A 43,511-nucleotide genomic window follows, 5' to 3' on the forward strand; every position below is an offset into this window, starting at 1 on the left:
GCCACGCCACCCTCACCTACTTCGGCCTGCCCGAGGCCTGGATCGCCCTGGTGCTCGGCGTCGACCACCTGCTCGACATGGGCCGCAGCGCCACCAACGTCGTCGGCAACTCGGTGGCCGCCGCCGTCGTCGCCAAGTGGGAGGGCGAGCTGGACGAGGTGGATCCCGAACTGGCCAAGGCCGGCGCGTAACCTCCCCTTCCGCAAAATCCCCGCGAAAGCGGGGACCCAGGCGTTTTATCGTCGAGCGCCCCGCGCTTCAGAAAAAGCCTGGGCCCCCGCTTTCGCGGGGGTTTTACGGTTTTGGGTCCGAGAACGAACAAGGGCGGGACCTCGCGGTCCCGCCCTTTTCTTTTTCAGCGCTCGCGAGCCCCCTACTTCACCGTCTTGTCGACGGTCTCGCGGGTCACCGCGTGATAGAGCGGCCGGGCCTCGCCGTAGATGCGCTTGGCGATCGGCTGGCCCCAGTCGCCCTGCCCCCACAGCGAGACGAACAGCGGGGCGACGAACTTGCGACGGCCCTGGCCGGTCAGGAACTGCTCCAGCGACGGCACGGCCGGCGCGTAGCGGTTGGCGACGGCCAGCTGCAGCCAGGCGAAGCGGATCTCGCTGTTGCCCTGGGCCGACAGGCCGAAGGCCGTGTCGACAGCGGCCAGGCGCTCGGCCGTCAGCTGCCTAGGCAGGCCGCTGACGAAGCGCACGCGCTCCGAAGTGCTCCAGCCCTTCCAGGCCTCGAGCGGCGCGGGCCCGCCGGCCGCGAAGGCCTTGGCCTGGGCGTCGACGGCCTCGAAGGCCTTGGACTGGATGTGGACGGCGTTTTCGGGAAGGCCCGGCTGGTAGATCCAGCGCTGGATGTCGATCTTCTGCTCCAGGGCCTTGTCGCCCTTGAACAGGTTGGCGCGCAGGTCGGCGATGAAGCCCTCGGCGGTCTGCGGCTGGAAGGCGTGGCGATCGAAATAGCCGCGCAGATAGGCGTCCCAGCGCTCGCGGCCGACTTCCTTCTCGATGGTGCGCAGGAAGGCCGCGCCCTTCTCGTAGGGGATGTCGGTCATGCCGTCGTCGGGGTCGCGGCCGGTCAGGTCGATGTGCAGGCGGGTGTCGGGGCCCGTGGGGCCGCCGGCCTCCTCGATGGCCTCGTGCAGGTCGGTCCAGCCCAGGTCGGCCAGCATGGCGGCCGTGTCCTTGCCGTAGAGGGCCTCCATGATCCGGTTCTCGAAATAGACCGTGAAGCCTTCGTTCAGCCAGAAGTCGGCCCAGGTGGCGTTGGTCACCAGGTTGCCCGACCACGAGTGCGCCAGTTCGTGCGCCACCAGGCTGACCAGCGAGCGGTCGCCGGCGATCACCGTCGGGGTGGCGAAGGTCAGGCGCGGGTTCTCCATGCCGCCGAACGGGAACGACGGCGGCAGCACCAAAAGGTCGTAGCGACCCCAGCGATAGGGGCCGTAGAGCGCCTCGGCGGCCTCGACCATCTTTTCGACGTCGGCGAACTCCCAGGCCGCGGCCTTCAGCGCCGAGGGTTCGGTGTAGATCCCCGTCCGCTTGCCCAACGGCTGGAAGGCCAGGTCGCCGATGGCGATGGCGATCAGGTAGGGGGCGACCGGCTTGTCCATCTTGAAGCGATAGGCGCGGCCGCCGCCGGCTGCGGGCTCGCCGTCGGGGGTCAGCTGCTCGGCGCTCATCACCGCCTTCAGGCCTTCGGGCGCGACGATGCGGGCGGTCCAGGTCTGGCGGACGCCGGGGCTGTCCTGGGTGGGAATCCAGGTGCGGTTGAGGATCGCCTGGCCCTGGCTGAACAGGTAGGGCTTCTGCTTGCCCGCCGTCTGCGAGGGCGACAGCCATTGCAGGGCCGCGCCGTCAGGGGCGCTTTCATAGGCGATGACGATGCGCTTGGCGCCGTTCAGCGCGACGGTCAGCGGCGCGCCGATATGCGGGTCGGCCGGTCCCAGGGTCCACTTCAGCGGCTGGCCCTTGGCGTTGGTGATCGACTTGATCACCAGCCCCTTGGTGTCGAGCACCACCTCCTTGGCGCTCGGCGCCAGCAGGAGGTCGAGAGCGGCCGTGCCGACCATCTTCTTGGCTGCGAAGTCGGCGGTCAGGTCGAGATCGACATGGGCGACGCGGGCGATCTTCGGCTTGGCGTAGGAGTGAATGTCGCTCGCGTCCGAGGCGGTCGACAGCGGGGCGACCATCGGCTTGGCCGGCGCGGCGTGGGCCAGGGCGGGAACGGCGGCGGCGCCGAGCAGCGCGGCCATCAGGACGACGCGCGGGGTGTGCAAGATCAGGGACATGAGCAATCCGTGGAAGCGGAACTTTGCCCCCTTATTCCAGATACCGCCGCCTACAGATAGTCGAGCAGGCTCATGCCGGTCTTGATCGACCCGTCGGGGCCGAACATCGACGAAAGTTTCGCCGACAGGTTCTGCGTCGCGACCATCTTCTCATACAGCGCCGGGGTCCAGCCGACCGCCTCGCGCTCCTCGCTGCTCATCGAGACGTACTGCGAGACGAGCGTGCGGCCGAAGGCCGAGCCGTCGCCCGACTGCTGGGCCGCCTTCCAGTAGGACGACACGCCCTCGCGGTTGCGGCTGCGGATCTCGCCGGCCGCTTCCTTAGCCTCGTGCTCGGAGAACTGCCCGCCCTTGTTCAGCGCGATGGCCGACAGCGAGCGGTCGTCGAAGCGGGCGAAGTCGATCTTGCCGGCGTCCGGCCCGGTCGCCATGCCCTCGCCGGTCGCCAGGCTGTACTGGCGGTCCAGCGCCACGCGGACATCGGCGACCACGTCGTCGATGTCGCGCGAGCGCGGGTTGGAGACGACGCCGCCGTTCTGCTTGACGTAGGCGGCGACCGGATCGTCGGCGATCCCTGTCGGCGCGGTTCCCGGCTTGGCCGTGGCCTGGCGCAGGCCCTCGACCAGCGCGGCCTTTTCGTTCTGCCACTTCAGCGTGGCCTTCTCCTCGGTCCCGGCGCCCTCGTGGCGGGTCAGGGCGGCCTTGTAGAGGCCGGCATAATCGCCGGTGACCCGGGCGTCGGCGGCGGGGCCGGCCAGGGCCGCGTTCTGGCCTGATTGAAGCTGCAGGCTGGCGACCACCTGCTCCTCGATCGGAAAGCTTCCGCCCTGGTTGGAGGCGATGGCGTAGAGGGCCCGGCGATCCAAACCCGAGACGTCGATCGTGGCCTTGCCGTCCTTCAGCGCGCTGGTCGCCTTGGCGGCCGACAGCAGGGCGTCGAGGCTCTTGCGGGCGTCGGAAACGACGGTGCCCAGGTCGCGGCCGTCGGTCTTGGCGGCGAGCGCCGCCTGCGCTTCCGCCGACAGGGTGACGCTGACGCTGGACGCCCCCGTCCTGGCGGCTTCGGCGGCCTTGGCCTGCTGCTGGGCGGCGGTTCCCGTCTGGGTGTTCGTCGCCCCCGCATAGGCATAGGCGGCGGCGTAGCCCTGCGACCCGATCCTGGTCATCACGCACTCGACCTCGATTCAACTTCGGCGAGTTGTATCAGGCTCGATGCGATTTGAAATGTTTGGAAATCAGAAGCTTGGTTGGTTAACGCGTCAAGCTCCAGCTCCTCTTCACTCCCGTCATTCCCGCCCTTGTGGCGGGAACCCCTGGTTCCGCTCGCACGGGCGACGCTAGCGGCGTGCTGAGCACGCCGCCGCACGCTCACTTGCGGCTGACAGAGGGCTTCCCGCCACAAGGGCGGGAATGACGGGAGGAGAAAGGGAGGCGGGAACGACGGGCGGTCGGCCTCGTCCTCAGCCCTCGTGGCCCGGCTTGCGCGGGGTGGCCCAGGGTTCGGACATGTCGGCCAGCACCACCTCGATGCAGTCGACGGCGACCTTCAGGTCGCCGCCGCCGGCGAAGGTCAGCAGCACCGTGCCGCCCGGCGCCTCCTGCCCCGGCTCGAAGCCGATCGACAGCAGCTCGACGACCGCCTGCTTGGCGTCGCGGCGCAGGTTGCGGGCCTGGACGCCGGTGACGTCGCCCAGCTGCAGGGCCGAGCGCACGCGCTCGCCGCCCTTGCCCCGGCCCTTGCCCGCTTCCCAGCGGAAACGGTTGCAGGCCAGGGTCAGGGTGCGCGCGCCGGCGTCCCAGCGGATGTCGCCGATCTTGGCCACGGCGTCCTGCAGGGCGGCCGAGACCACCTCGAGGTCGGCGGGCTCCTGGGCCAGCAGGCGAAGGGGGGCGGCGCTCATGGCTTAAAGCTCCGGCTCGCCGTCGCCCTTGATGCGACGCACCTGGGCCCCGCAGGCGCCCAGCTTCTCTTCCAGCCGCTCGAAACCGCGATCCAGGTGATAGATGCGCGACACCACGGTCTCGCCGCGGGCGACCAGGCCGGCGATCACCAGGCTGACGGACGCCCGAAGATCGGTGGCCATCACCTCGGCGCCTTCCAGCTGGGCCACGCCGCGCACGCGGGCCTCGCCGCCGTGCACCGAGATGTCGGCGCCCAGGCGCATCAGCTCGGGAGCGTGCATGAAGCGGTTTTCGAAGATGGTCTCGCGGATGTGGCTCTCGCCGTTCGCCGTGGTCATCAGGGCCATGAACTGGGCCTGCAGGTCGGTGGCGAAGCCGGGGAACGGCGCGGTCTCGATATCGACCGCGTTGAGGCGCGAGCCGTTGCGCTTGACGATGACGCCGTCCTCGGTGCGGACCACCGTGGCGCCGGCCTCCTCGAGCTTGACCGACAGGCTCTCGATCAGTTCGGGACGGGCGTTGGTCAGGCGCACTTCACCGCCGGCCATGGCGGCGGCGACGGCGTAGGTGCCCATCTCGATGCGGTCGGGGATCACCGCGTGGGTCGCGCCCTTCAGGCGGGCGACGCCGGTGATGGTGACCGTGGGCGTGCCCGCGCCCTCGACCTTGGCGCCCATGGCGTTGAGGCATTCCTGCAGGTCGACCAGTTCCGGCTCGCAGGCGGCGTTCTTGATCACCGTCACGCCGTCGGCCAGCACGGCGGCCAGCATGGCGTGCTCGGTGGCGCCGACCGACACGATCGGGAAGCTGATCTCGGCGCCCTTCAGGCCGCGCGGGGCCTGGGCGTAGACGTAGCCTTCATGCAGGTCGATCTTGGCGCCCAGGGCTTCCAGGGCCTGCAGGTGCAGGTCCACGGGACGCGCGCCGATCGTGCAGCCGCCGGGCAGGGAAACCTTGGCCTGGCCCGAGCGGGCGACCAGCGGGCCCAGCACGTTGAACGAGGCGCGCATCTGGCGCACCAGATCGTAGGGCGCGAAACCGCTAGTGATCTCCGGCGCGTGCAGGATGGTCTGCTGGCCGTCGGGACCGTCGCTTTCGGTGACCGACACGCCCAGGCGCGTCAGCAGCTTGCCGAGGAATCGCGTGTCGGCCAGGCGCGGCATGTTGGTCAGGCGCAGCGGCTCGTCCGTGAGCAGGCTGGCGGCCATCAGCTTGATGGCCGAGTTCTTGGCGCCGCTGACGGGGATGGTCCCGTTCAGCTGCGCGCCGCCGGTGATGGCGATGCGATCCAATGAAAATCCCTCGAACGCGCGAAAAACCGTCCTTCGCGCGGGTAACATGTGAGGTCGCGGTTCTAACGCTTGCAAGTGGGCATGCAAGAGGCCGCGCCGATTCCCCTACTCGTCGCCCTGCGAGGACGATTCCGGCTTGGCCGACGCGCTGGCGGGCGCCTTGCGACGGCGAAGGTTGGTTCGCAGGGCTTGGGCCAAACGCGCCTCGCGATCGGCTTTTTCCTTGTCCTGACTGGGGTTTGGCTTCGATGACTGACTCATGTTTCCACAGGTGAATTGCGTCAGAGGCTTGGTCAACACGATTTGGGCTTTCAATCCCGGAAATCGTTGGCTATACGCCCCTCCTCGCCGCCGCCGTAGCTCAGTGGTAGAGCGCATCCTTGGTAAGGCTGAGGTCGGCAGTTCAATCCTGCCCGGCGGCACCACGGGGACCCAGATGGAAGTCTGGGTCCCCACCACACTCCAAAAAATGCGGCGAGATCCAAAAGCTTAGGCAGCGCTTGAGGCGCTACAGGCGTCCCGCCTCGCCGGTCGGGACCGGCCCCTGCACGAACTCGATCAGGTTGCCGGCCAGGTCGCGGATGAAGCAGGCCGTGCCGTGCGGCATGACCTTCAGCCAGACGATGTCGGCCCCGCGGGCCTTCAGCTCCTCGACCAGGGCGGGCACGTCCTGCGCCACGAAGGCCACGTGCTTGAAGCCGTGGGTGTGGACGTCGCGGTCCGGGATCCGGCGCGCGTCCGGCAGCGGTGCGGCGCCGGGCACCTCGAACAGCTCGATCCGCAGGTCGCCGTTGGCGATCATCGCCACCTGCGCCGGGATCGTGGGAATCGCAAAGCGCCGCTCCAGCTGGAAACCGAGAACGCGCCCGTACCAGTCCACCGCGGCGTCGAGGTCGGGAACGCTGACCCCGCCGTGATGAAAGCCGTAACTGAAGCCGCCCATCGCCCCCTCCCCGACCGCACGGAACCGCCATGCGATCGGACACTGTCGGCGCGCCGGAGCCGACCGTCATCCGTCCCGCGACGAGCGTTCGCACAGCGAGCGGACGGACCTTAAGCCTTCAGCGCGCCCGGGCGGCCGTCCTCGACGACGAAGCGGGCGAGACTGGCGGTCGTCGCGTTCGGATCGGCCTGGTCGGAAACCGCGCGCAGGTCGACCTCCAGGCGGTCCGGCCGCGCGTCCAGCAGCAGGTAGCCCGACTGCTCGATGTCGGCGAACCTCAGGTGCGGATTGCGCGCCATGGCCTGGCCATAGCGGGCGCGCGGCGCGTGGCTGGCGGCCAGGCAGGTGGTGACCAGCTCGGTGGCGACCACGGGCGTCTCGGGCCGCTCGGGAACGGCGTGCAGGTCGGCGACCAGGAAGGCGTGGATGTCGCCGCCCAGGGTAACGGCGTTGCGCACGGCCGGCTGGGCCAGGCCCGCGAGCAAGCGGCGGCGAGCGGCGGGATAGCCGTCCCACTGGTCGGACATCACGCCTTCGGGCGTCTGGATCGGCGCGACCGGGGTCTGCTGGGCCAGCAACGTCCAGCGGGCGGTCTCGTGTTTCAAGCTCTCGGCCAGCCAGGCTTCCTGGGCCGCGCCCAGCATGGTGCGGCCGGCCGCTTCGAGTTCGGCGCAGTCGCGGCGAGGCCGATTGCCCGCCTGGCGCGGGGCGTTGCAGGCCTGGACCGAACGGTGCTGGCGGCCGTCGAGGATCGGCAGGCCGACGAGATCGCCCCAGGCCAGCCGGCGATGCAGGCGCGGACCGTCCGGTCGCGCCCACAGGCTGGGCCGCACCGGCATGTGCTCGAAATAGGCCTGGTAGGCGGCCGCCCGGCGACGGGAAAAGACCGGCGCCTCCAGCGCCTTCAGATTGGCCAGGTCCGCATAGTCGTTTTCGACCTCGTGGTCGTCCCAGGTGACGGCCCAGGGCGCGACCCGGTGAGCCTCGCGCAGGTCGGGATCGGACTTGTAGAGGGCGTGGCGGCGGCGATAGCCGGCAAGGTCCGTGGGCTCGGCCCCATCGAAGGCGCGGACCTTGGGAAACTGCGCGTAGCTGTTCTCGTAGATGTAGTCGCCCAGCTGGACGACGAGGTCGGGCTCTGCGGCGACCAGGTCGCGATAGGCGGAAAACCAGCGCAGTTCGAAGTGCTGGCAGGAGCTGACCGCCAGCCTCGCCCGCTGCGCCCGGCGCGGCGCGGTGGCCGTGCGCCCGACGGGACTGACCGCGCCCAGCGCGTGGAACCTGTACCAGTAGGGCCGGCCGGGACGCAGGCCGGTGATCTCAATGTGCACGGCGTGGGCGAGGCTGGGCGCGGCCGCCCGCCTGCCCCGCCGCACGATGCGGACGAAGGCCTCGTCCTCGGCCACCTCGTAGGTCACCGGCACGGACGGAGCATCCAGCGGCGCGCCGTGGTCGCTGAGCCGCGTCCACAGCACGAAGCCGTCCAGCGCTGGATCGCCGCTGGCGACGCCCAGCGCGAAGGGATCAAGGCCCGCCCTGCGCTCCATCTCCAGGCCCAGCACGGCGTCGGCGCGCGCCAGGGCCAGGGCGGCCGAGGCGACGACGAGACCGCGACGGGTGAGACGGGACATGGCGGACCTCTCTCCAGGCTCAGATCAGAAGTCGAACCGCGCGCCCACGCCCCAGGTGGCCGGCGCGCCCACCAGGCGGGCGGCGCCGTTCAGCTCGGGGAAATAGACCTCGTCGGTGATGTTCTTGCCGTAGGCGTAGAGCGTCCAGTTCGACGGCGTGGCCAGCTCCACCCGGGCGTTGACCAGGGTGTAGGCCTTGGCGGTGTTGCCCGGCAGGGCGTTGAGGCGGTTGCTCTCCTCGCCGTGATGGGTGACGCCCAGGCGGCTGCGCAGGCCAAAGCCGCCCTGCAGGAACAGCTGGTGGTTCAAGGCCAGGGTCGCCGAGACGTCGGGCGCGCCTGGCAGCGGGTCGCCCACCGTCTGCAGCACGTCGGCCACGCGGTTGGAACTGAACGACAGGATCTCGGTGTCCAGCCAGGTGGCGTTGGCGTCCAGCTGCAGGACCTGGCGCTCGCTGCGGAAGAGCTGGGCGCTGACCGCCGCCTCGAAACCGTCGCTGCGGGCCTTGCCCACATTGGCGCGGCCGTTGGTGTCGTTGGCCAGGCGCGTGGTCGCCTGCAGTTCGCTGAAGCGGTAGCGGAAGGCGTCCAGCGACACCCGCACCCGCGAGGTCGACCAGCGCAGGCCGGTCTCGTAGGCGATGACCGTCTCGGAGGCGAAGGGCTTGGTCTCGGCGACGGTGAAGATCGAGGTGCCGTCGAAGCCGCCGCCGCGATAGCCGGTGCCGGCCGAGACGAAGACGTTGAGGTCGGGCGTGAACTCGTACTTGGCGGTCAGCCGGCCCGAGACGTTGTCGTCCTCGAAGGTCTCGTCCCACGAGAACGGGTTGGTGGTGGCGAAGGTGGTCGTGAAGGTGCTGATCCCCCACGGATTGCGGTCGACGTTCCTGCCCTGATAGTCGGCGTCGTCGCGCGTGTAGCGCAGGCCCGCCGACAGCTGCAGCCGGTCGATCGGCCGATAGTCGACCTGGCCGAACAGCGCCATGCTGGTGCGCTTCTGCTTGTGCAGGTTGTCGTAGATGGTCAGCGCCGAATAGCTGATCCAGTTGGTGTCGAACTTGACCTCGTCGGTGACGTAGAAGGCGCCGGCGATCCAGTCGACCTTGCCGCCGGTGTCGTCGGCCAGGCGCAGTTCCAGCGAAGCCTGGCTCAGCTTCTCGTCGGCGTCGAAGTACGAGGCCGGATAGGGCGAGCCGTCGCCATTGCCCTGCACCGAGCGCTTGGAGCCCTGCCAGCCGCCGACAGCGGTGAAGTTGAGGTTCTCCTTCACGCGATGGGCCAGCGTGGCCGAGCCGCCGTAGATGTCGATCTCGTGGGTCGGATAGCCGCTCGAATAGAACTCGTAGGGGTCCTCGTTCTCGCCGACGTTGGCCAGGGTGGCGTCGCGGCTGCGGGCGATGCGGTCGTACTGGCGGGTGTCGCCGCGATCGCGGCTGCCGAACAGCTTGACGGTCAGGTCGGTCTCGGGCGCCAGGGCGAAATCGATCGTGGCGCGGGCGGCGAACAGGTCCTTGTCGCCGAAGCCCTCGCGACGGCCCGGATCGGCCAGGGGCGGAACCTGGGTCTGCACGACGCCGCGCACCGACGGGCGATAGCCGGCCAGCAGGCCCGCGCCCGCGCCGTCCATGAAGCCGCCGCCGTTCTGGGCCAGCACCGCCAGGCGCACGCCGACATTGTCGCCCACCGGGCCGCCGACCGAGGCCTCGAACTCGGTGTAGTCGTAGGATCCGTACTCCAGGCGGGCCGAGCCCTCGACCTCCTTGCCGGGGCCGCGGGTGATGGCGTTGATCACGCCGGCCGTGGTGTTGCGCCCGTAGAGCGTGCCCTGCGGACCTTTCAGCACCTCGACCCGGTCGAGGTCGAACAGCGGCATGCCCAGATAGGCGTTCGAGGTCTGGTAGACGCCGTCGACATGCAGGGCCACCGACGGGTTGCCGTTGGGCTTGTAGTCGTCGGCCCCGCCGATGCCGCGGATGCTGAGCAGACCGTAATTGGTGCCGCCGAAGGCGTAGTTCACCGACAGGCCGGCGACCTCGTCGACCAGGTCCACGACATTGGTGATCCCCCGGCGCGAGGCGTCGGCGCCGTCGACCACCGCCACGGCCATGGGCACGTCCTCGATGGCGGCCGAGCGCTTCTGGGCGGTGACCACCACCTCTTCCAGCTGGCTGACCTCGGGCCGGTCCTCGGCGGCGATGGTGAAGGTGCGCTCGCCCGTGACCACGGCCTTCAGGCCGGTGCCGGCCAGCATCCGCTCCAGGGCCTCGGCGGGCGTGCGGGCGCCGGCGACGGGCGCCGCGCGCTTGCCGCGCACCAGGGCCGGCGCGTACAGCACCTGCACGTCGGCCTGGCGGGCGAAGGCCGGCAGGGCCAGTTCCAGCGGCTGGGCGGCCAGGCTGTAGGCCGTCGGCGTCGCGCCTTGCGCCAGGACCGGGGAAGCCGCGCCGAAGGCCGCGAGCGCGCAGCAGGCCAGCAGCCCCTGCCGGAACATCCGGGCGCGCGAAGAGAAGCTCGTCATCGATATCGTCCTAAACAGCCGCCGGCCCCTGACCGATCGACTCCAGGAACCGCCCCCGCGGACGAACCCTCATCCCGTCGCAGAAATTTCACGGATGGCGGGGTGAGGCCTCTCGGCCATCGCCGAGCATTGACAGCACCGCCAAGCTCTCCGACTGATAGATTTATAGCCGCGCCACAATCAATGCGCGCACGACGCGGCCAAGCGGGGGATGTCAGGTGAAAGCGTTTACGATGGCCCTGCTGGCGACCAGCATCGCTCTTGGGGGCTGCGCCGCGAGCTTTGATTGGAGCGCTTCCGGCCGTTCGGTAGCGGAGGCGGCGTGCTCGCAGGCCAAGAACTGCGACCTGCCTTGCCCTGAAAACGCCAACAAGACCCGCTGCGAACGCGACATAGGTCCGCCCAATCGCCGGTGACCCCGGCCACCTAGCGCGGCGACCACGCGTCAGCCCGACGTCCCCGGCTCGATCCGCCACGTCGCCTGGTCCACCTGCCGCACCCGCAGCCCGAAGGCCGCCTGCATGGCGCCGGCGAACTCGCGCGCGCCGTCGTAGCGGAACGAGCCCGAGACGCGGATCGCGCCCAGGTCGGGCCGGCCGAGCACCAGCTGGTCGGCGGAGTAGCGATTGAAGGCGGCGACCACCTCGCTGAGCGCCTCGTCGTCGAACACCAGCCGGCCGCTGCGCCAGGCTGTCAGCCCTTCCAGATCGGCCGCGGCGACGCGCGGCGCCGAGGCCGGCCCCGACAGCATCTGGCCGGCGTCGACCCGGCGCGCGGTCGCGCCGTCGGCCGCCACGCGCAAGGCCCCCTCCTCCAGCAGGATCTGCGATCCGCCCTCGCCCAGGGTCACCTGGAAGCGCCCGCCCGGGCTCTCGGCGACCTGATCGCCGGCCGTGACGCGGAAGGGACGTTCGCTGGCGGCGCGCGCCTCGAAATAGGCCTGCCCCTCGTCGAGCCGAACCGAACGCAGCGTCGAGGTGAACTTCACGCGGATCTTCGACAGCGGCGCCAGGGTCACGCGCGAGCCGTCGGGCAGCGGCGCGGTCAGGCGCTCGCCGACGCCTGTGCGGATCGTCGCCTGGGCCGCGCCCGCCATCATCAGGCCCACGCCGCCGGCGCCCGCCGCCGCGATCACCGCGCCAGCCATGCCGAACACCGCCCGCCGGCTGGGCCCGGACGCCGCCCGCAGCGCCGCCGAGCGCATGCGCAGCAGTTCGCGGTCGCCGCCGGCCTCGCCCAGGACGTCCCAGGCGTCTTCCACGTCGCGATAGGCGCGGGCGTTGTCGGCGTCGGCCATCCAGGCGTCGAAGGCACGGCGCTCGCCTGCCGCCATGCGATCGTCCTCGGCCTTGGCGAACCAGTCTGCGGCGGCCTCGCCGGGCTTGCGGGGACGGACCATCAGGCGTCCTCCCGCAGGGCGTCGCGCAGCACGGCCATCGAGCGGGCCAGGTGCTTCTCCACGGCGCTGACCGAGATGCGCAGGCGCGCGGCGATCTGGGCGTGGCTCATGTCCTCGAAGCGGCGCAGGATGACGATCGTGCGCGCGCGCGGCGGCAGCGACTTCAGGGCCGCGCGGATGCGGGCCAGGTTCTGGCGTCCGCCCACCACCTGCTCGGCGCCGGGCAGGTCGTCGACCGGATCCATGCGCTCCAGGTCGACCGGACCGCCCTCCAGCCGGGCGCGATCGCGACGGGCCTTGTCGCGCAGCAGGTTGGCGGCGGCCTCGAAGACATAGCCGTCGACGTTCTCCAGCGTCATCAGCCCCCTCCGCCGCAACAGCCGCACGAACAGGTCCTGGACCAGTTCCTCGCCTTCGACGCGCGAGCCCGTGCGACGGGTGAAGTAGCTGAGCAGCGGAGCGCGCAGACGCCGGGTCAGCGCCTCGAAGCGCTCTTCGCCGGGCGGCTCGAGACGCAGGCTGGAAACCGAGAGGGACATGGCCCGGCCATGCCACCGGCAAACGACAAACGCGTGACAGCTCGACGACGGCGATCGAGCAGGCAGCTTAAGTATATCCACTCAATACTTCGCCAAGCTTAAGCTTGCGAGACGAAGAACGTAGATTTCCCGACACAAATAACTGGTTACCGATGCGCTGTCCTGACGCATTACGCGATTCAGACGCGCCCTATACACATCGATTAAGCATATCGTTTAACCACAGCTGATCGGGGGAGCGTCGATGACGTTCGACTTCGCACGCCAGGCCATGGGCTTGGCGGCCATAGCGACCTGCTGCCTGCTCGCCGCCCTCGCCGCGCCCGGCCTGGCCGCCGCCCAGGTTCTGGAGATCGGCGACGAAGGCGAGGTCACGCGCTTCGAGGGCCCGGCCGTCTACACCGACGAGGCCGTCGAGGCGATCGCGCCGCCGCTGGCGCCGGTCATGGAGGCCGGCCACGAGGAGGTCCGCCGCGAGATCGCCGCCGCGGCCGCCGCCTATGCGCTGGATCCCAAGCTGGTCGAAGCCGTCGCCTGGCGCGAAAGCCGCTTCAAGCCCACCGCCCGCTCGCGCAAGGGCGCCCTGGGCGTCATGCAGCTGATGCCGGCCACGGCACGCGACCTGGGCGTGGACCCTTCCGACATGGCCCAGAACGTGCGCGGCGGGGCGATGTACCTGCGCCAGATGCTCACCCGCTTCGGCGGCGACGTGAAGCTGGCCCTGGCCGCCTACAACGCCGGTCCCGGCGCCGTCCTCAAGCACGGCGGCGTGCCGCCCTACGCCGAAACCCAAGCCTACGTGACCTCGATCCTCGGCCGCATGGCCGTGTCGGGCGCCGCCTTCGCCGTTCCCGCCCTCGGAGCCTCCAACTGATGCGTAAACTCGTAAACGTCCGCGCCGCCGCCCTGGCGAGCGCCCTTCTCGCCGCCGCCGGCCAGGCCCATGCCCAGGCCGTTCAGGCCGACCCGCAGGGCTCGTCGGCGGTGCTGTCAGGCGTGATGTGGCTGCAGGGCACGCTGCTGGGCAACGTCGCCACCGCCGTTGCGGTGATGGCGGTGGCCGCCGTCGGCTTCATGATGCTGACCGGCCGCATGAACTGGCGCTACGGCGCGACCGTCATCCTGGGCTGCTTCATCCTGTTCGGCGCGACGACCATCGTCAGCGGCATCCGCACGGCGGCGGGCGCGTAACAGCCGATGGCCGCTCCCCTCGATCGCGACGTGGTGTTCGGGGCCCTGACCCGGCCCCAGATGTTCGCCGGCGTGACCTACAGCTACTTCGTCGTCAACGGCGTGGTCACGACCGAGCTCTTCCTGATCACCAAGTCGTTCTGGGCCCTGCTCGCCGCCCTGGTGATCCACGCGATCGGCTACGCGGCCTGCCTGCGCGAGCCCCGCATCTTCGACCTGTGGCTGACCAAGGTCAGCCGCTGCCCCCGCGTACCCAATTTCCGGGCCTGGCGATGCAACAGCTACCAACCGTGAAGCCCAAGGCGAGCCGCGAGGCCTCGGCCGGCAAGCGCCTGCCCTACGCCCGGCTGCTGGACGAGCGCACGATCGAGACCCGCGACGGTCTCTTGATGCAGGTCATCCACCTGGCCGGCCTGCCGTTCGAGACGGCCGACAGCGAGACCCTGAACTATCGCAAGGCCGTGCGCGACGTGATGCTGCGGGGCCTCGCCAGTTCGCGCTTCGCCGTCTACCACCACATCATCCGCCGCGAGGCGCGGGTCGGCGCCGAGGGCGAGTTCGCTGACGACTTCAGCGCCCGGCTCGACGCCGAGTGGAGCGCGCGCCTCGCCGGCCGCCGGCTCTACGTCAACGACCTCTTCCTGACGATCGTCCGCCGGCCGCTGCAGGGCCAGGGCGGGCTGATCGACAAGGCCCTGCGCCTGGCCAGGGGCCCGGCCCAGACCGACGGCCAGAAGGCGCTGGACCGCCGCGAACTGGACGCCGCCCGCGACGGCCTGGTCTCAGCCCTGGCGCCCTATGGCGCGCGGGTGCTTTCCCAGTACGACGGCGCGCACGGCGCCTGCTCCGAGCCGCTGGAGTTCCTGTCCTGCCTCTATAACGGCGAGATGCGCCCGGTGCTGGCGCCGCAGGGCGACGTCGGCGAGTACCTGCCCTATCGCCGGGTCAGCTTCGGCCACGAGACGCTGGAGCTGTCGCGCGCCGGCGCCCTTTCGCGCGACTTCGGGGCCATCGTCTCGGTCAAGGACTACCCCGCCCAGACCACGCCGGGGATGCTGGACGACCTGCTGCGCCTGCCGTGCGAGATGGTGGTCACCCAGAGCTTCGGCTTCGTCGACCGCCAGCCGACGCTGGACCGCATGAACCTGGCCTTGCGCCGCATGCGCGCGGCCGACGACGACGCGATCAGCGTCAAGGCCGACCTGATCCGCGCCAAGGACGACGTGGTCAGCGGCCGCGCGGCCTTTGGCGAACATCACCTGTCGGTGCTGGTGCGCGGGCGCAGCCTGGACGCTCTGGACCTGTCGACCGCCGAGGTGATGAGCGCCTTCACCGAGATGGGCGCCATCGCCGTGCGCGAGGACGTCAACCTGGAGCCCGCCTTCTGGGCGCAGTTTCCGGGCGCCTTCAAGGACGTCGCGCGCCGGGCGCTGATCTCGACGGCCAATTTCGCGGGCTTCGCCAGCGGCCACAACTTCCCGGTCGGCAAGGCCCTGGGCAACCACTGGGGCCCGGCGGTGACGCTGCTGGAGACCACCTCGGCCGGCCCCTACCACTTCAACTTCCACAAGGGCGATCTCGGCAACTTCACGATCATCGGGCCGTCGGGCTCGGGCAAGACCGTGGTGCTGAACTTCCTCCTGGCCCAGGCCCAGAAGTACCAACCGCGCACGGTCTTCTTCGACAAGGACCGGGGCGCTGAGATCTTCCTGCGCGCCATCGGCGGCCGCTACGAGGTGCTGCGGCCCGGCCAGGCCACGGGCTTCAACCCGCTGGCGCTGGAAGACACCCCGGCCAACCGCCGCTTCATCGCCGACTGGGTCGCGCGGCTGGTCTGCCAACCCGGCGAGACCCTGACGCCCGACGACCTGGCCCGCATCAAGGACGCCGTCGACGCCAACTACGACCAGGCGCCGCGCCTGCGCCGCCTGCGGTTCTTCGCCGAGCTGTTCAAGGGCGCGCGGCGTCCGGACGCCGCCGACATCTCGGCGCGCCTGGCGCCCTGGCATGGCGCGGGCGAGCACGCCTGGCTGTTCGACAACGCCCAGGACGGCCTGGATCTTTCGGCCGCCACCCTGGGCTTCGACATGACCCAGCTGCTGGACGATCCGGGCTTACGCACCCCCGCCATGATGTACCTGTTCCACCGCGTGGAGCAGCGCCTGGACGGCCATCCCACCCTGATCGTCGTCGACGAGGGCTGGAAGGCGCTGGACGACGACGTCTTCGTGGCCCGGATCAAGGACTGGGAAAAGACCCTGCGCAAGCGCAACGGCCTGGTGGGCTTCGCCACCCAGTCGGCCCAGGACGCCCTGGAAAGCCGCATCGCCAGCGCCATCGTCGAGCAGGCCGCCACCCAGATCTTCATGGCCAACCCCAAGGCCCAGGCCCGAGACTACTGCCAGGGCTTCGGCCTGACCGAGCACGAGTTCGAGCTGGTCCGCAGCCTGCCCGACACCGCCCGCTGCTTCCTGATCAAGCACGGAACCGACAGCGTCGTGGCCCGCCTGAACCTGTCCGGCTCGCCCGAGCTGCTGACGGTGCTGTCGGGTCGCGAGAGCACCGTGCGCCGCCTCGACGCCCTGCGCGAACGGCTGGGCGACGCGCCCGAGGCGTGGATGGCCAAGCTGCTGAAGGAGGCCGCATGACCCCGGTCTCCTGCCCCGCCGCCGACGCCCCCCTGGTCCAGGGCCTGATCGGCTCGGTCGACTGCCAGGTGCATGGCCTGGCCCAGGCCGGCTATGCGGCCCTGTCGGCGCCCGGCTCGCCGGTCTCGACCCTGCTGACCGTGCTGATGACCCTGTACGTGGCCTTCATGGGCTACCGGCTGGTGCTGGGCCGGGGAACCTTGCGCATCGGCGACGCCACCATCGCGGCCGTGAAGCTGGCCCTGGTCGTGGCGCTGGCCACCAACTGGGCGCTGCTGGAGACCCTGGTCTACGACCTGCTGTTCAAGGCCCCGGCCGAGATCGGAAGCCTGCTGCTGGCCCAGCTGGACGGGGGCGGCGCCGGCAAGCTTGATCCCTATGCCCGCCTGCAGTTCGCCTTCGACGCGCTGCAGGAGGCGGCCCAGCACTTCGCGACCAGGGCCGGCGCCCGCGACGCGGCGCTGCAGGGCGGCCCAGGCTTCGCGGCCTTCGCCGCCAATCTCGGCGGCCTGGTGACGCTGCTGACCAGCCTGGGTGTCGTCCTGGCCTGCAAGGTGGTGCTGTCGGTGCTGCTGGCGCTGGCCCCCATCGTCGCCGGCCTGCTGCTGTTCGAGACCACCCGCGGCCTCGTCGAGGGCTGGCTGAAGGCGATGATCGCGCTCTCGATCCTGCCGATGATCGCCACCCTGGCCCTGTCGCTGGAACTGGCGATGATGGCTCCGTCCCTGAAAGCCCTGGCGGCCATGAAGGACGCCCAGCAGTTCGCCGAGCTCGACATGGGTCCGGCCGTCACGGTGCTGGTGCTGAGCCTGGTCTTCGCCGTCGTGCTGGTCGCCGCGACCATCGCGGTGTGCGTGATCGTGGCCGGCCTGCGCCTGCCGCGCGAACGGCCGGCCGGCGAGGCCTCCGCCGCGCCGTCGATCACGAGCGGCGGCTCCTACGCCATGCCGCTCGAGCCGCCCTCGCGCGCCGCCCACCTGGCCGCCGCCGCCGTCAGCCTTGCCCGGCGAGAAGAACAGTCCGCCAGCGCCGCCGCTGCGTCCTCGCCCGCCGGCCCGCGCCGCCTGGTGGTGGTGTCCGATCGCTCGGCCGCCGCGCCCGCGACCGGCCCGACCACCGCCCCGGCCGCCGCCGTCCCGCTGGGCGCCAGCTATCGCCGCCCGGCCTCGCCCCGCCGCACCGCCTCCGGAGCCCGGAGAGACCAGTGACCCCGCTTACCCGTTCCGGAGTTTCGCCCGTGAAGCGCTCGCTTCTGGCCCTGTCGCTCGCCTGTGGCCTGGCCGCCCCGGCCCTGGCCCAGACCGCCGCCCCGGCGGCGGCGTCCAAGCCGGCCGACCCGCGCATCCGCACCCTGCCCTACGACCCCGACCAGGTTCACCGGCTGGTCGGCGTGATGGGCTTCCAGACCATGCTGGAGTTCGCCCCCGACGAGCGGATCGAGAACGTCTCGATCGGCGACGCCCTGGGCTGGCAGGTCACGCCCAACAAGCGCGCCACCCTGCTGTTCCTCAAGCCGGTCGACCGCGCCCCGGCCACCAACATGACCGTGGTCACCGACCGCCGCCGCTACGTCTTCGAACTGGTGATCGCGCCGGCGAGCGCGGCCGAGGCGGCGTATGTGGTGCGCTTCCGCTATCCGTCGGTTCCGGTCGAGGTCGCCGCGCCGCCGGCCAGGCCCGCGATGGCGGAGGCGCCGCTCAACGCCGCCTACACGATCAAGGGCGCGGGCGCACTTGCGCCGACGCGGGTGTTCGACGACGGCCGCGCCACCTATTTCGCCTGGCCCCAGCAGGCCGACCTGCCGGCCATCTTCGTCATCGGCGCCGACGGCGTCGAAGGCCTGGCCAACGCCGTGGTCAAGGACGGCTACCTGGTCGTCGACCAGTTGGCCCCGCGCTTCGTGCTGCGCAGCGACAAGGCCAGCGCCACCGTCGTCAACGGCGCCTGGCAAGCCCAGGGGAAGGCCCGATGACCCACGACATCGATCCGCGCCTGACCGCGCAGGTCCAGGACGACCTGGCCGCGGCCGACGCCCAGGCCCGCCCCGTCGTCGGCAAGGGCGGCGGGGTCTCCAATCTCGCGGTCATGGCCGGTTTCGGCGTGTTCGGCGTGGCCGTTTTCGCCTGGCTGTCCAGCCACCGGGCCGACGCCCGCCAGCACGAGCCGGTCGCCCCGCCCGCCGCCGCCCAGCCCGCGCCCATCGCCAAGGTCGCCCAGGTGCAGGGCCCGCTCTACGCCGTGCCCGCCCCGCAGTTCACGGTCGACAACAGCGCGCCGCCCCCTGCGCCCATGCCGCCGGCCGCATTCGCCCCGCCGCAACCCGTGCTGGTCGCCGCGCCCGTCGACGAGGCCGGCCGCCGGCGCGCGCCGACGCTGGTGGTGGATCTCAGCGACCGGGGCGCCCGCCCCGCCGCCTTGGGAGCACCGACGCCGGCCGCCGGCGAGACCGGCCGCGCCGCCGCGCTCAGCTCCGACGAGCGCTTCGCCGACCGCGTCGGCCTGGACGAGGCNNNGGCCTGGCCTGGACGAGGCGACCCCCGCCAAGGCCACGGCCATGCAGGACCTCGACGCCGTCATTCCGCAGGGCGCGGTGATCCCGGCGGTGATGGAGACGGCGATCAATTCCGACCTGCCGGGCCTGGCCCGCGCCATGGTCACCCGCGACGTCAAGAGCTTCGACGGCTCGACCGTGCTGATCCCGCGCGGCAGCCGCGTCATCGGCCAGTACAAGTCGGGGCTGGCCCTGGGCGCCAGCCGCGTCTTCGTGATCTGGACCCGGGTGATCCGGCCCGACGGCGTGTCGGTGCAGATCGGCTCGCCGGCCGCCGACCCGCTGGGCCGGGGCGGACTGGAAGGCAAGGTCGACCGCCACTTCTTCACCCGCTTCGGCGGATMGATCCTGACCTCAGTGCTGAACGCCGGCGTCGCGGCGGTCGGCAACACCCGCGCCAACTCGCAGATCTACATCGGCTCGATGTCGGAAGCGGCCAACCTCGCCAACGTCGCCAAGGCCGGCAACACCTCGCCGACCATCACCACGCCGCAGGGCGCGCCGGTGACGATCTTCGTCGCCCGCGACCTCGACTTCTCCGGCGTGCGGGGCCGCAAGTGACCCATCACGCTCCCATGGGGGTCTATCTGGAGGCCTATCTGGCGCCGCTGGCGCCGTGGCTGGCCGATCCGGCGGTGACCGACCTCTACGTCAACCGGCCCGGCGAGCTGTGGGTCGAGCGGCTGGGGGGCGCCGTCGTCGCCGTCGCGGTTCCCGAGCTCGACGAGACCAACCTGTGGCGGCTGGCCCGCCAGGTCGCCGCGCTCGCCCACCAGGGCGTCAGCCGCGAGCATCCCCTGCTGTCGGCGGTGCTGCCGGACGGCGCCCGCGTGCAGGTGGTCGCCCCGCCGGCCACGCGCGGCGGGATCGTCATGGCCATCCGCAAGCACGTGGTCTCGGACCTGTCGCTCGACGACTACGCGGCCGCCGGCGCCTTCGACCACGCGACCGCGCCGCCATCCCGTCCGGACGCGGCGCTGCGCGCCCTGCTCGACGCGGGCGACGTGCGCGGCTTCCTGTCGGGCGCCGTGCGGGCGGGCAAGAACATCGTCGTCAGCGGCGGCACCTCGACCGGCAAGACCACCTTCCTCAACGCCCTGCTGAAGGAAGTCCCGCTCGACCAGCGCCTGGTGCTGATCGAGGACGCGCCCGAGATCCGTCTCGCCCACCCCAACGCCGTCGGCCTGGTGGCCGCGCGCGGGCAGCAGGGCGAGGCCCGGGTCGGAACCGAGGACCTGCTGCAGGCCAGCCTTCGCCTGCGGCCCGACCGGATCATCCTGGGCGAGCTGCGCGGGGCCGAGGCCTTCAGCTTCCTGCGCGCCGTCTCCAGCGGCCACCCGGGCTCGATGACCACGGTGCACGCCGACGATCCGCGCGGCGCCGTCGAGCAGCTGGCCCTGATGGCCCTGCAGGCCGGCGCCAATCTTCGACGCCAGGACGTGGTCGACCATGTCGAGCGCGTCGTCGACGTCTTCGTCCAGCTTCACCGCCAGGACGGCGTCCGCGCCGTCAGGGAGATCGTCTTCATCGACAGATAGAGACGCCCTTCGCCCGCCCTTTCTTTGTTTTCGCGTTCAGCGCGCCCGTTCCGCGGGCGTGATCGGGGACTTCTGCGCCATGCGTATCAAACTTCTAGCTTCGGGGTCCGGGATCGGCCTGGCCCTTCTTCTGTCCGCCTGCGGAGGCGGTGGAAGCGGCGGCGGCGGATCGTCGACGCCCCAGGGCGGCGGCGGCACGACGCCCACCACCCCGCCGCCGGTGGTGATCTCGGCGGCCGAGGCCTCGCGCCTGGCCAAGCAGGCGAGCTTCGGCCCGACCCCCGAACTGATCGACCAGATCGTCGCGGCCAAGAACGCCGGGGCCTGGATCGACCAGCAGTTCGCCCTGAACGCCAGCACCTACGCCGACATCGCCGCCAAGCCGGTGGCGACCAACTTCTGCACGGCGCAGAACCTGACCGGCACGGACCTGAACAACTGCAACCGCGACAACTTCGGCGCCCTGCCGATGGCCATGCGGTTCTATTCCAACGCCATGGGCAAGGACGACCAGCTGCGCCAGCGCACGGCCTTCGCCCTGTCGCAGATCGTGGTCGCCTCCGACCTGGAAGTGCACACCACCGCCGGCCTGGCGACCTTCAACCAGATCCTGCTGGGCAACGCCTTCGGCAACTACAAGGACATCCTGCGCGAGGTGACCCTGAACCCGTTCATGGGCAACTTCCTCGACATGGTCGACAGCAACAGGTCGGCCCCCAACGAGAACTACGCCCGCGAGCTGATGCAGCTGTTCTCGATCGGCACCGTGATGCTGAACATGGACGGCACGCCCAAGACCGGCGCCGACGGGGCGGTGATCGCCACCTACTCCAACGCCGAGGTCAAGGAAGTGGCCCGCGCGCTGACCGGCTGGACCTACGCCCGCCTGGATGGCGCGCCGATCACCGACTACGCCAAGATCGACTACTCCAAGCCGATGATCGTCAACGCCGCGCGGTTCGACACCGGCGCCAAGACGTTCCTGAACGTGACGGTCCCGGCCGGCGCGACCCAGCAGCAGAACCTCGACACGGTGGTCGACACCGTCTTCAACCACCCCAACACCGCCCCCTTCATCTCCAAGCGGCTGATCCAGCAGCTGACCCTGGCCAACCCTTCGCCAGCCTATGTGGGCCGGGTCGCGACCGTCTTCGCCGACAACGGCGCGGGCGTGCGGGGCGACATGAAGGCGGTGATCAAGGCGATCCTCACCGACAGCGAGGCGCGCGGCGCGGCGGCCACGCCCGGCAAGGTCAAGGAGCCGGTGCTGTTCCTGACCGGCCTGGCCCGCGGCATGGGCCTGAAGTCGGACGGCTACGCCTTCTACTATCGCGACGCGGGCCTGGGGCAGATGCCGTTCCGCGCCCCGTCGGTGTTCAACTTCTACCCTTACGACTTCCCGCTGCCGCTGGGCTCGGGCGAGATGAGCCCGGCCAGCAAGCTGATGACCACCTCGACCATGGTCGCCCGCCACAACCTGGCCTGGGACTGGACCATGGCCGGCGAGGCCACCCGCACCGAGTTCAAGGCCCAGGCGACCATCCCGGGCTCGACCGCCGTCGAACTGCCCTGGCCGCAATGGGAGGCGCTGGCCGCGGACGAGGCCAGGATGCTCGAGCGCATCGATCTGGTTTTCCTCAACGGGACCATGACCGCGGCCCAACGCAGCGCGCTGTCCAGCGCCATGGCCGCCGTCAAGCACACCGACCCCGCCGTCCAGGCGCGCAAGCGGGCGCAGGTCGCCCTCTACGTCGTCGCCACCTCCCCTCACTTCCAAGTCGACCGCTGAGCCATGACCCTTTCCCGCCGTGATTTCGGCCGGCTGCTCGCCGGCGCCTCCGCCACCGCCGCCCTCGCCCAGATCGGGGTTTCGGCCGCCGTCGCCGACACCTCCAGCTATCGCGCGATGGTCGGGGTCTTCCTGTTCGGCGGCAACGACGCCTGGAACATGGTGATCCCCAACGACGAGCGTTACGCCGACTACGCCGCCAAGCGCGCGGCCATCGCCGTCAAGCAGGACGCCCTCATGCCGCTGACCGGCACGGCGTTCGGTCTGCACCCGGCCATGGCCTCGCTGAAGAGCGCCTGGGACGAGGGCGCGCTCAGCGTCGTGCTCAACACCGGCACGCTGTTCCAGCCGCTGACCAAGACCATCTACCAGAGCCGCCCGGACCTGCGCCCGCTGAACCTGATGTCCCACGAGGACCAGCAGAACGAGTGGCAGGGCATGCGCATGCGCGAAAAGAACCTCGACGGGTTCATGGGCCGCATCCTGGATCGCGCCGAGGCGGCCGAGATCCCGCCGCTGGTCTCGATCGCCGGCTCGCAGCTGGCCCTGCTGGGCAGCCGCAAGTCTCCGCTGATCCTGCCGTCCAGCGGCGGCATCTCGCGCAACGGCTACAACGCCGCCAGCACCGACGCGGCGGTGATCGCCCGCCAGCAGGCGCTGAACGCGTTCTCGGACGCCTCGGCCTTCGGGGCGGTGACCGACTTCACCGGTCGCGGCATGTCGTCGGCCTACGCCCAGGCGGCGACGGCCAACACCATCGTCAGCGCCACGACCTCGACCGTGGACCAGTACTTCAAGAACCCGACCACCGGGGCGACCCTGACCAGCGAGATCTCGCGCCAGCTGCTGCGGGCGGCGCGGATGATCGAGGCCCGCAACACCCTGGGCCACGCCAAGCAGACCTTCTTCGTCAGCCAGGGCGGCTACGACACCCACAACGGCCAGGCCGCGTCGCACAACAGCCTATACGCCGACCTCGCCATGGCTCTGGCGGCTTTCTACAACGCCATGAAGGCGCTGGGCCTGGCCAACAACGTCACCGCCTTCACGATGTCGGACTTCGGCCGGGTCTACAAACCCAACGCCAACGCCGGCACCGACCACGCCTGGGGTTCCAACCACCTGGTGCTGGGCGCGGCCCTGGCCTCGCGCAAGGTCCACGGCCGCTATCCCGACACCACCTACGGCGGGGCCGAGGACGCCTACAACGACGGCCGCTGGATCCCCAGCATCGCCGTCGAGGAGTATGTCGGCGCCATCGCCCAGTGGTACGGCGTCTCGCCCGCCGACATGCCGTACGTGTTCCCCAACTGGGCGACCTGGAACGGCGGCGGACGAGGCCCGGTGCCGTTGTTCGGGTAGGCCGGGGGCAGACCCCCTCAGTCGCTCCGCGACAGCTCCCCCAGAGGGGAGCATCTTGCTGACTAGATTCTCCCCCTCTGGGGGAGGTGGCCCGGAGGGCCGGAGGGGGTGCTACCCCGCCAACTCCGCCAGCCCTTGCTCGCGCGACACCACGGGCGCATAGCCCAGCGTCGCGCGGGCCTTGGCGATGCTCACCGTCACCTCGACGGCCGAGGTGGCGTAGACCTGCCGGCTGAGCGGCCCCTTGAGGCGGCCGCCGCTGATCGCCGCCAGGGCGTCGCCGACCGTGGCGATGGTCTTCAGCAAGCCGCGCGGAACGGTCTTGTCCGGCGCGGTCAGGCCCTGGGTGGCCAGAAGGCGCGTGGCGAAGGCGCGGAACTCCACCGGCTCGCCGTCGGTGATGAAGTAGGCCTGCCCGCCGGCGCCGTTCTTCAGCGCCAGCGCCACGCCTTCGCACAGGTTGGCGACATGGGTGGTCGAGGTGCGGTAGCGGCCGCCGTCGATCCAGGCGAAGGCGCCCGAACGCACGGCGTCGGCCAGTTGCGGCAGGGCCGTGGTGTCGTCGCGCCCCCAGACGAAGCGCGGCCGCATGGCCATGACTGCAAAGCCCGGCTCGCTCATCGCAAGCGCCAGGCGTTCGGCCCGCCCCTTGGTCTTCGAATAGGCCCCGGCCGGACGTGCGGGATAGGGATGGTCCTCGCTCGCCCCGACCAGCGGCGCGCCGCCCAGCAGCACCGACTCCGTGCTGATCAGCACCGCGCGCGACACGCCCGCCGCCTTTGCCGCGGCCAGCACCGCGCGGGTCCCCTCGACATTGATCCGTTGAAGCCTGGCCTCGACGCCGGCCCCGTGATCGGTGTCGGCGGCGGCGTGGACCAGGGCGTCGCAGCCGGCCATGCCCTCCGCCAGGCGCGGATCGAAGAGGTCGCCCTCGAAAGGCTCGGCGCCCAGGTCGTGGACGGTCTCGACGGCGGCCGCGCTGCGGGCCAGCGCCACGACCTGCACGCCGTCGGCGACGAGGCGGCGGATGAGGTTGCGGCCGACATAGCCGCTGCCCCCGGTGAGAAACAGGCGCGCGGGCGCGCGCCCGCCGGCGGCGGGTTCGTTGAAGGTCATGCTTTCCAGGTCCTAGGTGGGAGTCTTCAGGTCGTCTTCGGCGACGGCAGAGGCGCCTCGCCGTCGGGCTTTGCGGTCACCAGCCAGTTGATCTCGCGCAGGATCCGAGCCCGCTCATCGGCGGGCCAGGCGTGATAGTCGAGCGCCTCCAGCAGCTTCAGCCCCTCCAGCGCCAGATAGGCCAGCAGCGCCCCGCGCGGGCTGGCCGCATCGGCGGTCAGGGCGGTGATCACCGCGCGCTGGTTCTGCTGGATATGGCCGCGCAGGCCCGCGTCCTGGGCCAGGGCCGCGCACAGGTTCAGGGCCACGGCGCGGAAGTCGTCGGGCAGGGGCGTCGCCGCGGCCAGGATCCGCCCGCGGATCACCGCGTCGCCCTCCCCTTCCAGGCTCTGGGCCATGGCGATGTTGAAGGCGTTGTCGCGCGCCACCGCCCGCTCGACCACGGCGTCGATCAGCGCCGCCTTGGTCTTGAAGTCGTACAGCACCGTGGCCTTGCCGATGCCGGCCTGCTCGGCCACCGCGTCCAGCGTCAGGCGCGCGGCCCCGTCGCGGGCGACCACCGCCTCGGCGGCGTCGAGCACGGCGTCACGATCGACGATGCGTCTGCGGCCCATGATCAACTCCATTTATAACCGACCAGTCGGATATAAATGAGTCCATCCCGTCGGGCAACCGCCCTTCGGAAACGACGACGCCCCGGAGCCGCAAGGCCCCGGGGCGCGCCATGGTCGTCCTGGCGGGCGCCTAGAACTGGATGTTGGCGCCGAAGAAGACGGTGCGGCCGCTCTTGGTGTGGTTCCACAGGCGCTGGGCGCCCGGCTGGGTGACCACCAGCTTCTTGGTCGTGTCGTAGACCCAGAAGCTGTTGTACTGGGCCTCGCGCTCGTCGGTCAGGTTCACCCCGTCCAGCGTCAGGCGGATGCGCGGCGACAGCTGGTAGAAGGCCGCCGCGTCGACATAGGTGGTGGCCTCGAAGCCGCCGCTGTCGATGGTGTAGTCCGAACGGTAGTTGGCCGACATCCGGCCGCCCCACTTGGGGGTCTCGTAGTAGAGCGTGATGTTCGAGTTGACGTCGGACATGCCGTAGATCTCGCCCTTGAAGTCCAGGGTGTTGATCTTGTTGGTCGTCTCGGAGTCGATCAGGGTCAGGTTGGCCACCACGCCCATGTTCTTCAGCGGCCCGGGCAGGAAGAAGAAGTCGCTCTGGGCGCTCAGCTCAAGGCCCGTCAGGGTGGCGTCGTTGAGGTTCACCTGGCGGGTGTAGGAGGCGACGTTGGTCGACCCCGTCACGCCCGGATAGAGGCCCTCGGCCAGGCCGGTGCTGGAATAGGGCACGTTGGTCACGGTCTGGCTGCTGACCAGGCCGTCGATCTTCTTATGGAATACGCCGGCGGTCAGCATGCCGACGCTGCCGAAGTACCACTCGGCCGACAGGTCGAACTCGTCGGAGGTGTAGGGGTCGAGGTTCGGGTTGCCGGTCGAGACCGTGACGGTCGAGCCGTCGACGCTGATCGTGCCGTTCATGGCGTAGGCGGCCAGGGCCGGACGGTTGATGTTCTGGGCGGCGGCGGCGCGGATCTGGAACTGGTCGGAGACCTCCAGCACCGCGTTGAACGCCGGCAGCACGCCCGAATAGCTCTTCTTCACCGTCGCGGGCACGTTGTAGGACACGCCCGCCGTCGTGCGGGTGGTCACGCCCGACGAGGTCAGCTCGGTGTCATAGGCCCGCGCGCCGATGTTGCCGCGCAGGCGCATGCCGGCCAGCTCGGTCTTCCAGTCCAGCTGCACGTAGCCGGCCTTGGTCTCTTCCTCGACCTCATAGACCGACTTGGGGGCGCTGAGCGTGCGGGTGACGTTGTACTGCGCCAGCGCCTTGTTCCAGTCGACGATGATCCACGACTGGTCCTTATGCTTGTCGAAGATCTTGTAGTAGTTGGTCACGCGGTCATCCAGCGTGCCCTTCTCCCACGGCGTCTTGTTCACGTCGTCGTTGGTCTGGGTGTAGCCCGAGTTCTTGAAGCCGCGGAACGACAGGCCGCCCTTGAGGATCAGGGCCTCGTCGAACTTGTAGGCCAGGTTGACCTCGGCGTTGTTCAGTTCGGTCGTCTGGTAGGTGGCCGAGAAGTCGATCTCGTGGGCGCGGTAGTTATTCGGGTCGATGGTGTTCCAGCCATAGGTGTTCTTGGCCGTCTTGCCGCGGTAGTCGGTGATCAGGTCGCCGAACGCCTCGGTGTAGAACTTGTCGGAGATCGGGATGTCGTAGTCCGACGTCTCCTGGCCGATGTGGCCGTCGACCTTCAGCTTCTCGGAGACCTCCCACTCGCCGGTCAGGACCAGCTGCTTGAAGGTGTTCTCGGTCTCCTGGCGACGGGTCTCGGTGGCGAACACCGTGTTGGCGACGTCGGCGTAGAGGATGGTGTTGTACTGGTCGTACTGGATCGAGCGCAGCACCGGGGGGGCCGTCGTCACGCCCGAGTGCGGCGTGGCCGCGCCCAGGATGGTCGAGCCGACACTGGCGCGGGTGGCCAGGTGGTTTTCGCTGCGGTCGTTGGAGAACTTGCCGTACAGGCCGTCGAGCGTGAGGGTCAGGCTCTCGACCGGGCGCCATTGCAGGGCGGTCGTCACGCCCAGGCGCTCGTTGTCGGCGCCCCACACCGAAAGACGGTTGCCGCGCTGAAAGATCAGCTCGCCGGCCAGCGCCTTGGCCGCGTCGGTCGGGCTGAGATTGACGACGTTGGCGGCGTTGGCCTTCTGCTGGCCCGCGCCGTAGGTGTTGTAGCCCTGCTCCTCGACCTGGCGCTTGGAGTAGGCGACCGAGACCAGGACGCCGAACTTGTCGTCCCAGTTCTGGCTGATCATGCCGGCGACGCGCGGCTGGAAGTCCTTGGTGGCGCTGTTGGTGCCACCCTGCAGCGACAGCGCGGCCTTGCGGCCCGAATACTCGAACGGCTTGGCGGTGTAGAGGCCGACGGTGCCGGCCATGCCGCCCTCGTCCTGCTCGGCCGAGAACGACTTGCGCACGTCGATCTTGGAGAACAGTTCCGAGGCGAAGATGTTGAAGTCGAACGCCCGGTCACGCGAGGTCTGGCCGCGGCTGTCCATCGGCGAGTCGACGTTGCCCAGCACTTCCATGCCGTTCAGCTGCACGCGGGTGAAGTCCGGACCTAGGCCCCGCAGGGACACGCGGCGGCCTTCGCCGGCTTCGCGGTTGATGGCCACGCCGGGCAGGCGCTGCAGCGACTCGGCGAGGTTGAGGTCGGGGAACTTGGCCATGTCCTCGGCGACGATGACGTCGGCGACGATGCTGCTGTCGCGCTTCATCTCGCGGGCCACGCCCAGCGACTTGCGGAAGCCCTGGACGACGATGGCCTCGACGGCGTCGGCGTCATCGGCGGCGGTGGCGATCGGCGCATCGGCCGAGATGTCGGCGGCCTGGGCCGGCGCGGCGAGCATGGCGAAGGCCAGGACGGCCGACGCGGCGCTGAGCGACAGCGCTTTCTTCGTGGTGGACATGAGACCCCCTGCAACTGGATCGCCGGGAGCCTCCAAGAGCGGGCCTCCGGCGCGATGGCGGGGCGGTTAGGGCGAAATTGTGACCGCGTGTTACGAGTTTGATAACGAGCCGATGAAGCCCCACGTCGGGCGTTCGACTTTCCCCGTATTTGTTGCGAATGGGCCGCAGGGCGGTGACGCAGGCCTGACGTCGAACCGTCATGCGCCGTCGCTAGACAGGCCCCCTTTCTCAGGGTGGAGGGCGTGCGATGCTGGGCCTGTTGGCGGCGATGACGATGGCGGCGGCCGCTGAGGCGCCGCTGCGGATGAACGACCTTGTGGCCGTCGGCACCCACAATTCCTACAAGCAGGCGATCCCGCCGGCCGAGCTGGCCGCGATGGTCGCCGCACGCGGACGGCCCGTCCTGGCCCTCGACTACGCCCATCGCCCGCTTGCCGAGCAGCTCGACGCCGGCGCCCGCCAGCTGGAGATCGACGTCGTCGCCGACCCGCAGGGAAGCCGCTACGCCAGGCCCCTGACCGCCCTGGGCGGCGGAACGACCCTGCCGCCGGCGACGGCGCAGGCCCTGGCTCGCCCCGGCTTCAAGACCCTGCACATGCCCGACGTCGACTTCCGCACCTCGTGCGTGACTTTCGTCGAATGCCTCTCGCAGGTCCGCGCCTGGTCGGACGCCCATCCAGGCCACGTCCCCATCCTGATCCTGCTCAACGCCAAGGAGGGCCAGCCCAGCCTGCCGGGCGGCGTCACGCCCCTGCCCTTCGACGAAAAGACCTTCGACGCGCTGGACGCCGAAATCCGCGGCGTCTTCGGTCCCGACCGCCTGATCACCCCCGACCTGGTGCAGGGCAGGAAGGCCACCCTGCGCGAGGCGGTTCTGGCCGGCGGCTGGCCGACGCTGGAGGCCGCGCGCGGCAAGGTGTTCTTCGCCCTCGACGAGGGGCCGGCCAAGGTGGCGATCTATCGCGGCGCCCGCGCCTCGCTGGAAGGCCGGGCGATGTTCGTCAACACCGACGAGGCCTCGCCGGCCGCCGCCTACCTGACGCTCAACGATCCCATCGCCCAGAAGGACCGCATCGCCGCGGCCGTGAAGGCCGGCTTCATCGTGCGCACCCGCGCCGACGCCGACACCTGGGCCGCCCGCGCCGCCGACGTCGCCCAGCGCGACGCGGCCCTCGCCAGCGGCGCCCAGTACGTCTCGACCGACTACATGTGGGCCGACCCGCGCCTGCCCGGGAACTACACCGTGCGCCTGCCCGCCGGCGTCGCGGCCGCCTGCAATCCCGTGCGCGCGCCCAGGACCTGCGACGGCGCGATCGAGACGACCGCCGGCGCCCCGTCCAGGGCAATCCCGAAATAGGCAAACACAAGTCGCCGAACGGCGCTTGCCAAAACGATAGTTATAGCTAGCATCCTCCTCGTACGGACATGCGGGGGATTGTAGTGCGCAAGCTGCAAGTGTTCGCCGGGGTCGCCGCCGTCGCCATGATGGCGTCGGCGACCTCATCCTGGGCTCAGACGGCCGACCAGGCCGCGCCCGTCGCGTTGGACGAGATCGTCGTCACCGCCCAGAGACGGGCGGAGAACCTGCAGGAGGTGCCCGTCTCGGTCACCGCCATGACGGGCGCCCAGCTGCAGAACCAGCGGGTCGGCGACGTGCTGGCGCTGTCGGGCCTGGCGCCCGGCCTGCAGATCAAGACCGACGACAACGCCGCCAACCCGCGCATGTTCATCCGCGGCATCGGCGTCAACGACTTCAACCCCGGCACGGCCAGCGCCGTCGGCGTCTATGTGGACGGGGTGTACGTGGCTTCGCCGCTGGCCCAGCTGGCCGGCTTCTACGACCTGGAACAGGTGGAGGTGCTGCGCGGACCGCAGGGCACGCTCTACGGCCGCAACACCACCGGCGGGGCGATCAACGTCACGACCCGCAAGCCCTCGAGCACGCCGGGCGGCGACATCGCCGTCGAGTACGGCCGCTTCAACGCCATCAACGCCCAGGGCGGCTTTGGCGGACCGATCGCCGGCGACGCCCTGTCGTTCCGCATCAGCGGCCTCTACGACAAGAACGACGGCTATACGACCAACCGCCTGACGGGGAACAAGGGCAACGACGCCAACCGCTGGGCTACGCGTCTGGCCCTACGTTACAAGCCCGACGACAAGCTGACCGCCGACCTGACGCTGAGCCTGAACCAGTCTCGCGGCGGCTCGATCTGGACCTATCACCGCTCGCTGGTGGCCCAGACGCCCGAGGCGGCCGGCGACTTCGATCCCAGCCTCGGCTACGCCGTCTGCAAGCCGGCCTACTACACCTCGGGCCAGTGCACGAACGTGCTGGGCTACGCCAACACCAGCAGCGACCTCTACGAGGGCGACTACCGCTTCGAGGGCAAGGACATCGTCAAGCTGTTCGGGGCGACGGCCAGCGTCTCCTACGACCTGGGCGACATGACCCTCTATTCGATCACCGGCTACCAGCGCGCCGCCCGCGACGACTGGGAGGACACCGACGCCAATCCGCTGCAGGTGATCAGCGCCCGCTACATCGCCCTGCAGGAGACGGCCAGCCAGGAGTTCCGGCTGCAGTCGAACGGCGCCGGCCCCACCCGCTGGGTGACCGGCCTCTACTGGGCCAAGGACGACCTGTCCAACGACAGCCGCTATGACGTGCTGGGCGACCTGCGCAGCCCCACGCCCGACAATCCGACCGGCATGGACCCGGCCGCCAGCATCGGCGTGTTCGGCTGGCCGCTGACCCAGAAGACCCGCAGCTGGGCGGTCTTCGGCCAGGTGGACCACGACCTGACCTCGCGCCTGACCTTCACGGCGGGCCTGCGCTATTCGGTCGACGACAAGAGCTTCCACTATGTCAGCGACGTCGACTACGGCCTGCTGACGCTGTTCACCTACGACGGCGACAAGACCTTCAAGTCGCTGTCGGGGCGCCTTGGCCTGCGCTACGCGCTGAGCGACGACGCCAACCTCTATGCGACCTACAATCGCGGCTACAAGAGCGGCGGCTTCTTCACCGGCCAGACCACCGCGCCGGAGGACCTGGGCCCCTATGACGACGAGACCGTCGACGCCTTCGAGGTGGGGGCCAAGAGCGAGTTCCTCGACCGCCGCCTGCGCCTGAACGCGGCCGCCTTCTATTACGACTACCAGGACCTGCAGGTTTACACCGTCATCCAGCGCGGGGCCCTGTCGGTGCAGTACTTCACCAACGCCTCGGCCGCCCGGGTCTACGGCGCGGAGGCCGAGATCGAGGCGCGGCCGATGCGCGGCCTGTCGCTGACCCTCGGCGCGGCCCTGCTGAACGCCGAGTACAAGGACTTCGTCTCGGTCGGGCAGGACTATTCGGGCAACCGCCTGCCCTCGGCCCCCAAGGCCAGCGTCAACGGCGTGGTCCGCTACGAGCATCCGCTGCCGGTCGGCGACTTCGCCGGCCAGCTGGACTTCACCTATCGCTCGAAGGTCTTCTTCGACACCGCCAACACTGAGCGGCTCAGCGACAAGGGCCGGGCCTACGTCAACGGCCAGCTGGGCTGGAAGCTCGACGGCGGCCGCTACGAACTGGGCGTGTGGGGCAAGAACCTGTTCGACGAGACCAACATCCTCGACATCACCGCCATCGAAGGCCTGGGCTTCGACGTGTTCAGCATGGGACCGCCGCGCACCTACGGCCTCTACCTGCGGGCCCGCTATTGAGCGGCCAGGCCGGGGCCTGGATCGGCCCGAAACCCAGCCTGACCCAGCGGCTGGCGGTGCTGTGGATCGGGATCGTCGGGGTGTTGTTTCCCGGCGTCGGCCCGCTGCTGCTGGGCGGACTGGAGGCGGCGGGGCGGCTGACGGCGACCGAGATCGGCCTGGCCGGCATGGCCGAGCTGGCGGCCATGGGCGTCGGCGCGGCCGTGCTGGGGCCCCTGTTCGGCGCAAGGCGCCTGCGCCCGGCGGCGGTGGCCTGCGGCTGCTTCCTGGCGGCGCTGAACCTGGCCTCGACCTTCGCGCATGACGGCCTGCTGGTGCTGACCCGCGCGGCGGCGGGACTGCCGGCCGGCGCGCTGATCTGGATCATCACCGGCATGATCGTGCGCTCGTCGCGGCCGGACCGCTGGTCGGGGATCTACCTGACCGTCCAGACGCTGGCGCAGCTGGCCGTGGTGGCCGGCCTGACCCTCTTCGTCATCGGCCGGTTCGGCCCTGACGGCGGGTTCGTGGCGCTGGCGGCGCTGGCCGCATCGGCCGCCGTGGCCGGCTTCCTGGCCCCGCGCGCCTGGGCCGCCTTGCCCGAGGCCGAGGACGGGCCCAAGGGCCTGCCCAGTCAGCGCGGCTGGGTCGCCCTGGCGGCGGTGTTCTGCTTCCAGGCCTTCATCCTGGCCCTGTGGATCTACGCAGAACCGCTGTCGCGCCAGGCGGGACACACGGCGACGACGGCGGGCCTGGCCTTTTCGATCTCGCTGGCCGCCCAGGTCGCCGGCGGGGCGGCGGCCACGGCCCTGGCCGGACGGATGTCGTGGTTCGTGTCGCTGACCCTGGGCGTGGTCGCCGCGGCCGCCTGCCTGCTGGCCTTCGCCGTCCTGCCGCCGGCGCCGGCCTTCCTGGCCGCTTCGGGCCTGTTCGGCTTCGCCTGGCTGTTCGCCTCGCCGTTCCTGACCCCTCTGGCCATCGAGGCAGATCCCAGCCGGCGCGCGGCCCTGCTGGGCCCCGGCGCCAGCCTGCTGGGCTGCGCGACCGGGCCGCTGCTGGCCGCCCTGATCGTCAGCGAACACGACGTGCGCCCGGCCGTCTGGCTGGCCGGCGGCCTCGCGATCGCCACCCTGGCCTTGATTTGCGGCCTCCACCTGACCCGCCGCGCGTAAAGCGTGGGGATAAGCCAGTTTGGCCATTGCAGGCGCGCCAGACCTCTGATAGCCATCCGCCCTCTTCGCCGACGCAAGCGTGTCGACCCGGTGGCCCGGTGGCGGAGTGGTTACGCGCCGGACTGCAAATCCGTTTACCCCGGTTCGATTCCGGGCCGGGCCTCCACCCTCTTCTCCTTCATAGCAGACAGGGCTTTTCGCCCTCGCGCCGCTATACGGCGTCACCCGCGGGACAGGCCGCGCCCGGGGCGCTCTTCACCGTGCAGAGCAGCATCAGCCATTCGGAGACCTTGGCGCCGGGCAGCGGGATCAGCACCTCCAGCGTCGGCCGGTAGGCGGTGCTGAACAGCGTGGCCAGAGTGAAGGTCTGCGCGCCGTCGGCGCGATCCCAGGTCCCGGAAAAGTCGGACTGGCCGGCGGCGGCCCGCTGGGCGTCGAACTTCACCGTCGAATTGACGAACTCCTGGTGGGTCTGCTCGCCCAGCGCATAGGGCGTCAGCCAGGCCAGCACTCCGCCGAGACTCCCGCCGTTCGGATTGACGTACGAGAACCAGTCGTGGCCGTGGCCGCGCGCCGCCAGGGCCGCAATCATCAGCGCGTTGACGTCGTAGGTCAGGTAATGGATCGCGTCGCGGCTGTGATAGTCGTAGACGGTGCCGTCGGCGTAGACGTTGCCGTCGACCTGCCGCTGATAGGCTTGGCCGGCCCGGGTGATCAGCGCCGCATCGCCCGTCTCGTAGGCCGACATCGTCGCCAGCTTGACGCGATGGCTCTGCCAGTTGTGGACCACGGTGGCGTACTTGCCCTCCATGTCGGAGWGATAGCCCTCGGCCATCTTGCGCATCAGCGCGACGAAGCGGTCGCGGACGGCGGGATCCAGGTCTTCGCGCGACAGGTCGAAGGCCATGATCATGACGTCCAGCCGGGTCTCGTCGATCGGATTGAACGTCGGCGAGTAGATCGCCGTCCAGGCGTCGAAATAGCGGTTCAGCGTGGCCAGGTGGCGCGGATCGCCGGTGATCCGATAGGCCACGGCCTGGTCGAGCATGACGGGAAAGTCCCGCTCGGCCTTGATGCTGGCGGTGCGCTGCGGATCGCCCGGCAGCGTGCCCTCGACGCGGAACGCCGACACCGGCGCGGGCGCGCGGTTCACGGTCTTGATGGCGCGGGCGATGAACTTGCCGCCGACGCCCTCCCGTCCCATCTGCTTGACCGCCTGCACCGTTGCCGGATCGACGACCGCGAAATCGGCCGCCCGCACCGAACCGGCCCAACTCAGGACCAGCGCCACGGCCAGCACCAGCGCCTGCAGTCCCCAGATCCTGGCCGGCGCCGGTCTCGCCAGCGCCGCAGCCGTAAATCTTCCAACATTCCGGGTCATACTGAACCCCTCGATACTCGGGACACTGGGACGCCGGGAGCCGCGACGAACCGGCCGCCCGCCTCCCACGGCCACTCCGCTTGGGCACTAGGGCGGCAACGTGGCGGCTTGAGCATACGAGGCGAGGGAAAGAGAGCGCAGGTCAAACCCTATGCAGAGATTGTCGCACGACGATCAAAATTGCGGCGAGACCATCGCTGTTAAGCGTTGCCGTTCGGAGAATCCGGATTTCCCAAGTCGCATCGCGTGCTATGGAGATGTTGCGACGCAAGATCGCGCAAAGCGTGGATGAACACGGGCGCGCCACAAACTCGCCTGAAGAACGCATCCTCTACGGCAAGAAACCTTCAAATCTCGCCTTCACTTCAACGTCTTTGTTGACGGGACATAAGCACACGATGCTAGCGAAACTTCGCACCGCCGTTCGCAAGAAGGTCGTCGGCCTGAATCGGGATTACCTCCGCCTGATCTACGGGATGAACATCCATCCCACCGCCCGCATCTCGTTCGGCGCCCGCCTCGACAAGACCAACCCCCGCGGCGTGCACATCGGCGCGCGCACCGCCGTCACCAACGGCGCGGTCGTCCTGTCGCACGACGGCGTGCGCAAGATGCATCGCCGCACCGTCATCGGCGACGACTGCTTCATCGGCATCAACTCGGTGATCCTGCCCGGCGTGGTGATCGGCGACCAGGTCATCGTCGCCGCCGGCGCGGTGGTTTCCGAGAACGTGCCGTCGAACTGCGCCGTCGCCGGCAACCCGGCCAAGGTCATCAAGCGCGGCATCGAGCTGAGCGAAGGCCGGATGGCCAACCGGGAGTGGACGAAGGAATCATGAGCGCGCCCGCCCCCCTCTTCTATCTCTTCACCACCACCGACTTCCTCTCACCGCGCGGCCACGAGCTGGAACGGCACATCGCGGCCCTGCGCGAAAGCGAGACCGAACTCGGCGCCGGCGCGATCCGCAGCTTCATCCTGCTGCAGCGCGCCAGCGACGCCGACGTCGAGGCCTTCCGCCAGAAGGCGCCCAGCTTCATGACCGTGGTCGGCTCGCCCCAGCGCATGTCGCTGTCGGCCGCCCGCAACGTGCTGCTGAACCTGTTCGCCCAGGAAGCCGGCGACACCGTCTCGCCCGACGCCATCGGCGCCTTCCCCGACGACGACGCCTGGTATCCGCCCGGCGCGCTGGCCACCCTGCGCAAGGTGTTCGCCGACGCCCCGCAGCTCGACCTGGCCTTCTGCCGCTACGGCTCGCAGCCCCAGCCGGCGGGCGACCTCTCGGCCCAGCTTCGCCCGGCCAGCCTCGACGAGGCGGTCAAGAACGCCTCGTCCAACACCATCTTCCTGCGCAGCGGCCTGCTGCGCGACCTGGGCGGCTTCGACGAGAACCTGGGCCTGGGCACGCCCAGCGGCGGCGGCGAGGACACCGACTACGCCATCCGGGCCTATTTCGGCGCCAAGGACGTGGCCTATCTCGACGTCCAGATGATCGGCCACCGCGACAAGATCGTCGAGAAGCGCCAGGAGTATTTCCTGGGCAGCCTGCTGGCGATCGCCAAGAACCGCGGCCTGGGGCCCGCCGCCAACCGGCAGTACCTGCGCAAGATCGCCGTCGGGGTCTATTACCTGCTGCGGCGGCGCATGAGCCTTTCGACGCTGGTCAGCGCCGTGCGCGCCTCGCTGTCGACGACCAAGCTGCGTTACGGGATCGCTGAATGACGTTTCGCGTCCTTTTCTTCGTCGGCTACCTGTCGTTTCTGCTGAACTTCGACCTGGCGTTCCGGGCCGACGGCATCAATGCGCTGATCAAGTCGTTCTTCCTGATCGCCGCCATCGTCTATGTGGCGACCCGGCCCAAGAACTACGTGGTGCTGGTGCTGCTGGCGGCGACGCTGGCCCTCACCACGATCCTGGCGATGGCCACCGACTGGGCCAGCTTCAGCTGGGACGTCTATCTGCGCGCCGTCACCCAGTACATCATCCCGTTCCTGCTGCTGGCCGGCATTCCCGACAAGAAGGACATCAACTTCGGGCTGGTCCTGGCCTCCTGGGTGCCGCTGCTGGCGCTGGGCCTGGGCCTCGTCTACCAGGTCATCGGCGTCTGGAGCATGTTCAGCCAGGGCTACACGGGCGTTCCGCGCCTGCAGGGCTCGACCATTCCGGCCTTCCTGGGCGGCTTCGCCATGGCCGGCGCCTTCGCCGCGGGGCAGTACGCCAGCCTTCGCGACCGCCGCTACGCCATACTGGCGGGCGTGAACATGCTGATCCTGGTGGCGACCGCCGCGCGCATGCCCGTGGCCATCGCCGCCATGCTGCTGGCCTACACCTATTTCGCCACCTACAAGGACCGCGGCTCGCGCAAGTTCCTGATCGGCTTCGGCGGCGTCTACGCCGTGCTGGGCGCGGTCGCCGTGCTCGGCGGCCCGATCATCAAGCGCTTCTCGATGAACAGCCTCAGCGGCCGCGAACTGCTCTGGAACTATCTCGAGGGGCTGCTGCAAGAGTACGGCCGCACCGGCATCGGCTTTGGCCACGCGATCAAGGCCGTGCCGCGCAGCGTCTACATCCTCACGGGCTCGGCCGCCTCGCACAACGACTTCCTGCGCATCGCCGTCGAGCTCGGCTATGTCGGCTCATTCGCCTTCTTCGGCATGTTCATCGGCGCCATGGCGGCGGTGTGGCTGTCGCGCCGCCACCCGCCCAACGCCACCATGCTGGTCGCCGCGCTCGGCTACCTGATGCTCAGCCTGACCGACAACGCGCTGGCGACGCCGCCCTACTTCACGCTGCTGTTCGTCGGGGCCATCGCCTCGTACGCCACGCGCGAGGTCCGCAGCCCCAAGCCGCGACCGTCGCGGCCGGCCTGGCTGACGCCGCCCGGAAGCGCGGGACGCGGGGTGTCGCGCGGCGCGGTCAGTTGAGACCCGGCCTTGCCACGCTCGCGGCGGCGACCCTGATGGCCTCGACGCCGCTTTCCGCTCACGCCAAGGCCGATCGGCCGCTGCAGGTGGTGACGATCGGCGCCAGCCTGACGTCCCGCAACCACTGGCAGCCCGAACTGCAGAAGCGCCTCAGCGCCTGCCTTCACCGCGAGGTGCGGGTCACCCGCGTCGCCGCGCCCGGCGTGACCTCGCGCTGGGGGCTGGGCGCCATGGACCAGGCCGTGGCGCTGCGCCCGGACGTGGTGACCATCGACTTCGCCGGCGGCGACGCCAACCTGCTCAAGGGCGTGGGGCCGCGCGAAAGCCTGGACAACGCCCGCACGATGGTCCGCCGCCTGCGCAAGGAATTCCCGGGCAGCCGCATCTTCCTGCTGGCGATGAACCCGTCCGTCGGCATGGCGCAGTTCACGCGCCCTCGCCTCGACCTCTACTACCGCCAGTACCAGCAACTGGCCCGCGAAGAGGGCGCGACCTTCGTCGACCATCGCCCTCTGTGGCGCAAGCTTGGTCCGGACACGCTCCGCCGGGCCATTCCCGACGGACGTCATCCCGATCCGGACTACGCCCGCCGCATCGTCGCGCCGCACATGGCGGCCCAGATCGCCGGCAAGCCCTGCTGAGCAGGGCCGACGAAGGTCAGGCCAGGACGGTTTCCAGGGCGCTGGTCGCGCCCTCCTGCCGGAACAGCCGCGCATAGCCGACAGCGTCCAGGCCGGCCTGGCGCGCCAGGTCCGGCTGGTCGATCCAACGGACGACGGCGTCGGCGAAGGCCTCGGGTCCGTCAACGGCGGCGAACGGCGCGGCCTCGCCCACCGGGAAACCGTAGGCGCCCACGCGGGTGGTCACGCAGCCCAGGCCCAGGTTGAAGCAGTCGACCATCTTGATCTTCAGCCCGCTGCCCATCCGCACGGGATTGATGGCGAAGGCGCACCGGCCGGCCACCGACGACAGGTCGTCGACCCGGCCGTGAAGAACCACCCCCGCGCGCTCGTCGCGGAAGTCCTCGCAGATCGAGCCGACCAGGTTCAGCACGGCGTCCGGACGGCGCGCCCTGACCTGGTCCCAGACCGTGTCGAAGAACCAGCGCAGGCCGTCCACGTTGTGGTGCGCGCGCGTGCCCAGATAGAAGATCTGGTTGGCCGGACGCTCGGCCTGCCCGTCCAGGGCCGCGGGCTTGCTGCTGGCGGTGGGCAGGATGGTCACGCACGGCCGCGCCGGCGCCAGGTCGACGAGGCGCTCCTGGTCGCTGCTGTTGATCGCGACGATGCAGTCGAAACGCCCCACGATCGCGGCCTCGGCGTCGCGCTCGATCATCGGCAGGACCTTGAAGCCGTTCTCGGCGAAGGAACGCGACCGCTCGTAGAAGACGTCATGGGCCACCAGCACGGTGCGCGCCTGGCCCTTCCAGCCGTCGAGCGGCGCCGCGCGGAAGATGGTGTCTACCGCCAGCACGTCGACGTCGGCGGGGATCAGGTCGGCGACCGCCCGTCGCTCGCGCGGCGACAGGAAACGGCCGATCCGGGCCACCCGATCGCCCTCGCCTGCCGAAGCGCCGCCCCCGCGCTTGGGCGCCAGGGTCTTCAGCATCGCCTTGCCGGCCCGCGCGATCGCTTGCGGCGTGACGCAGACCAGCAGGTCTCCGACCTGCCGGGCGTGGATGTAGCGAACCTGGGCCTCGACCCGGGGCGCGCGGGTCACGACCGCCTTGAAGCGACGCGTCGTGCAAATGACCGTGACGGCATAGCCGAGGTCGATCAGGCCCTGCAGGATCGTATGGTTGTAGGTGCTCGGGCCGCTCTGGTTGGGAGCCGGCGGCTCATCGCAGATGAAGGCCGCGGTACGCTTGCCGACCGTCATCGCGCCGCACGCCTAACGCGCTGAACGTGCCGTTTCTTATGCATGCAGTTCATCGATCCGAGAATGTGTGACCCACTCAAACCTAAGCGCTTGCTATAGGTGAGGCAAGAATATATGCGTCACGAAAGGCAATATAAGAACATACAAAGCCGAAACCCAACTTTCGTTTTTTGTGACAGAGATCGCTGACCTTGAGCATAAGACTGCAAGTGTTTTGGTCGGCGCTGCGGCACTGGGGCGTGCGCCTCGGATCCGTTGCCGTGTTCTTCGCTTTGGCAAGAATCTTGCCGAAGGAACAGCTTGGCCTTTTCAGCGCGGCCATCGCCGTCATCGCCATCGCCGAGATCTTCGCCGAGAACGGCCTGGGCGAGGCCGTGGTCCAGGCCAAGGAGATCGATGACGAGATTCTGTCGGCCGCGGCGCTGTTCAACGTCGGCTTCTCGATCATCGTCGCAGCCGCCTGCCTGATCTTTTCAGCCCAGCTCGAGGCCTTCCTCGGCGCGCCCGGCCTGACCCCCATCCTGTCGGTGGCGCTGGTCGCCGTGCTGATCAACGCGCTGAGCTACATTCCCCAGTCCGTCCTGCGCCGCAACGGCGACTTCCGCTGGCTGGCCATGCGCGGGCTGATCGCCACCCTGGTCAGCGGCGCGGTCGGCGTGGGCCTGGCCCTGCTCGGCTTCGGCGCCATGAGCATGGCCGCCCAGCTGGTGCTGTTCGCGCTGATCAACGCCGTCATGGTGTGGTGGCGCCGCCCCTGGACGCCCCGTCCGGCCTCGCCCGCGCGGGCCCTGCCGCTGGTGCGCTTTGGCTCCAAGGTCTTCGCCTCGCGCATGCTCGACTATGTCGGCGGCCGCAGCATCGAGCTGTTCATCGTCGCGGCCCTCGGCCCCGCCGCCCTGGCGCTCTACATCATGGGCTCACGCATCTACGCCGTGCTGATGCAGCTGATCAGCGCGGTGACCATCGACGTGTCGATGCCGCACTTCTCGCGCCTGGCCGACGACCGGCCCGCCCTGGTGGAGGCGCTCTACAAGTCGTTCGAACTGACCTCGGCCCTGGCCTTCCCGATCTTCGTGATGCTGGGCGCGCTGGCCCCCGAGATCACCGACATCGCCTTTGGCCGCAACGGTCACGGCAGCGAGGCGATCCTGCTGCCGCTGTCGCTGCTGGGCGCCTTCCGCCTGCTGCAATACTACAACGGCACGCTGCTGAACGCCGTGGGCCGCCCCGGCGTGGCGATGGTCGTCCAGGGCATGAAGGCGATCGCCTCGGTCATCGTGCTTTCCGCCACCTACGGCCGCAGCCTGCAGACCATCGTGCTGGCCTTCTCGATCTCGCACGCGGTGCTGGGCATGGTCAGCTTCGCCTTCGGGCGGCGCAAGGTCGGCTATTCGCTGGTCCGCCTGCTGAAGATCGTCACGCCGTTCGCGCTCAGCGCCTTCCTGATGTTCGGCGCGATCTGGGCGCTGCGACCCTATGTCGGCACGCTCGGCCACTCGCTGCCGCGGCTGGTGGTGCTGGGCGCGATCGGCGGCGCGGTCTACCTGGCCAGCGCCATGCTCTTCAACGGCCCCGCCCTGCGCCGGGCCATCGTTTCGGTAGGCGGGCGCCGCGTCCCCGCCTGGATCAAGGGAACTGCAAATTGAGCCGCATCGCCGAAGGACGCAAAAAGTCGCCGCGCGAACGCCTGCGTGAGCTCGTCCGCACGCCGCAGATGCTGTCGCAGTGGTCCCGCGCGCGCTCGGCCCTGGCGGCCCAGCCCTCCGAAGAGCCGCCGAAGAGCCTGGTGATCCTCAGCGCCGACGGCCGCGACCCGTTCGGCTCGCGCGGCGACGAGGCGATGATCCAGGCGATCATCGACGAGGCCCGCCGCCGCACGCCCGGCGTCCGCATCGGCATCGCCACCGCCGGCAACGACCTGCCCGAGCGCATCGTCGCGCAGGGCGTCGAGGCCGTGCCGGTCTGGCGCGCGCCGTGGAACCTGGGCGACATCGCCAAGGGCCTGCGCGCCTACGACGCCCTGCTGGTCATCGGCGCCGACGTGCTCGACGGCTACTATTCCAGCATCACCTCGCTGCGCCTCTGGATGGTCGCCGAGATCTTCGCCAGCGCGGGCGGCCGCGCGGTGATCGGCGGCTTCTCGTTCAACAGCAGCGCGGCCTGGCCGGTCCGCCTGTTCCTGAAGAACAAGCTCTCGCCCAGCCTGGCCATCAACCTGCGCGACCCGGTGTCGCTTCGCCGGTTCGACGCCCTGTCAGCCACGCCGGGCCGCCGCGTCGCCGACTGCGCCTTCATGCTGAAGCCGCGCGAGTCGGACGCCATCGCCCAGACCCTGGCCTGGGTCCGCGCCCAGCGCGCCGAGGGCCGCCCAGTGTGCGGCCTGAACGTCCACCCGATGCTGGTGCCCAACCGCGCCCCCGAGGAGATCGGCCGGCTGGTCGAGGCCGCCGCCACGGCGGCCCGACGCCTGATCGACGAGACCGGCTCCAGCGTCGTGCTGCTGCCGCACGACTTCCGCGGCGAGACCCACGGCGACGTGGCGCTGCTGGCCCGGGTGCTCGAGGCGATCGACCGTCCCGGCTACGCCTTCCTGCAGGACAAGGAAATCTCGGCCGGCGAGATCAAGGCGATCGCCGCCGAGCTCGACATGGTGTTCACCGGCCGCATGCACCTGGCGATCGGTTCGCTGGGCTCGGGCGTGCCCGTCGTCGGGATCACCTACCAGGGCAAGTTCGCGGGCCTCTTCGAGCACTTCTCGCTGTCGGAGGAGCAACTGATCGCGCCCGAGGAAGCCAAGGACGCCGAGCGCCTCAGCCGCCTGGTGCTCGACTCGTTCGCCAAGGCCCCGGCCCTGCGCGCGCAGGTCGCCGAGGCCCTGCCCCAGGTGAAGAGCGCCTCGCAGTCCAACCTCAGCACGCTCTGGCCCGTCGCCTGAGGACAGGCCCACAAACGAAAGCGGCCCCTCTTTCGCAAGAGGGGCCGCTTCAGTTCGTCGAAGACGCGCAGGTCAGCTGACCGCCACGCCCGTCTGGATGAAGTTGCGCAGCGCGCTGTGCAGGGTGCCGATCGACCGGCCGGCCTCCGGCGAAGGCCGCTCCAGGTCGGTCCGCGACAGCAGCCCGCCCAATTCGTCGATGTCGTGAGCCACGTAGATGCCAGGGCTTCCGCCTAGCTGGCGGGCGGTGGCCATCTGGTGGTCGTTGCGGTGCTCGCCCTGGGCGGCCCGGCGCGGCACGATGATGATCGGCTTGCGATGGCGCTTGGCGGCCAGCACGGTGCCGATGCCGGCATGAGCGACGATCACCGAGGCTTCGAGAAACAGGGCCTCGAACTGACGGGGCTCCATCGTGCGACGCCACTCGATGTTGACGGGCTCACGCCCCTGGGCGCCGATCTGGGCCACGACCTTGACGCCCAGCTTGGGCGCCAGTTCGTCCAGCGCGCCGATCAGCCGATCGAAGGGCAGCTGGGTGCCGACGGTCGCCAGGATCATAGCACTGCTCCGTAGTAGACCGGGCCGTTGCGATTGGCCAAGTGCTCCCACTGCGTCACCCAGAGGTCGGCGATCCGTCCGGCCATGCGGCCCGACAGCGACAGCCGCTCGGAATTGGCCACGCTGTCGATCCAGATCGTGCGCGCCCCGATCATCTTGCCGACCAGCAGCGCGATCAGGCCCGGCGCTGCGCCGGTCGAGATCACCACGTTCGGCTTGGCTTCGCGCACCACCTTGGCCACCGCCATCAGGCCCGTCAGCACGCGCATGGGCTTGTTGGCGTTGAAGTCGGGAACGATGCGGGTGGCCCCGACGCCCGAGCGCTCGCCCAGCCCCTCCATGGTCGCGGCGTACTGCACGTCGCACCCCTGGAAGCTGTCGCGCAGCAGCATCAGCTGCTCCCAGTGACCGCCCGACGACGAGACCGCCAGGACCCGCGTCAGTCGCCGCTCATCCATGTCCTTGGCCATGTCGGTTCCTCACGCCCCGACCGAAACCGGCGACGCGGCCGGCTCCACGGCCTCGGCCGCCGCCCCGCGCCCCACCGAGGCGTAGGTGAAGCCGTGGCGGACCATTTCGTGGGGCTTGTAGACGTTGCGCAGGTCGACGACGACSGGGGCGGCCAGCAGCAGCTTGAGGCGGTCCAGGTCCRGGGCGCGGAACTGGTCCCACTCGGTGAGGATCAGCAGCACGTCGGCGCCTTGCGCGGCCTCGTAGGGGCCGGCCACGAAGGTCACGCCCGGCAGCAAGGCTTCGGCC

The 43,511-nt window shown here is 69.9% G+C and carries 37 protein-coding genes and 2 tRNA genes; 22 read left to right on the top strand and 17 right to left on the bottom strand.

What is annotated here, in order from left to right; genetic code table 11:
* Window positions 1-191: cation:dicarboxylate symporter family transporter (locus AC1DCG_RS21380; RefSeq protein ID WP_477041656.1), on the top strand; the 191-nt coding region annotated here is incomplete at its 5' end.
* A gap of 182 nt (window positions 192-373) precedes the next feature.
* Here AC1DCG_RS21380 and AC1DCG_RS21385 read toward each other — a convergent pair.
* The 4 genes from AC1DCG_RS21385 to murA all read right to left on the bottom strand — a co-directional run bounded on the left by AC1DCG_RS21385 (window position 374) and on the right by murA (window position 5,481).
* Entirely contained in the window at window positions 374-2,287 is a 1,914-nt protein-coding gene (locus AC1DCG_RS21385; RefSeq protein ID WP_477031089.1) for a M1 family metallopeptidase, read from the bottom strand.
* Between the two features lie 50 nt (window positions 2,288-2,337).
* Complete coding sequence (locus AC1DCG_RS21390) at window positions 2,338-3,453, bottom strand: hypothetical protein (RefSeq protein WP_477031090.1); 1,116 nt, start codon at window positions 3,451-3,453, stop codon at window positions 2,338-2,340.
* Between the two features lie 294 nt (window positions 3,454-3,747).
* Window positions 3,748-4,188, bottom strand: coding sequence for a DUF2948 family protein (locus AC1DCG_RS21395; RefSeq protein WP_165263084.1), 441 nt, complete (start codon window positions 4,186-4,188; stop codon window positions 3,748-3,750).
* Window positions 4,189-4,191: 3 nt separating this feature from the next.
* Window positions 4,192-5,481, bottom strand: a complete 1,290-nt coding sequence (murA, locus tag AC1DCG_RS21400; protein WP_165263086.1) for a UDP-N-acetylglucosamine 1-carboxyvinyltransferase — start codon at window positions 5,479-5,481, stop codon at window positions 4,192-4,194.
* A gap of 350 nt (window positions 5,482-5,831) precedes the next feature.
* Here murA and AC1DCG_RS21405 point away from each other — a divergent pair.
* Window positions 5,832-5,906 (top strand) — tRNA-Thr (locus tag AC1DCG_RS21405).
* Window positions 5,907-5,989: 83 nt separating this feature from the next.
* On the opposite strand, the gene AC1DCG_RS21410 is transcribed toward AC1DCG_RS21405, so the two are convergent.
* The 5 genes from AC1DCG_RS21410 to AC1DCG_RS21430 form a co-directional block, all read right to left on the bottom strand.
* Entirely contained in the window at window positions 5,990-6,424 is a 435-nt protein-coding gene (locus AC1DCG_RS21410; RefSeq protein WP_477031091.1) for a VOC family protein, read from the bottom strand.
* Window positions 6,425-6,534: 110 nt separating this feature from the next.
* A complete protein-coding gene (locus tag AC1DCG_RS21415; protein ID WP_477031092.1) occupies window positions 6,535-8,055 on the bottom strand; it encodes an alkaline phosphatase D family protein in 1,521 nt (506 codons plus the stop codon).
* A gap of 24 nt (window positions 8,056-8,079) precedes the next feature.
* A complete protein-coding gene (locus AC1DCG_RS21420) occupies window positions 8,080-10,572 on the bottom strand; it encodes a TonB-dependent receptor (RefSeq protein WP_477031093.1) in 2,493 nt (830 codons plus the stop codon).
* 445 nt (window positions 10,573-11,017) lie between these two features.
* Window positions 11,018-11,971: a FecR family protein gene (locus tag AC1DCG_RS21425; protein WP_477031094.1), complete on the bottom strand. Its 954-nt coding sequence runs from the start codon at window positions 11,969-11,971 to the stop codon at window positions 11,018-11,020.
* Complete coding sequence (locus AC1DCG_RS21430) at window positions 11,971-12,510, bottom strand: RNA polymerase sigma factor (protein ID WP_477031095.1); 540 nt, start codon at window positions 12,508-12,510, stop codon at window positions 11,971-11,973. The genes AC1DCG_RS21425 and AC1DCG_RS21430 overlap by 1 nt, the downstream gene beginning before the upstream one ends.
* Window positions 12,511-12,754: 244 nt before the next feature.
* Between AC1DCG_RS21430 and AC1DCG_RS21435 the strand changes: the two genes are divergently transcribed.
* The 10 genes from AC1DCG_RS21435 to AC1DCG_RS21480 all read left to right on the top strand — a co-directional run bounded on the left by AC1DCG_RS21435 (window position 12,755) and on the right by AC1DCG_RS21480 (window position 23,589).
* Entirely contained in the window at window positions 12,755-13,384 is a 630-nt protein-coding gene (locus AC1DCG_RS21435) for a lytic transglycosylase domain-containing protein (protein WP_477031096.1), read from the top strand.
* The gene (locus AC1DCG_RS21440) at window positions 13,384-13,701 is read left to right on the top strand and encodes a TrbC/VirB2 family protein (RefSeq protein ID WP_477031097.1); all 318 of its coding nucleotides are present in this window, start codon (window positions 13,384-13,386) and stop codon (window positions 13,699-13,701) included. The genes AC1DCG_RS21435 and AC1DCG_RS21440 overlap by 1 nt, the downstream gene beginning before the upstream one ends.
* 6 nt (window positions 13,702-13,707) lie before the next feature.
* The gene (locus tag AC1DCG_RS21445) at window positions 13,708-13,995 is read left to right on the top strand and encodes a VirB3 family type IV secretion system protein (protein WP_058350403.1); all 288 of its coding nucleotides are present in this window, start codon (window positions 13,708-13,710) and stop codon (window positions 13,993-13,995) included.
* A complete protein-coding gene (locus tag AC1DCG_RS21450) occupies window positions 13,974-16,349 on the top strand; it encodes a VirB4 family type IV secretion/conjugal transfer ATPase (RefSeq protein ID WP_477041657.1) in 2,376 nt (791 codons plus the stop codon). The genes AC1DCG_RS21445 and AC1DCG_RS21450 overlap by 22 nt, the downstream gene beginning before the upstream one ends.
* Window positions 16,346-17,557: a TrbL/VirB6 family protein gene (locus AC1DCG_RS21455; RefSeq protein ID WP_477031099.1), complete on the top strand. Its 1,212-nt coding sequence runs from the start codon at window positions 16,346-16,348 to the stop codon at window positions 17,555-17,557. The genes AC1DCG_RS21450 and AC1DCG_RS21455 overlap by 4 nt, the downstream gene beginning before the upstream one ends.
* Window positions 17,558-17,586: 29 nt before the next feature.
* Complete coding sequence (locus AC1DCG_RS21460) at window positions 17,587-18,321, top strand: TrbG/VirB9 family P-type conjugative transfer protein (RefSeq protein WP_477031100.1); 735 nt, start codon at window positions 17,587-17,589, stop codon at window positions 18,319-18,321.
* 582 nt (window positions 18,322-18,903) lie between these two features.
* A complete protein-coding gene (locus tag AC1DCG_RS21465) occupies window positions 18,904-19,461 on the top strand; it encodes a TrbI/VirB10 family protein (protein WP_477041658.1) in 558 nt (185 codons plus the stop codon).
* Window positions 19,458-20,438, top strand: a complete 981-nt coding sequence (gene virB11, locus AC1DCG_RS21470; RefSeq protein WP_477031102.1) for a P-type DNA transfer ATPase VirB11 — start codon at window positions 19,458-19,460, stop codon at window positions 20,436-20,438. Before AC1DCG_RS21465 ends, virB11 begins: the two co-directional genes overlap by 4 nt.
* A 79-nt stretch (window positions 20,439-20,517) precedes the next feature.
* Entirely contained in the window at window positions 20,518-22,227 is a 1,710-nt protein-coding gene (locus tag AC1DCG_RS21475; protein ID WP_477031103.1) for a DUF1800 domain-containing protein, read from the top strand.
* A 3-nt stretch (window positions 22,228-22,230) separates the two neighbouring features.
* Window positions 22,231-23,589, top strand: coding sequence for a DUF1501 domain-containing protein (locus tag AC1DCG_RS21480; protein ID WP_165263110.1), 1,359 nt, complete (start codon window positions 22,231-22,233; stop codon window positions 23,587-23,589).
* Between the two features lie 111 nt (window positions 23,590-23,700).
* On the opposite strand, the gene AC1DCG_RS21485 is transcribed toward AC1DCG_RS21480, so the two are convergent.
* From AC1DCG_RS21485 to AC1DCG_RS21495, 3 genes are all read right to left on the bottom strand, one after another.
* Window positions 23,701-24,705, bottom strand: a complete 1,005-nt coding sequence (locus AC1DCG_RS21485; RefSeq protein ID WP_477031104.1) for an NAD-dependent epimerase/dehydratase family protein — start codon at window positions 24,703-24,705, stop codon at window positions 23,701-23,703.
* Window positions 24,706-24,731: 26 nt separating this feature from the next.
* Window positions 24,732-25,319, bottom strand: coding sequence for a TetR/AcrR family transcriptional regulator (locus AC1DCG_RS21490; RefSeq protein WP_477031105.1), 588 nt, complete (start codon window positions 25,317-25,319; stop codon window positions 24,732-24,734).
* 130 nt (window positions 25,320-25,449) lie between these two features.
* Window positions 25,450-28,218, bottom strand: a complete 2,769-nt coding sequence (locus tag AC1DCG_RS21495; RefSeq protein ID WP_477031106.1) for a TonB-dependent receptor — start codon at window positions 28,216-28,218, stop codon at window positions 25,450-25,452.
* A gap of 248 nt (window positions 28,219-28,466) precedes the next feature.
* Here AC1DCG_RS21495 and AC1DCG_RS21500 point away from each other — a divergent pair, with 248 nt between their 5' ends.
* From AC1DCG_RS21500 to AC1DCG_RS21515, 4 genes are all read left to right on the top strand, one after another.
* On the top strand, window positions 28,467-29,576 hold the full coding sequence (locus AC1DCG_RS21500) for a phosphatidylinositol-specific phospholipase C1-like protein (protein ID WP_477031107.1): 1,110 nt from the start codon (window positions 28,467-28,469) through the stop codon (window positions 29,574-29,576).
* A gap of 83 nt (window positions 29,577-29,659) precedes the next feature.
* A complete protein-coding gene (locus AC1DCG_RS21505; protein WP_477031108.1) occupies window positions 29,660-31,927 on the top strand; it encodes a TonB-dependent receptor in 2,268 nt (755 codons plus the stop codon).
* Window positions 31,924-33,078 (top strand): MFS transporter, encoded by a 1,155-nt coding sequence (locus tag AC1DCG_RS21510; protein WP_477031109.1) that lies wholly within the window; start codon window positions 31,924-31,926, stop codon window positions 33,076-33,078. The genes AC1DCG_RS21505 and AC1DCG_RS21510 overlap by 4 nt, the downstream gene beginning before the upstream one ends.
* 92 nt (window positions 33,079-33,170) lie before the next feature.
* Window positions 33,171-33,244 (top strand) — tRNA-Cys (locus tag AC1DCG_RS21515).
* A gap of 45 nt (window positions 33,245-33,289) precedes the next feature.
* On the opposite strand, the gene AC1DCG_RS21520 is transcribed toward AC1DCG_RS21515, so the two are convergent.
* Window positions 33,290-34,459, bottom strand: a complete 1,170-nt coding sequence (locus AC1DCG_RS21520) for an alginate lyase family protein (protein WP_477041659.1) — start codon at window positions 34,457-34,459, stop codon at window positions 33,290-33,292.
* A gap of 260 nt (window positions 34,460-34,719) precedes the next feature.
* On the opposite strand from AC1DCG_RS21520, the gene AC1DCG_RS21525 reads away from it, so the two are divergent.
* From AC1DCG_RS21525 to AC1DCG_RS21540, 4 genes are read left to right on the top strand one after another with little or no spacing between them, the layout of a single operon-like run.
* Entirely contained in the window at window positions 34,720-35,298 is a 579-nt protein-coding gene (locus AC1DCG_RS21525; RefSeq protein WP_240903636.1) for an acyltransferase, read from the top strand.
* Window positions 35,295-36,179 (top strand): glycosyltransferase family 2 protein, encoded by an 885-nt coding sequence (locus AC1DCG_RS21530; RefSeq protein ID WP_477031111.1) that lies wholly within the window; start codon window positions 35,295-35,297, stop codon window positions 36,177-36,179. The genes AC1DCG_RS21525 and AC1DCG_RS21530 overlap by 4 nt, the downstream gene beginning before the upstream one ends.
* Entirely contained in the window at window positions 36,176-37,381 is a 1,206-nt protein-coding gene (locus AC1DCG_RS21535) for an O-antigen ligase family protein (protein WP_477031112.1), read from the top strand. The genes AC1DCG_RS21530 and AC1DCG_RS21535 overlap by 4 nt, the downstream gene beginning before the upstream one ends.
* Window positions 37,378-38,022, top strand: coding sequence for an SGNH/GDSL hydrolase family protein (locus tag AC1DCG_RS21540; RefSeq protein WP_477031113.1), 645 nt, complete (start codon window positions 37,378-37,380; stop codon window positions 38,020-38,022). The genes AC1DCG_RS21535 and AC1DCG_RS21540 overlap by 4 nt, the downstream gene beginning before the upstream one ends.
* A 16-nt stretch (window positions 38,023-38,038) precedes the next feature.
* On the opposite strand, the gene AC1DCG_RS21545 is transcribed toward AC1DCG_RS21540, so the two are convergent.
* Complete coding sequence (locus AC1DCG_RS21545) at window positions 38,039-39,259, bottom strand: glycosyltransferase (RefSeq protein WP_477031114.1); 1,221 nt, start codon at window positions 39,257-39,259, stop codon at window positions 38,039-38,041.
* Between the two features lie 209 nt (window positions 39,260-39,468).
* On the opposite strand from AC1DCG_RS21545, the gene AC1DCG_RS21550 reads away from it, so the two are divergent.
* Window positions 39,469-40,905 carry an oligosaccharide flippase family protein gene (locus tag AC1DCG_RS21550; RefSeq protein ID WP_477031115.1) on the top strand — a complete coding sequence of 479 codons (1,437 nt, stop codon included), beginning with the start codon at window positions 39,469-39,471 and terminating at the stop codon, window positions 40,903-40,905.
* On the top strand, window positions 40,902-42,194 hold the full coding sequence (locus AC1DCG_RS21555; RefSeq protein WP_477031116.1) for a polysaccharide pyruvyl transferase family protein: 1,293 nt from the start codon (window positions 40,902-40,904) through the stop codon (window positions 42,192-42,194). The genes AC1DCG_RS21550 and AC1DCG_RS21555 overlap by 4 nt, the downstream gene beginning before the upstream one ends.
* Before the next feature lie 72 nt (window positions 42,195-42,266).
* Here the strand turns inward: AC1DCG_RS21555 and AC1DCG_RS21560 are convergent, their stop codons facing one another.
* The 3 genes from AC1DCG_RS21560 to AC1DCG_RS21570 form a co-directional block, all read right to left on the bottom strand.
* The gene (locus AC1DCG_RS21560) at window positions 42,267-42,752 is read right to left on the bottom strand and encodes a glycosyltransferase (RefSeq protein ID WP_477031117.1); all 486 of its coding nucleotides are present in this window, start codon (window positions 42,750-42,752) and stop codon (window positions 42,267-42,269) included.
* A complete protein-coding gene (locus AC1DCG_RS21565; RefSeq protein WP_477031118.1) occupies window positions 42,749-43,222 on the bottom strand; it encodes a glucuronosyltransferase in 474 nt (157 codons plus the stop codon). Before AC1DCG_RS21565 ends, AC1DCG_RS21560 begins: the two co-directional genes overlap by 4 nt.
* Window positions 43,223-43,231: 9 nt before the next feature.
* Window positions 43,232-43,511, bottom strand: a 280-nt coding sequence (locus AC1DCG_RS21570; protein ID WP_477041660.1) for a UDP binding domain-containing protein, incomplete at its 5' end; no start/stop codon positions are given.

Source organism: Caulobacter sp. 10L414 (genome assembly GCF_056395525.1).

Bases quoted from the DNA above. Each gene is read 5' to 3' on its own strand.
- AC1DCG_RS21445 (WP_058350403.1), top strand. From the start codon at position 13,708: ATGGCCGCTCCCCTCGATCGCGACGTGGTGTTCGGGGCCCTGACCCGG.
- AC1DCG_RS21410 (WP_477031091.1), bottom strand. From the start codon at position 6,424: ATGGGCGGCTTCAGTTACGGCTTTCATCACGGCGGGGTCAGCGTTCCC.
- AC1DCG_RS21545 (WP_477031114.1), bottom strand. From the start codon at position 39,259: ATGACGGTCGGCAAGCGTACCGCGGCCTTCATCTGCGATGAGCCGCCG.
- AC1DCG_RS21390 (WP_477031090.1), bottom strand. From the start codon at position 3,453: ATGACCAGGATCGGGTCGCAGGGCTACGCCGCCGCCTATGCCTATGCG.
- AC1DCG_RS21480 (WP_165263110.1), top strand. From the start codon at position 22,231: ATGACCCTTTCCCGCCGTGATTTCGGCCGGCTGCTCGCCGGCGCCTCC.
- AC1DCG_RS21440 (WP_477031097.1), top strand. From the start codon at position 13,384: ATGCGTAAACTCGTAAACGTCCGCGCCGCCGCCCTGGCGAGCGCCCTT.
- AC1DCG_RS21500 (WP_477031107.1), top strand. From the start codon at position 28,467: ATGCTGGGCCTGTTGGCGGCGATGACGATGGCGGCGGCCGCTGAGGCG.
- AC1DCG_RS21495 (WP_477031106.1), bottom strand. From the start codon at position 28,218: ATGTCCACCACGAAGAAAGCGCTGTCGCTCAGCGCCGCGTCGGCCGTC.
- AC1DCG_RS21455 (WP_477031099.1), top strand. From the start codon at position 16,346: ATGACCCCGGTCTCCTGCCCCGCCGCCGACGCCCCCCTGGTCCAGGGC.
- AC1DCG_RS21560 (WP_477031117.1), bottom strand. From the start codon at position 42,752: ATGATCCTGGCGACCGTCGGCACCCAGCTGCCCTTCGATCGGCTGATC.
- AC1DCG_RS21475 (WP_477031103.1), top strand. From the start codon at position 20,518: ATGCGTATCAAACTTCTAGCTTCGGGGTCCGGGATCGGCCTGGCCCTT.
- AC1DCG_RS21425 (WP_477031094.1), bottom strand. From the start codon at position 11,971: ATGGTCCGTCCCCGCAAGCCCGGCGAGGCCGCCGCAGACTGGTTCGCC.
- AC1DCG_RS21450 (WP_477041657.1), top strand. From the start codon at position 13,974: ATGCAACAGCTACCAACCGTGAAGCCCAAGGCGAGCCGCGAGGCCTCG.
- AC1DCG_RS21535 (WP_477031112.1), top strand. From the start codon at position 36,176: ATGACGTTTCGCGTCCTTTTCTTCGTCGGCTACCTGTCGTTTCTGCTG.
- AC1DCG_RS21485 (WP_477031104.1), bottom strand. From the start codon at position 24,705: ATGACCTTCAACGAACCCGCCGCCGGCGGGCGCGCGCCCGCGCGCCTG.
- AC1DCG_RS21395 (WP_165263084.1), bottom strand. From the start codon at position 4,188: ATGAGCGCCGCCCCCCTTCGCCTGCTGGCCCAGGAGCCCGCCGACCTC.
- AC1DCG_RS21430 (WP_477031095.1), bottom strand. From the start codon at position 12,510: ATGTCCCTCTCGGTTTCCAGCCTGCGTCTCGAGCCGCCCGGCGAAGAG.
- AC1DCG_RS21490 (WP_477031105.1), bottom strand. From the start codon at position 25,319: ATGGGCCGCAGACGCATCGTCGATCGTGACGCCGTGCTCGACGCCGCC.
- AC1DCG_RS21415 (WP_477031092.1), bottom strand. From the start codon at position 8,055: ATGTCCCGTCTCACCCGTCGCGGTCTCGTCGTCGCCTCGGCCGCCCTG.
- AC1DCG_RS21420 (WP_477031093.1), bottom strand. From the start codon at position 10,572: ATGACGAGCTTCTCTTCGCGCGCCCGGATGTTCCGGCAGGGGCTGCTG.
- AC1DCG_RS21565 (WP_477031118.1), bottom strand. From the start codon at position 43,222: ATGGCCAAGGACATGGATGAGCGGCGACTGACGCGGGTCCTGGCGGTC.
- AC1DCG_RS21385 (WP_477031089.1), bottom strand. From the start codon at position 2,287: ATGTCCCTGATCTTGCACACCCCGCGCGTCGTCCTGATGGCCGCGCTG.
- AC1DCG_RS21530 (WP_477031111.1), top strand. From the start codon at position 35,295: ATGAGCGCGCCCGCCCCCCTCTTCTATCTCTTCACCACCACCGACTTC.
- AC1DCG_RS21435 (WP_477031096.1), top strand. From the start codon at position 12,755: ATGACGTTCGACTTCGCACGCCAGGCCATGGGCTTGGCGGCCATAGCG.